60 protein-coding genes, 1 tRNA gene and 1 pseudogene (2 of these 62 running past the window's edge) are annotated in these 54,765 nt (G+C 62.4%); 30 read left to right on the top strand and 32 right to left on the bottom strand.

All coding sequences use genetic code 11. From position 1 onward, the window contains the following. The 3 genes from FJ527_RS16495 to FJ527_RS16485 form a co-directional block, all read left to right on the top strand. Positions 1-109 carry the 3' portion of a hypothetical protein gene (locus FJ527_RS16495; protein WP_140823598.1) on the top strand. It extends 413 nt beyond the left edge of the window, so 109 of the gene's 522 nt are visible here — the last part of the coding sequence; its start codon lies beyond the left edge, outside the window; its stop codon occupies positions 107-109. A 4-nt stretch (positions 110-113) separates the two neighbouring features. Then, positions 114-722: a hypothetical protein gene (locus tag FJ527_RS16490; protein ID WP_246677728.1), complete on the top strand. Its 609-nt coding sequence runs from the start codon at positions 114-116 to the stop codon at positions 720-722. 169 nt (positions 723-891) lie between these two features. Further along, positions 892-1,338 carry a hypothetical protein gene (locus FJ527_RS16485; RefSeq protein ID WP_140823596.1) on the top strand — a complete coding sequence of 149 codons (447 nt, stop codon included), beginning with the start codon at positions 892-894 and terminating at the stop codon, positions 1,336-1,338. Between the two features lie 131 nt (positions 1,339-1,469). Here FJ527_RS16485 and FJ527_RS16480 read toward each other — a convergent pair whose 3' ends face one another. The 6 genes from FJ527_RS16480 to FJ527_RS16455 all read right to left on the bottom strand — a co-directional run bounded on the left by FJ527_RS16480 (position 1,470) and on the right by FJ527_RS16455 (position 9,319). Continuing rightward, on the bottom strand, positions 1,470-5,258 hold the full coding sequence (locus FJ527_RS16480) for a vitamin B12-dependent ribonucleotide reductase (protein WP_140823595.1): 3,789 nt from the start codon (positions 5,256-5,258) through the stop codon (positions 1,470-1,472). Positions 5,259-5,931: 673 nt separating this feature from the next. Further along, complete coding sequence (locus tag FJ527_RS16475; RefSeq protein WP_140616952.1) at positions 5,932-6,243, bottom strand: PilZ domain-containing protein; 312 nt, start codon at positions 6,241-6,243, stop codon at positions 5,932-5,934. Between the two features lie 100 nt (positions 6,244-6,343). Next, positions 6,344-6,832, bottom strand: coding sequence for an NUDIX hydrolase (locus FJ527_RS16470; RefSeq protein WP_015318085.1), 489 nt, complete (start codon positions 6,830-6,832; stop codon positions 6,344-6,346). A gap of 211 nt (positions 6,833-7,043) precedes the next feature. Continuing rightward, complete coding sequence (gene gpt / locus FJ527_RS16465) at positions 7,044-7,544, bottom strand: xanthine phosphoribosyltransferase (protein WP_015318084.1); 501 nt, start codon at positions 7,542-7,544, stop codon at positions 7,044-7,046. A gap of 115 nt (positions 7,545-7,659) precedes the next feature. After that, positions 7,660-8,493 carry a universal stress protein gene (locus tag FJ527_RS16460; RefSeq protein ID WP_140823594.1) on the bottom strand — a complete coding sequence of 278 codons (834 nt, stop codon included), beginning with the start codon at positions 8,491-8,493 and terminating at the stop codon, positions 7,660-7,662. Positions 8,494-8,575: 82 nt separating this feature from the next. Next, positions 8,576-9,319 carry a competence/damage-inducible protein A gene (locus FJ527_RS16455; protein WP_140823593.1) on the bottom strand — a complete coding sequence of 248 codons (744 nt, stop codon included), beginning with the start codon at positions 9,317-9,319 and terminating at the stop codon, positions 8,576-8,578. Between the two features lie 369 nt (positions 9,320-9,688). Between FJ527_RS16455 and FJ527_RS16450 the strand changes: the two genes are divergently transcribed. Continuing rightward, positions 9,689-9,973 (top strand): hypothetical protein, encoded by a 285-nt coding sequence (locus FJ527_RS16450; RefSeq protein ID WP_015318081.1) that lies wholly within the window; start codon positions 9,689-9,691, stop codon positions 9,971-9,973. A gap of 70 nt (positions 9,974-10,043) precedes the next feature. On the opposite strand, the gene FJ527_RS16445 is transcribed toward FJ527_RS16450, so the two are convergent. The 3 genes from FJ527_RS16445 to FJ527_RS16435 form a co-directional block, all read right to left on the bottom strand. Continuing rightward, entirely contained in the window at positions 10,044-10,283 is a 240-nt protein-coding gene (locus FJ527_RS16445) for a DUF2188 domain-containing protein (RefSeq protein WP_015318080.1), read from the bottom strand. Between the two features lie 29 nt (positions 10,284-10,312). Then, positions 10,313-10,591, bottom strand: coding sequence for a DUF982 domain-containing protein (locus FJ527_RS16440; protein ID WP_032935880.1), 279 nt, complete (start codon positions 10,589-10,591; stop codon positions 10,313-10,315). A gap of 109 nt (positions 10,592-10,700) precedes the next feature. Continuing rightward, the gene (locus FJ527_RS16435) at positions 10,701-11,804 is read right to left on the bottom strand and encodes an NADH:flavin oxidoreductase/NADH oxidase (protein ID WP_140823592.1); all 1,104 of its coding nucleotides are present in this window, start codon (positions 11,802-11,804) and stop codon (positions 10,701-10,703) included. A 155-nt stretch (positions 11,805-11,959) separates the two neighbouring features. On the opposite strand from FJ527_RS16435, the gene FJ527_RS16430 reads away from it, so the two are divergent. Further along, a complete protein-coding gene (locus FJ527_RS16430) occupies positions 11,960-12,538 on the top strand; it encodes an NUDIX domain-containing protein (RefSeq protein ID WP_023773121.1) in 579 nt (192 codons plus the stop codon). Positions 12,539-12,560: 22 nt separating this feature from the next. Here the strand turns inward: FJ527_RS16430 and FJ527_RS16425 are convergent, their stop codons facing one another. Then, complete coding sequence (locus FJ527_RS16425) at positions 12,561-13,100, bottom strand: J domain-containing protein (protein ID WP_015318076.1); 540 nt, start codon at positions 13,098-13,100, stop codon at positions 12,561-12,563. A gap of 209 nt (positions 13,101-13,309) precedes the next feature. Here FJ527_RS16425 and FJ527_RS16420 point away from each other — a divergent pair, with 209 nt between their 5' ends. The 3 genes from FJ527_RS16420 to FJ527_RS16410 all read left to right on the top strand — a co-directional run bounded on the left by FJ527_RS16420 (position 13,310) and on the right by FJ527_RS16410 (position 15,440). Next, positions 13,310-13,597 carry a PilZ domain-containing protein gene (locus tag FJ527_RS16420; RefSeq protein WP_140720594.1) on the top strand — a complete coding sequence of 96 codons (288 nt, stop codon included), beginning with the start codon at positions 13,310-13,312 and terminating at the stop codon, positions 13,595-13,597. Between the two features lie 167 nt (positions 13,598-13,764). Next, a complete protein-coding gene (locus tag FJ527_RS16415) occupies positions 13,765-14,484 on the top strand; it encodes a carbonic anhydrase (RefSeq protein ID WP_140823591.1) in 720 nt (239 codons plus the stop codon). Between the two features lie 200 nt (positions 14,485-14,684). Then, complete coding sequence (locus tag FJ527_RS16410; protein ID WP_140823590.1) at positions 14,685-15,440, top strand: DUF4239 domain-containing protein; 756 nt, start codon at positions 14,685-14,687, stop codon at positions 15,438-15,440. 82 nt (positions 15,441-15,522) lie between these two features. Here FJ527_RS16410 and FJ527_RS16405 read toward each other — a convergent pair. After that, positions 15,523-15,608: transfer RNA gene (locus tag FJ527_RS16405), tRNA-Leu, on the bottom strand. A gap of 283 nt (positions 15,609-15,891) precedes the next feature. Then, complete coding sequence (locus tag FJ527_RS16400) at positions 15,892-16,554, bottom strand: outer membrane protein (RefSeq protein ID WP_140823589.1); 663 nt, start codon at positions 16,552-16,554, stop codon at positions 15,892-15,894. 187 nt (positions 16,555-16,741) lie between these two features. On the opposite strand from FJ527_RS16400, the gene FJ527_RS16395 reads away from it, so the two are divergent. Together FJ527_RS16395 and ade are read left to right on the top strand one after the other, a co-directional pair. Continuing rightward, a complete protein-coding gene (locus tag FJ527_RS16395; protein WP_041163464.1) occupies positions 16,742-17,119 on the top strand; it encodes a hypothetical protein in 378 nt (125 codons plus the stop codon). Positions 17,120-17,203: 84 nt separating this feature from the next. Next, a complete protein-coding gene (gene ade / locus FJ527_RS16390) occupies positions 17,204-19,021 on the top strand; it encodes an adenine deaminase (protein ID WP_140823588.1) in 1,818 nt (605 codons plus the stop codon). A 24-nt stretch (positions 19,022-19,045) separates the two neighbouring features. On the opposite strand, the gene FJ527_RS16385 is transcribed toward ade, so the two are convergent. Next, on the bottom strand, positions 19,046-20,206 hold the full coding sequence (locus tag FJ527_RS16385) for an alpha/beta hydrolase (RefSeq protein WP_015318070.1): 1,161 nt from the start codon (positions 20,204-20,206) through the stop codon (positions 19,046-19,048). 143 nt (positions 20,207-20,349) lie between these two features. Continuing rightward, a complete protein-coding gene (locus FJ527_RS16380) occupies positions 20,350-21,423 on the bottom strand; it encodes an alpha/beta hydrolase (RefSeq protein WP_083883249.1) in 1,074 nt (357 codons plus the stop codon). A 396-nt stretch (positions 21,424-21,819) separates the two neighbouring features. On the opposite strand from FJ527_RS16380, the gene ilvA reads away from it, so the two are divergent. After that, positions 21,820-23,076: a threonine ammonia-lyase IlvA gene (ilvA, locus tag FJ527_RS16375; protein WP_140665554.1), complete on the top strand. Its 1,257-nt coding sequence runs from the start codon at positions 21,820-21,822 to the stop codon at positions 23,074-23,076. Beyond that, positions 23,073-23,627 carry a DUF1697 domain-containing protein gene (locus FJ527_RS16370; protein ID WP_140616942.1) on the top strand — a complete coding sequence of 185 codons (555 nt, stop codon included), beginning with the start codon at positions 23,073-23,075 and terminating at the stop codon, positions 23,625-23,627. Before ilvA ends, FJ527_RS16370 begins: the two co-directional genes overlap by 4 nt. A 47-nt stretch (positions 23,628-23,674) precedes the next feature. Here FJ527_RS16370 and FJ527_RS16365 read toward each other — a convergent pair whose 3' ends face one another. Together FJ527_RS16365 and gloA are read right to left on the bottom strand one after the other, a co-directional pair. Further along, positions 23,675-23,968, bottom strand: a complete 294-nt coding sequence (locus FJ527_RS16365; protein WP_041163846.1) for a DUF2218 domain-containing protein — start codon at positions 23,966-23,968, stop codon at positions 23,675-23,677. A 127-nt stretch (positions 23,969-24,095) separates the two neighbouring features. Next, positions 24,096-24,536 carry a lactoylglutathione lyase gene (gene gloA / locus FJ527_RS16360; RefSeq protein WP_015318065.1) on the bottom strand — a complete coding sequence of 147 codons (441 nt, stop codon included), beginning with the start codon at positions 24,534-24,536 and terminating at the stop codon, positions 24,096-24,098. Between the two features lie 217 nt (positions 24,537-24,753). Here gloA and FJ527_RS16355 point away from each other — a divergent pair, with 217 nt between their 5' ends. Genes FJ527_RS16355 through FJ527_RS16345 form a run of 3 tightly spaced genes read left to right on the top strand, consistent with a single transcriptional unit; the run spans position 24,754 to position 26,720 of the window. Beyond that, the gene (locus FJ527_RS16355) at positions 24,754-25,347 is read left to right on the top strand and encodes a cold-shock protein (protein WP_015318064.1); all 594 of its coding nucleotides are present in this window, start codon (positions 24,754-24,756) and stop codon (positions 25,345-25,347) included. A 23-nt stretch (positions 25,348-25,370) separates the two neighbouring features. Further along, positions 25,371-25,931 (top strand): DUF192 domain-containing protein, encoded by a 561-nt coding sequence (locus FJ527_RS16350; RefSeq protein WP_140823587.1) that lies wholly within the window; start codon positions 25,371-25,373, stop codon positions 25,929-25,931. Positions 25,932-25,952: 21 nt separating this feature from the next. Further along, complete coding sequence (locus FJ527_RS16345; protein ID WP_015318062.1) at positions 25,953-26,720, top strand: alpha/beta hydrolase; 768 nt, start codon at positions 25,953-25,955, stop codon at positions 26,718-26,720. A gap of 48 nt (positions 26,721-26,768) precedes the next feature. Here FJ527_RS16345 and FJ527_RS16340 read toward each other — a convergent pair whose 3' ends face one another. Beyond that, complete coding sequence (locus tag FJ527_RS16340) at positions 26,769-27,365, bottom strand: hypothetical protein (RefSeq protein ID WP_140823586.1); 597 nt, start codon at positions 27,363-27,365, stop codon at positions 26,769-26,771. Between the two features lie 133 nt (positions 27,366-27,498). Between FJ527_RS16340 and cysE the strand changes: the two genes are divergently transcribed. Beyond that, positions 27,499-28,347 carry a serine O-acetyltransferase gene (gene cysE, locus FJ527_RS16335; RefSeq protein ID WP_015318060.1) on the top strand — a complete coding sequence of 283 codons (849 nt, stop codon included), beginning with the start codon at positions 27,499-27,501 and terminating at the stop codon, positions 28,345-28,347. A gap of 139 nt (positions 28,348-28,486) precedes the next feature. Further along, positions 28,487-28,690, top strand: a complete 204-nt coding sequence (locus FJ527_RS16330) for a DUF3126 family protein (RefSeq protein WP_006200852.1) — start codon at positions 28,487-28,489, stop codon at positions 28,688-28,690. Positions 28,691-28,742: 52 nt separating this feature from the next. Here FJ527_RS16330 and FJ527_RS16325 read toward each other — a convergent pair whose 3' ends face one another. Continuing rightward, positions 28,743-29,474 carry a hypothetical protein gene (locus FJ527_RS16325; protein ID WP_140823585.1) on the bottom strand — a complete coding sequence of 244 codons (732 nt, stop codon included), beginning with the start codon at positions 29,472-29,474 and terminating at the stop codon, positions 28,743-28,745. A 138-nt stretch (positions 29,475-29,612) separates the two neighbouring features. On the opposite strand from FJ527_RS16325, the gene FJ527_RS16320 reads away from it, so the two are divergent. Together FJ527_RS16320 and FJ527_RS16315 are read left to right on the top strand one after the other, a co-directional pair. Further along, positions 29,613-29,948 (top strand): hypothetical protein, encoded by a 336-nt coding sequence (locus FJ527_RS16320; RefSeq protein ID WP_140616938.1) that lies wholly within the window; start codon positions 29,613-29,615, stop codon positions 29,946-29,948. Positions 29,949-29,967: 19 nt separating this feature from the next. Then, positions 29,968-30,495, top strand: a complete 528-nt coding sequence (locus FJ527_RS16315) for a gamma carbonic anhydrase family protein (protein ID WP_140616937.1) — start codon at positions 29,968-29,970, stop codon at positions 30,493-30,495. 37 nt (positions 30,496-30,532) lie between these two features. Here FJ527_RS16315 and FJ527_RS16310 read toward each other — a convergent pair whose 3' ends face one another. The 4 genes from FJ527_RS16310 to FJ527_RS16295 all read right to left on the bottom strand — a co-directional run bounded on the left by FJ527_RS16310 (position 30,533) and on the right by FJ527_RS16295 (position 33,577). Continuing rightward, entirely contained in the window at positions 30,533-31,096 is a 564-nt protein-coding gene (locus FJ527_RS16310) for an ankyrin repeat domain-containing protein (RefSeq protein WP_140823584.1), read from the bottom strand. A 220-nt stretch (positions 31,097-31,316) separates the two neighbouring features. Beyond that, positions 31,317-31,925, bottom strand: coding sequence for a transglutaminase-like cysteine peptidase (locus FJ527_RS16305; protein WP_140717347.1), 609 nt, complete (start codon positions 31,923-31,925; stop codon positions 31,317-31,319). Between the two features lie 282 nt (positions 31,926-32,207). After that, positions 32,208-32,825: a PilZ domain-containing protein gene (locus tag FJ527_RS16300; protein WP_015318053.1), complete on the bottom strand. Its 618-nt coding sequence runs from the start codon at positions 32,823-32,825 to the stop codon at positions 32,208-32,210. Positions 32,826-32,944: 119 nt separating this feature from the next. Continuing rightward, on the bottom strand, positions 32,945-33,577 hold the full coding sequence (locus FJ527_RS16295; RefSeq protein ID WP_015318052.1) for a PAS domain-containing protein: 633 nt from the start codon (positions 33,575-33,577) through the stop codon (positions 32,945-32,947). A gap of 458 nt (positions 33,578-34,035) precedes the next feature. On the opposite strand from FJ527_RS16295, the gene FJ527_RS16290 reads away from it, so the two are divergent. Both FJ527_RS16290 and FJ527_RS16285 read left to right on the top strand, forming a co-directional pair. After that, positions 34,036-34,791, top strand: a complete 756-nt coding sequence (locus tag FJ527_RS16290; RefSeq protein ID WP_140823583.1) for a rhomboid family intramembrane serine protease — start codon at positions 34,036-34,038, stop codon at positions 34,789-34,791. Between the two features lie 87 nt (positions 34,792-34,878). Next, positions 34,879-35,310 (top strand): CBS domain-containing protein, encoded by a 432-nt coding sequence (locus FJ527_RS16285; RefSeq protein ID WP_015318050.1) that lies wholly within the window; start codon positions 34,879-34,881, stop codon positions 35,308-35,310. Positions 35,311-35,354: 44 nt separating this feature from the next. Here the strand turns inward: FJ527_RS16285 and FJ527_RS16280 are convergent. Continuing rightward, positions 35,355-35,612 (bottom strand): annotated as a pseudogene (locus tag FJ527_RS16280) (YjhX family toxin). Positions 35,613-35,867: 255 nt separating this feature from the next. On the opposite strand from FJ527_RS16280, the gene gatB reads away from it, so the two are divergent. The 3 genes from gatB to FJ527_RS16265 all read left to right on the top strand — a co-directional run bounded on the left by gatB (position 35,868) and on the right by FJ527_RS16265 (position 38,716). Next, on the top strand, positions 35,868-37,367 hold the full coding sequence (gatB, locus tag FJ527_RS16275) for an Asp-tRNA(Asn)/Glu-tRNA(Gln) amidotransferase subunit GatB (RefSeq protein WP_140823582.1): 1,500 nt from the start codon (positions 35,868-35,870) through the stop codon (positions 37,365-37,367). A 4-nt stretch (positions 37,368-37,371) separates the two neighbouring features. Continuing rightward, positions 37,372-37,866: a GNAT family N-acetyltransferase gene (locus FJ527_RS16270; RefSeq protein ID WP_140720574.1), complete on the top strand. Its 495-nt coding sequence runs from the start codon at positions 37,372-37,374 to the stop codon at positions 37,864-37,866. 151 nt (positions 37,867-38,017) lie between these two features. Further along, positions 38,018-38,716 (top strand): AIM24 family protein, encoded by a 699-nt coding sequence (locus FJ527_RS16265; protein WP_140823581.1) that lies wholly within the window; start codon positions 38,018-38,020, stop codon positions 38,714-38,716. A 135-nt stretch (positions 38,717-38,851) separates the two neighbouring features. Here FJ527_RS16265 and panC read toward each other — a convergent pair whose 3' ends face one another. Together panC and panB are read right to left on the bottom strand one after the other, a co-directional pair. Beyond that, entirely contained in the window at positions 38,852-39,703 is an 852-nt protein-coding gene (gene panC, locus FJ527_RS16260) for a pantoate--beta-alanine ligase (RefSeq protein ID WP_140823580.1), read from the bottom strand. Beyond that, complete coding sequence (gene panB, locus FJ527_RS16255; protein WP_140823579.1) at positions 39,700-40,542, bottom strand: 3-methyl-2-oxobutanoate hydroxymethyltransferase; 843 nt, start codon at positions 40,540-40,542, stop codon at positions 39,700-39,702. The genes panC and panB overlap by 4 nt, the downstream gene beginning before the upstream one ends. Positions 40,543-40,771: 229 nt before the next feature. Here panB and FJ527_RS16250 point away from each other — a divergent pair, with 229 nt between their 5' ends. From FJ527_RS16250 to FJ527_RS16240, 3 genes are all read left to right on the top strand, one after another. Further along, positions 40,772-41,170 (top strand): NADH:ubiquinone oxidoreductase subunit NDUFA12, encoded by a 399-nt coding sequence (locus FJ527_RS16250; protein WP_015318043.1) that lies wholly within the window; start codon positions 40,772-40,774, stop codon positions 41,168-41,170. 138 nt (positions 41,171-41,308) lie between these two features. Next, the gene (locus FJ527_RS16245) at positions 41,309-41,911 is read left to right on the top strand and encodes a DUF2155 domain-containing protein (protein WP_140823578.1); all 603 of its coding nucleotides are present in this window, start codon (positions 41,309-41,311) and stop codon (positions 41,909-41,911) included. A 63-nt stretch (positions 41,912-41,974) separates the two neighbouring features. Beyond that, positions 41,975-42,358 carry a hypothetical protein gene (locus tag FJ527_RS16240; RefSeq protein WP_140823577.1) on the top strand — a complete coding sequence of 128 codons (384 nt, stop codon included), beginning with the start codon at positions 41,975-41,977 and terminating at the stop codon, positions 42,356-42,358. Positions 42,359-42,367: 9 nt separating this feature from the next. Here FJ527_RS16240 and aat read toward each other — a convergent pair whose 3' ends face one another. The 6 genes from aat to FJ527_RS16210 form a co-directional block, all read right to left on the bottom strand. Then, positions 42,368-42,985: a leucyl/phenylalanyl-tRNA--protein transferase gene (gene aat, locus FJ527_RS16235; protein ID WP_140823576.1), complete on the bottom strand. Its 618-nt coding sequence runs from the start codon at positions 42,983-42,985 to the stop codon at positions 42,368-42,370. Between the two features lie 26 nt (positions 42,986-43,011). Then, positions 43,012-44,355, bottom strand: a complete 1,344-nt coding sequence (gene accC / locus FJ527_RS16230; protein ID WP_015318039.1) for an acetyl-CoA carboxylase biotin carboxylase subunit — start codon at positions 44,353-44,355, stop codon at positions 43,012-43,014. Between the two features lie 10 nt (positions 44,356-44,365). Next, entirely contained in the window at positions 44,366-44,818 is a 453-nt protein-coding gene (accB, locus tag FJ527_RS16225; protein WP_015318038.1) for an acetyl-CoA carboxylase biotin carboxyl carrier protein, read from the bottom strand. 26 nt (positions 44,819-44,844) lie between these two features. Further along, on the bottom strand, positions 44,845-45,279 hold the full coding sequence (gene aroQ, locus FJ527_RS16220) for a type II 3-dehydroquinate dehydratase (RefSeq protein ID WP_013895760.1): 435 nt from the start codon (positions 45,277-45,279) through the stop codon (positions 44,845-44,847). Between the two features lie 145 nt (positions 45,280-45,424). Next, a complete protein-coding gene (locus FJ527_RS16215) occupies positions 45,425-46,261 on the bottom strand; it encodes a DsbA family protein (protein WP_015318036.1) in 837 nt (278 codons plus the stop codon). A 69-nt stretch (positions 46,262-46,330) separates the two neighbouring features. Further along, positions 46,331-47,725, bottom strand: coding sequence for a M48 family metalloprotease (locus tag FJ527_RS16210; RefSeq protein WP_140823575.1), 1,395 nt, complete (start codon positions 47,723-47,725; stop codon positions 46,331-46,333). A 147-nt stretch (positions 47,726-47,872) separates the two neighbouring features. On the opposite strand from FJ527_RS16210, the gene FJ527_RS16205 reads away from it, so the two are divergent. Then, positions 47,873-49,021, top strand: a complete 1,149-nt coding sequence (locus FJ527_RS16205; RefSeq protein ID WP_140823574.1) for an aminotransferase class I/II-fold pyridoxal phosphate-dependent enzyme — start codon at positions 47,873-47,875, stop codon at positions 49,019-49,021. 4 nt (positions 49,022-49,025) lie between these two features. Further along, complete coding sequence (locus tag FJ527_RS16200; protein ID WP_140823573.1) at positions 49,026-49,973, top strand: glutaminase; 948 nt, start codon at positions 49,026-49,028, stop codon at positions 49,971-49,973. A 92-nt stretch (positions 49,974-50,065) separates the two neighbouring features. Here the strand turns inward: FJ527_RS16200 and FJ527_RS16195 are convergent, their stop codons facing one another. Next, a complete protein-coding gene (locus FJ527_RS16195; RefSeq protein ID WP_140823572.1) occupies positions 50,066-53,020 on the bottom strand; it encodes a ribonuclease E/G in 2,955 nt (984 codons plus the stop codon). A gap of 649 nt (positions 53,021-53,669) precedes the next feature. Here FJ527_RS16195 and FJ527_RS16190 point away from each other — a divergent pair. Further along, a protein-coding gene (locus FJ527_RS16190; RefSeq protein WP_140823571.1) for an N-acetylmuramoyl-L-alanine amidase crosses the window boundary here: on the top strand, positions 53,670-54,765 show its 5' portion. It continues 182 nt past the right edge of the window; only the first 1,096 of its 1,278 coding nucleotides appear in the window; its start codon is at positions 53,670-53,672; its stop codon lies off the right edge, out of view.

Here is a 54,765-nt window from a genome sequence, read left to right as displayed (position 1 = left end):
GTTGCCGGATTTCGGCGCGGCTTTCACCGAATGGGCCGATTTCGCCAATGCCAATCCGGATGGCTGGGCATGGGATGCCTTCACTTTGACGGGATGCAGCGATGAATAGCGCCATGAGATCGATCGTCTGGACCTGCGCCCTGTTCGCGTCCGTGACGGTATCTGCCGGGGCGCGTGCGGAGGAGCCGGTACCATCGCGGCAGCCGATCGACAAATGCGTTTGGGAAAAACTGACGGACAAGACGATCGGCCTGGTCGCATGGGCGCAGCGCTGCGATTCCGGCTTTCGCCAGATCCATTTCGAGTTTGTCGGCAATGCGCTTGCCATCAAATACAGCGATGGCGGTGCGCCAGATCCGCTTGTCGAGGTGCTCGACATCCAGCCTGGCGAAACCGCGGAGGCTGCCATGCGGCGTCTGTTCCTGGAAAAGACCGACAAGGCCGTCAGCGCCCGCTGCGTGCTCGCGCCTTACACGGAGGGCACCGTGCCCGCCGGCGTCAAACGCTACACATTCAGCCCCGACGCCGCTTATGCGAAAGAGCTGAAGGCGCAGGCCGACCCTGACGAGGTCCCCGAACCGCCCTGCGGCGACTGGGGCGAAATGCCTGATGGCATCCAGTATTTCGAGGTGCCGGCAGGTGAGGGACACAAGCTGATGTTCGTCCGCGTGGGCCAGGATGAGCCGTTGTTTGATGAGCAGACGCTGCGGGTGTTGCCCTAGGGTGAGGAGCCGCGGTCAAGCCAGATCCTAGCCACACAGATCGTGGCTGCAACTGGCAGGCTATATTCGCGGAAGTTAGTGATGATCTGCCTCTAGGCAGTGAGTTCATAAACGCCGAACGGCCCAAGATGAAATTGAAAGCAGACGATGAGCTTGCTATTCTCCAAACATGAAGCATGACCGCCTTTGCGCAATCGCTCACAACTTCGCTGACTCAATGGCAAGTGGGCTGGGTTTTGTTGTCGGCTTCTGCCAAACCGAGGTGTTCGAAGAGGCTGCGATCAGCCCAGGTGGAGTAATCGAGATCGACTTCCTGCGTGGACGTGTTGTTAGAGGTCGCGCTTCGCAACGGTTGGAAAGCGCCGCGATCACATTCGGGCAAGCCTTCCCCGACTTCTGCAAGAAAAACGGCGCCGAAGCGACTGATTTTCAGAGCTTCCTAGCCGCGTTTGATGCCAGAGAAGAATGGCGCCGTGCGATGCTGACCGTTGTAGACAGCAAGGGCCGCCGTTCACTTACAGAGTATGGCGGCGTCCCGTTGAAGCGGTTGAGAGTTCTGGACACTCTGGGCCGTATACGTCGAAAAACAAGGCAGATCGAAAAGGCGGGCCAATAGCAAACGTCGTAAACGGGGATCGATTTCCCGATTGGGGCTTTCAAGTTGTCCCGTATGCCGCTTTCAACGACGCCGAAATCCAGAGTTGTCGGCGTCGTTGCATTTACGACCTTTGGGCTCGAACAAACCCCTCAGCTGCACCCGCTCGTGGCACCGCAAGTATCGCACTTCTCGCAAGTCCCGTTCCGCACCATGGTAAAATTCTGGCACTCGGAGCAGGAATTGCCGGTGTAGCCCTGCAGCAGCGACTTGGCGCGGCGGTCGGCGGCGAGTTTCTTCGCTTCGGCCGCTTCATGGGCCGCCGTATCGGTGAACAGCGCCGCGGTGGTATCGGTCGAGGCATCGGAGGCCGCTTCCTCGAAGGCGATGTCTTCCGCCAATTCCCTAGCCCGCTCCTCGTAGTCTCGCTTGTAGGCGACCGCCTCGTCGGTTGCGGGCTTCAGCGCCAGCACGTTGGAGCCGGAGAAGGCTGTCGGCGCCGAGCGGGCAGGGGTGCCGGAGCCGGCAAAGCCCTTCGGCTCGCCTGCCCTCGACACCAGCTTCACCGGCGAACCGCGGGTCAGGCCCTTGGAGACTGCGTCGGTCTTGCCTTCGCTGATGCCACGGCCGAGTGCGGTGTTGGAGAAATCCGACTGGTCGACATGGGCGAGATCGTTGCGGCCGAGATACGAAATGGCCAGCTCACGGAACACATAGTCGAGGATCGACGTCGCGCTCTTGATGGCATCGTTGCCGATGACCATGCCGGCCGGCTCGAACTTGGTGAAGGTGAAGGCGTGCACATATTCGTCGAGCGGCACGCCATACTGCAGGCCAAGCGAGATCGCGATGGCGAAGTTGTTGAGAAGGCCACGCAGGGTGGCGCCCTCCTTGTTCATGTCGATGAAGATCTCGCCGAGACGCCCATCGTCATATTCGCCGGTGCGAAGGAAGATGGTGTTGCCGCCGATCTTGGCCTTCTGCGTATAACCCTTGCGGCGGCCGGGCAGCTTTTCCTGCTCGCGCGACACGCGTTCGATGATGCGTTCGACGATGCGCTCGGTGATCTGCGCCGCGCGCGCCGCAGCCGGTGCCTGGATCAGCTGTTCGATCGCCTCGTCCTCGTCCTCGTCGCCATCGGCGAGCAGCGACGCATTGAGCGGCTGCGACAGCTTCGAGCCGTCGCGGTAGAGCGCGTTGGCCTTCAGCGCCAGCTTCCACGACAGCATGTAGGCGCTCTTGGCATCCTCCACCGTCGCGTCGTTCGGCATGTTGATGGTCTTGGAGATGGCGCCGGAAATGAAGGGCTGTGCCGCCGCCATCATCTGGATGTGGCTGTTGATCGACAGCGAGCGCTTACCGATCTTGCCGCAGGGGCTGGCGCAGTCGAACACGGGGAGGTGTTCGGCCTTGAGGAAGGGCGCGCCCTCCAGCGTCATCGCACCGCAGACATGAATGTTGGCGGCCTCGATGTCCTTCCTGGAGAAACCCAGTGCCGGCAGCATTTCGAACGAGAAGTCGTTGAGCTGCTCGTCGGTGAAACCGAAGGTCTCCTTCACCCAGTCGGCGCCGAGCGTCCACTGGTTGAAGACGAACTTGATGTCGAAGGCCGACTTCAGCGCCGCGTTGAGCGCCGCGATCTTGTCGTCGGTGAAGCCCTTGGCCTTGAGCGAGCCGGGGTTGACGGCCGGCGCCTGGTTGAGATTGCCGTGGCCGACGGCATAGGCCTCGATCTCGGCGATCTGGCTCTCGGAATAGCCCAGCGTGCGAAGCGCTTCCGGCACGGCGCGGTTGATGATCTTGAAATAGCCGCCGCCGGCGAGCTTCTTGAACTTCACCAGGGCGAAGTCGGGCTCGATACCGGTGGTGTCGCAATCCATGACCAGGCCGATCGTGCCGGTCGGCGCGATCACGGTTGCCTGTGCGTTGCGGTAGCCATGCTCCTCGCCGAGTTCGATGGCGCGGTCCCAGGCGGCCTTGGCGTGGATGGCCAGGTCCTGCTGCTTCAGGTCCGATGCGACGAGAGGCACAGGATTGACGGCCAGCTTCTCGTAGCCGTCCTTGTCGCCATAGGCGGCGCGGCGATGATTGCGCATGACGCGCAGCATGTTCTGGGCGTTGCGGTCATAGTCGGGGAAGGCGCCGAGCTCGGAGGCCATCTCGGCCGAGGTGGAGTAGGCGACGCCGGTCATGATGGCGGTCAGCGCGGCACAGATGGCGCGGCCCTCGTCGGAATCGTAGGGAATGCCCGAGGTCATCAGCAGGCCGCCAATATTGGCGTAGCCGAGGCCCAGCGTGCGGTAGTCGTAGGAGAGCTTGGCGATCTCCTTCGACGGGAACTGCGCCATCATGACCGAGATTTCCAGCACCATGGTCCACAGCCGCACGGTGTGCTCGTAGGCTGCGATATCGATCGTGCCGTCGGCATTGCGGTAGGGCAGCAGGTTGATCGAGGCGAGATTGCAGGCCGTGTCGTCGAGGAACATGTATTCCGAGCACGGGTTGGAGGCCCGGATCGCACCGGCCGAAGCGCAGGTGTGCCAGTCGTTCATCGTGGTGTTGAAGTGCAGGCCGGGATCAGCCGACGCCCAGGCGGCGTAGCCGATCTTTTCCCAGAGGTCCCGCGCCTTCAGTGTCTTCAAGACCTTGCCGTCCTTGCGGGCGGTCAGGTGCCAGTCTGCGTCCTCTTCAACGGCGCGCAGGAAATTGTCCTTCAGCGACACCGAATTGTTGGAGTTCTGGCCCGAAACGGTGAGGTAGGCGTCAGAATCCCAGTCGGTGTCGTAGGTCTTGAACGACATCGAGGTGTAGCCCTGCTTGGCGAACTGGATGACGCGGTAGATGTAGTTTTCCGGCACAGCCGATTTCTTGGCCAACTTGATTTCGCGCTTCAGCGCCGTGTTGATGGCCGGATCGAAGCAGTCGTTGTCATGGCCTTCGCAGTTCACGCAGGCCTTCATGATCGCTTCGAGATGCTTCTTGACGATCTTGGAGCCGGTCACCAGCGAGGCGACCTTCTGCTCTTCATTGACCTTCCAGTCGATGAATTCCTCGATATCGGGGTGGTCGGCGTCGACGATGACCATTTTCGCCGCTCGGCGCGTCGTGCCGCCCGACTTGATGGCGCCAGCGGCGCGGTCGCCGATCTTGAGGAAGCTCATCAGGCCGGACGAGCGGCCGCCGCCGGACAGCTTTTCGCCTTCGCCGCGCAGCAGCGAGAAGTTCGAGCCGGTGCCGGAGCCATATTTGAACAGGCGCGCCTCGCGCACCCACAGATCCATGATGCCGCCCTCGTTGACGAGGTCGTCCTGCACGCCCTGGATGAAGCAGGCATGCGGCTGCGGATGCTCGTAGGAGGATTTCGACTTGGTCAGCTTGCCGGTGAACGGATCGACATAGAAGTGACCCTGGCTCGGACCGTCTATGCCATAGGCCCAGTGCAGGCCGGTGTTGAACCATTGCGGCGAGTTCGGCGCGACGCGCTGGGTCGCCAGCATATAGGCAAGCTCGTCACGGAAGGCGCGCGCGTCTTCCTCCGACGCCTTGAAGTAGCCGCCCTTCCAGCCCCAATAGGTCCAGGTGCCGGCCAGCCGGTCGAAGACCTGGCGGGCATCGATCTCGGAGCCGTAGCGCTCGGCCTCGGGAAGCTTGGCGAGTTCGGCTTCGTCGGCGACGGAACGCCACAGGAAAGAGGGGACGTCGTTCTCCTCGACCTTCTTCAGGCGCGCGGGAACGCCGGCCTTGCGGAAATATTTCTGAGCCAGGATGTCGGCGGCGACCTGGGAAAACTGCGCAGGCACATCGATGTTGTCCAGGCGGAACACCACCGAGCCATCCGGATTCTTGATCTCGGAAAGCGCCTTGCGGAATTCGATCTCCGCATAAGCGGCCCCTTCTTGGCCTGCATGTCCTGGCTTGGTGAAACGACGCTCGATGCGCATTGGTCCGGTCCCTTTTGTCTACATATAGCGCTTTCATCAGGGGATTTCTGCCCCAAAAGACGAAACGCGCAGTCCGCCGTTTGCCGGCATTGCGAACAATGCCGGCATCTCCTCTTCGCAGGCTCAGCCACGCACACGACAACACGCCTTGCCAAGCATCTGCCGAGGCTGCCAACCGGCCCGCGGGCCCCTCAAAACTGAATTTTTCGATTCCCTCACTCGAGGGAAATTCACACTATCTAGCGTCGAACTTAGCTGCAAACACTAAATATAGTATTAACAGACAATTTATTCCAGTCCGACAATTCTCCCTTTCGTCGCCCACCCAACCCACAATCCCAACGCTTCCGCCGGCCTCGTAAACAGGCGGAAATGCGGGCAAAACGCACATAATCCGGGAAAAAGACCGGGCTCAGAACTTTCCGGTCGCGCTCTCAACAGGAGCGCATGGCCTATAAAAGGCGACTCGTTTAGAGCCGTCAAGGATTCGTTTGCGTAGCTTTTGTGACCCCAACATCTTGTGTGTCACACATGTGGATAACGGGGATAGAATCGACCCGCCGTCGGCCATCTGCCCGGCGGCAAGCCGGTGCGATCGTTGGCCAGCGGCACGGGCGCTGCGAAACATTTGCTGGGATGCCGCAAAAAGCCAGCCAAGCCGGTGGGCCGGGCCTCAGCCGTAGTGTAGCTTCGGCTTGGGTTCGGTCCCGTTGAACTGTACGCCGATCCGGTCGCTGCGGCGCCAGCGGACCTCGCAGCGATAGGCGACGCCGTCGAGCGGTATGTAGAGAAGGAAATGATCGGGAACCCTGGCTTCGGCCGGTAATTTCAGTTCGGCGCCGCCCGCATGCTGGTTGCGCACCATACAGGCGACTTCGGAATTCTGGATCCCCGTGATGACTGTTCCACCTTTGAGCACGCGCGGGCGATGCTCGCGCTGCGGCTCGCCGGGGTCGTGCTGAAGTGGGTCTGCGGGATTCGCCATCGATCAAACGCCAGGACTGATCGATCCTAACCAAGAAAAATTAGCAAACCCTTGCCGCACAAGGTTGTGTGTCCGCCGCGATACACGCGAAAGGCGCCGATCAGGAGAACCTGCGTGGGTCGGCACAGAAATAGGCGATGATCTGGCAAAGGTCGGGTTCATTGACCATGCGCACGGCTTCGCTGGAGCTGACCCATTTGCGGGTGCGGGAGTGCTTTTCCTTCCAGCGATCCGCGATCTTGTCGACGTGCAGTGGGAACACCAGAACCTCGCAAGGCACTTCTTCGCCCGAAGCCAGCACCTTGGCATAGAAATAGCGGCCGGCTTCGAGATGAGAGATGTTTCCGCGCAAACCGGCTTCCTCGGCGGCCTCGCGGGCGGCCGCTTCGCAGAGCGGCTCCCTGGCTTCCGGCCAGCCTTTTGGAAGCACCCAGCGGCCAGTATCACGGCTGGTGATCAACATGACCTCGACGCCGTTCCCGACATCGCGCCAAGGCAGGGCGGCAACCTGCAGACGGCACGGCGCCGTGCCGAAGAGTCGCCTGACCCTTTCAGCAAGGTGGTTGTGCGTCGTTGGCCGTGTCAACATCGGAGAAGCTAGCCCCAGCCTCCAGAATCGTTTGCCGCCTCATGAATCTTACGGCTAATTGTGACCTATAAAAGTAAAAACTTCGGTCACGCTGGCTGATTTCCGCCAACAAGGGTCGATTTCACAGGATATCTTGGCGGCGGGTGCCTCCGCGCAAGCAAATATTGGCCGTCGGCGCTGGCTTGATTGGAAAAAAGCAGCTTGCCGCGAATCAGCCGGCGTGATCGTCGGCGATTGGCTTCTGATAGGTGAAACCCATGTCCCAAGGGAAATAGATCCAGGTGTCCTGGCTGACCTCGGTGACGAACGTATCGACCAGCGGCCGGCCTTTCGGCTTGGCGTAAACGGTCGCGAAATGGGCCTTCGGCATCATTGCCCGCACGATTCCGGCGGTCTTGCCGGTGTCGGTCAGGTCGTCGACGATCAGCACGCCGGCGCCATCGTCGGCCAGCAAGGCCGGTGTGATCTCCTTCAGCACCTGCAACTGCCCTTGGCTGGTGTAGTCGTGATAAGAGGCGACACAGACCGTCTCGATCACGCGGATGCCGAGTTCGCGCGAAATGATCGCCGCCGGGACCAGGCCACCACGTGTGATGCACACGATAGCCTTCCACTGACCTTTGCTAGTGCCGGCAAGCCGCCAGGCAAGTGCGCGCGCGTCGCGATGGAACTGGTCCCAGGAGACCGGGAAGGCTTTTTCGGGAAGGGACATGTCTCGCGCACTCCACGGCACGCGGCGGCCGCGTGCAAGAAACAGGGGAATGCGCGCGGAATTAACTGGAAACCCCCGGACTTGGCAAGGGTGGCCGGCAGCAATCGCTGTGGACTTATCGCGACAGGAAGGCCGCGACCTGTGCCGAGCGCAGCACCGTGCGTGTTACCCCGCCGAACAGCAGCTGGCGCAGCCAGGAGTGGCTGTAGGCGCCAAGCACCAGCAGATCGGCGCCGGTCTCGGTGATCCTGTTCTGGATTATGTCGTCGACCGAGGTACCGCCCGATTTCTGCACCGAGACGCTAACGGTGGCGCCGTGGCGCGACAGGGCCGACGCGATTTCGGCGCCCGCTGCCTCCGGGCGCTCGTCGAGCGTATCGGGCGGATCGATGACCAGTATGTCGGTTTTCTCGGCCTCGATGATGAAAGGCAAGGCATCGAACGCGGCGCGCGCGGCCTCCTTGCTGCCGTTCCAGGCAAGCAGCACGCGTTTGAAGGTGGTGACCAGCGGACCCGCACTCGGCACCACCAGCACCGGCCGGCCGGCGTCGTAGACAAGCGTATCGACGTCGGCACTCGGATCGCCGCCGGTCTCGCGTTGGGCGGCGATGATGAGATCGGAGGCGCGCACGCTTGAAATCCCGGTCAGTGCGCTGTCGCCGGAGAAGCTCTCCAGGCTGCGCCATTCGAAGGAAAGGCCGGAATCCTCGATCCGCTTCATGAAGACAGCCTGGAGTTTGTCGGCCCGCTCCCGGTTCATGTCGGCGGAAACCTGCAGGAACTCCGTATCGGGAAAGCCCGTCGCCGACGTGTAGGGCACCGGGAGCGCCTCGGCATGGATGCCGATCAGATGGCTCTCGAAGCGGCTGGCAAGCGGAATGGCGCAGTCGAGCACCCGCTCGGCGTCCTGCTCGTTCTGCAGAATGGCAACGATGGTCTTGAAACGCATGATGACCCCTCGATCGTGCGAGCGACGAGCCCCGCGCCATGGAAACGCTGTAGCGTCGTTCTTGGTTCCGGTTTGCAGCGGATCAGCTCGCCTCAGCCGCGAAGCCTGCCACCATGGCCTCGACGTCGGCGCGCGCGGCTTCAAGCGCCTCCGCGCTGCGGGCACGAACGACCAGTTCGGTCCAGAACTTGCCGTCGCCATACTTGGGGTAGGAGCCGATGATCGTATCCGGATGGGCTTTCTGGATCTCGCCCAATGGCCCGCCGACAAGGCCCTCGCCGAACGGACAGTGCACCGTGGCCGACAGCATTTTGGTGCCGGCTCTCAAGGTCGGCACGACATTGTCGAGCATGGCCTGGAAGATCGAGGGCACGCCGGCCATGACATGGACGTTGCCAATGCGGAATCCGGGCGCCACGGAGACGGGGTTGTCGATATGGTCGGCGCCGCGCGGCATCCGCGCCATGCGCTTGCGTGCCTCCGTGTATTCGATGCCGCGCGCGGCATAGCTCGCCTCCAGCAGGGCATAAGCCTTGGCATCGTATTCGCAAGGCACGCCGAACGCCTTGGCGATCGAATCGGCTGTGATGTCGTCATGCGTCGGGCCGATGCCGCCGGTGGTGAAGACATAGGTATAACGTGCGCGCACGGCATTCACCGCCGCGACGATCTCGTCTTCCTCGTCGGGAACAATGCGCACCTCCTTCAGGTCGATGCCGATCGCCGTCATGATATCGGCGAGATGGCCGATGTTCTTGTCCTTGGTGCGGCCGGACAGAATCTCATCGCCGATGACGAGCATGGCGGCAGTGACGATTTCAGGCATGGAAGGCTCCGGCAGGACGGGTCGCCTGAAATAGCGCGGCGGATGGGCGGCGGCAATGCCGTCCAAAGGCGAACGATCCGACACGTCCACCAGATATCACTTGCATTGCAGTACCAAGCGCGGCTTGACCAGGATGGGAACAAGCCCTTCCGGATTGTCCTCGGTCGCGGAGGGCGACCAGGGCCGAGGTGGTGCCGCAATCCGTCGCGCCCGAACAGGCCACAGCCTTCGAGCGCATGGCGGCACGCGCTTTTGTCACCCGACATCACCGCCACTTCACGAGAATTTCAGGGAACCATTCGGCTGACGGTCAGGTTTACCCCGTGTCGCATCCCAAGGCGGCCAAGATCAAGATACGGAGTAAAATCAATGTACAGGAAACTTTTCGCAGCATCCGTCCTGACGATCGGTCTCGCCACATCGGCGATGGCCCAATCGTCGGACGCTACCTATTCCAACCATCACAATTGGTGGCTGTTCGGCAATGAGGATTCGTCGGCCATCGACCAGAGCACCACTGGCAGCATCAACGCCGACGGCTCTGGATTGAGCACCCTTGGCAACCCCGGCCCGGCCGGGCCTTGTGCCTCAAGCACGCCAGGCCCCGATGCGAACGCTCAGGGCAACGTCAACGATCAGTATTGCGGCAAGTAAATAGGCAGCCGCGTATTGCCTGCCGCGGGACGCCGTCTCTCCTGGCGTCCGCGGCTGGCGCAGGGCTGGATCAATCCGAGATTTCAGTCTGGGGCCGATCGCGGCCGTCGGCCAGTTCCTCGTGCCATTTGCCCTCGGCGTCCTCATACTGGATACCATCGGTGGAGCCCGCCACCTGCTGTTCGGCCGAAGCGATCTCGGCGGCACGCAATGCATCCTGATGGGTGGGAAATGTCTCCGAGAAGGTCGCACCGACCTTGTAGGCCCAGCCACCGTCATGCTCGACGATCTTGTAAGTCAGCTTCGCCATCAAAACCTCCAGTTAAAAGGTCCGCCTGCTCAATGCAGCCGGTCGTCGGGCAGCTTGTCGTCGGGCACCAGCACTTCCGATTCCCTGGCCGCCTCGATCAGTGCCCGGCGCGCTTCCGCTGTCGAACGATAACCTTCCAGCACTTTGAGGCAAGTGTCGAGGGCATCACGATGACGAGGCCCGCGATTGAGCGGCCACACCGTCATCAAGCACTCGGCCGCCTCCTGGGTCGAGCGGATATGGCGATATTTGCCGACATGGCCAAGCTCGACCACGACCGGCGTTTCAAAGGGTTTGTTGTCCATCATCATGGCCGCAACGCAAACCAGCCAATTTGGTTGCAAAAGTGGCCTTCGGCCTGCGCCCAAAGGTCGCGACGCCGTTGCGCAAGCGCGCCGGCGTCGGGAGAAAGGGCGATCAGCCGGCGGCCTTCATCCAATGTTCCATCGTCATCACCGAGCGGGCGAGCTGCGGCGCCGGATGAATCTTTTCGCTGAACGTGGCGGCCGCACGCCATCCCCAGCGCGGATCGGCGAGGAAGGCTCGCGCCAGCGCCACCATGTCGGCGCGACCCTCGGCGATAACAGCCTCGGCCTGTTTCGGGTCGTCGATCAGGCCGACCGCCCGGGTCGGGATGCCCGCGCCCTTGCGCACGGCTTCGGCCAGATGCACCTGATAGCCGGGGCCGGTGGGTAATTTCTGCAATGGCGAATTGCCGCCGCTCGAGCAGCAGAGATAGGCGACGCCTTCGGCCTTCAGCGCTTTCGCCACCTCGACCGCGTCCGCGACGTCAAAGCCGCCATCGACCCAGTCCTTCACCGACAGCCGTGCGCCGAGCATCAGTTTCGGCGCGGCTTTCTTCACCGCCCTGGCGATCTCGACGACGAGACGCATCCGGTTTTGCAGCGAGCCACCCCAGCGATCCGTGCGCTGGTTGGAGAGCGGCGACAGGAACTGGAAGATGAGGTAGCCATGCGCCGCATGCAGTTCGATGAAGTCGAAGCCGGCACGGTCGGCCCGCCTTGCGGCGTCCGCGAACCGCTCGACGAGCTGCAGGATTTCCTCGTCGTCCAGGGCGCGCGGCACGTTCCAGCCGGTGTCGTAGGCGATGGCCGAAGCCGAGACGGTCTGCCAGGGATCCTCGTTTGGCTGCAATGGGCCGCCGCCTTCCCAGGGCTTGCGGTTCGAGGCCTTGCGGCCGGCATGCGCCAGCTGCGTGCCGAACTTAGTGCCGGGTGCGGCCACGCGCTTGGCCGCATCCAGCGCGCGCCTCGCGGCGGCTTCATTGTCTTCGGAATAGAGGCCGAGACAGCCATGGCTGATGCGCCCGCGCCGCTCGACGTCGGTCATCTCCACCGTGACCATGCCGGCACCGGACATGGCAAGGTTCATCCAGTGGTAAAGATGCCAGTCGCTGGCCGAGCCGTCCTCGGCGGAATACTGGCACATCGGCGCCACGGCGATGCGGTTGGGGAAGGTGAGCCCATCGAGGGTGATCGGCTGGAAAAGCGATGTCGTCATGGAAAAACTCCGGGAAGGGGAATGCGCTATCTAGGCGACGGCACCCGTCCATACCACACACGAGACGGTGAAGCGCGCGCTGGACCAATCGCCGGATTGCGCCTGTTCCGCTTCGCGGCTACGCCTGCGTCCGCCAGCCAGCATCGAGGTGTCATATGGAAGACCGCGTTCGTATCCGCTCGGAAGAGGTTCTCTCCGACGACTGGGCGGTCCTGAAAAAGACCGTGCTCGACTATCGCCGGCGTGACGGTCAATGGGAGACGCAGGTCCGCCAGACCTATGATCGCGGCGACGGCGCGGTGATCCTGCCCTATGACCCCCAGCGTTCGACTGTGCTTCTGGTGCGCCAGTTCCGTTATCCCGCCTATGTCACCGGCCACCGCGAGCCGCTGATCGAGGCCTGCGCCGGCTTGCTGGACGAAAACGATCCGGAAACCGCCATCCGCAAGGAAGCCGAGGAAGAACTGGGTTACCGGTTGAAGGACATCGAGCGGCTGTTTTCGCCTTATATGAGCCCGGGCAGCGTCACCGAGCGGCTCTGGTTCTTCGTCGCGCGCTACTCGCCCGCCGACCGCATCTCGGCCGGCGGCGGCGCTCCGGAGGAGGGCGAGGACATCGAGGTCCTGGAAATGCCGCTCGACGAAGCGCTGGCCGGCATCGCCGATGGCCGCATTGTCGATGCCAAGACCATCATCCTGATCCAGCACCTGAAGCTGAATCCGGTGACGGCTTGATCAGAGACCGAGCGATCTCAATTCAGCCCGCGTGACCCAACAGTCGGGTGGTGGCCGCGTCACGATGATGTTCGGAATTAACGCGATCGACGCCTTCGACGGTTATGGCGAACGTGCCGTTTTCCGTCCTGGCTATCCAGCCCTTTGCTTTCAGATACCAGAGGTGAAACTCGAGGTGCTCTTGCGGACAGCCTGACATTCGTTCGAGTTCTTCGTCGCCTATCCCGGGATGATTGACGTCCTGTCGGCGTTTTACATACAGCAGTGACAGCACTTTGGCTTGAATGACGGAATCTCGATCGAAGCCCTTTGTGTTGCTCGCCTCATCGGTCAGCTCGGCCCGGTGGTTCAAATGCGCCTTGTACTGAATGTCGTATTGCGCACGCTTGACCGGATCCTTGAGCGTGTTGTGAGCCTCAAGAATATCGCTGAAGCGTGACTCGTTGCCGGTGACTTGGTTGTCGGGGTGGTAGCGCATGGCAAAATGCCGAAAAATGCGTTCTATCGTTTCCGAATTGGCATTCGGACTGATTTCCAGCATTTCGTAGAAGTCGATGAACATACCTGGCTTCCCCATGCCATTCTCGCCGTCTGTGTCTCAGCGTCAGGTGACAATTTTGGCGACGACCATAGAGTATATATTTCACGATTTACTAATGTGCCGAGCGTACAAAGGGTCAGATACACGAATTAAGCGAAAACGTCAGACCTTTGCGTCCTGAGCTGCAGACCTTGGTCTGGTAGCATTTCGCTCGTCGGAGGCGGCTTGCCATGACCGATAAACCTTCTGAACCTCCAGTAGAGCGTCGAACGCACTTACGCGAGGTGGTTTTGAAGGAGGCGTTCATAATCACGCAGGATGGCGAAATAGGCTGCGCCGTCAGAAACCAGCATGAGCATGGCGCCGAGTTGCGTGTCGCTGTGGGGGTTGAAGTGCCAAATACCTTCCGGCTGCGCGTGCCGTTGGACGGTGCGACTTATCGAGCGGAAGTGCGCTGGAGAAAGGGCGAGCGACTGGGCATCCAGATCCACGGCAATTTCTCGCTGAAGGTCACCTAAAGGCGGTAAGTCGGTTGATACGAGGGCACCCAGCACTGCGTTGCCGGTGGCTTTCGTCGTCTCGCATCCCGCCGCCATCTCATCAATCCTGACGTTGTCGCCGATCGCTTGCTATATATTAGAGCAAGCGCATATTATGCCTTGGGGACCAGGGCGGGGAATTGAGAATGTGCAGCACCTGTGATGGCAAAGCGGTCGACCGGAGGGATTTCCTCAAAGTCGGCGCGGGGCTCGTTGTGTTCGGCGTTGGTGGGGCCACATGGTCGGCGCGTGCGGCCCAGGGTGCGGTGACCGCGCTGAGCCTCGATGACGCGCTCGCCGCACTGAAATCCGGCAACGAACGCTACGTCGGTCACCCGGAACTCTGCTCGATAGACCTTGCCGCGCAGCGGAATGCTGTTGCCGCACACCAGGCGCCCTGGGCCACGATCATCAGTTGCGCCGACAGTCGCGTTCCGCCTGAACTGATTTTCGGCGGTCACGGCGTTGGAGAACTGTTCGTCGCCCGGAATGCTGGCAACCTCGTCGACACCGCCACGCTCGGTACGGTCGAATACGGGGCAGCGGTGCTCGGCTCACCCTTGATCGTCGTTCTCGCGCACACAAACTGCGGCGCCGTCAAGGCGGCGTGCGACGTAGTGACCAAGAACGCGACCTATCCTGGCGCGATCGGTCCGATGATCGAACCGATCCTGCCCGCGGCGATAGCCGCGCGGAGCGAAGCGGGTGATTTCGTCGACAACACCGCCAAGGAAAGCGCGCGGAGGACCGCGAGGCGACTGGCCGCCTCGAGCAAGCTCCTAGCCGCCCTTATCAAGGCGGGGAAGCTGAAGATAGTCGCGGCAATCTATGATTTGCAAACGGGTGCGGTGACTTACATCGAATGACACACCCGCCATCGAGATCGAAGGCTCTGGGGGCCTCGATGCGTCGGCGTCTGGTCTGGCTTGCCTTCCGTGGGGCGGTGACGGCCACCTATCTCGGCTACAAGGGGCGCGGCAGGCGTTCGGCAGGGCGCAAGGACGCGCCGGAATAGTGATGGCGGTCATCAACTGACGCCTTGCCATTGCCAATCGGAATGAGCGGCATGCGCGAAGCTTTCATCGCAATGGTAATCTTCCTATGCCTGACGGTGGCCGCGCTCGCCAGCACGGCGATATGGCCAAAATTGCCAGCCAAACATCGTGACGACGAAACGAACACCGTGGTTCGGCACGCCGCGAACCTGTTCGGGGTTATGACCTCGCTGATGCTCGGCCTGATGATCAACTCGGCCAGGAACACCTTCGAATCGATCGACCGCAACGTGCACGCCTATGCGACCGAATTGATCCTTCTCGACAGGACCTTGCGCCAGTATGGCCCGCAAACCGACACGGTACGCCAGCCGCTGGTCGTCTATGTGCAGCGCGTGGCGGGTGATTCTTCGCCCACCAGCGAGACGCTGGTCGCCGCCAACCGGCTCTCTGAGCAGTTGCTGGCGGAAATCGGCACCCGGCTGAGTGCGCTGGCGCCGACCGACGATGCGCATGGCTTCATTGTGCAGGACGCCCGCCAGCATTTGCAGAAAGTGCTGGAGTTGCGCTGGGTGCTGATCGAGCAGTCGGAGGGCACGATTCCGGTGCCTCTGATCACGCTCCTGGTCACCTGGCTGGTGCTGATCTTCGCCAGCTTCGGCTTCAGGGCGCCACGCAATACGATCACCGTTTCGACCTACGCGGCATCGGCGGCTTTGGTTGCCGGGGCGATCTACCTGATCTTCGACATGGACGTGGCTTTTTCCGGCCCGATCCAGATTTCAATGGCCCCGATGGAGAGGGCGCTGTCCGAGTTACAGCAGTGATCCGCAGCCGTGGCACGCCGGCTAAATGATGCTGCGGCGGTTCAACAGAGAAAAAATCCAAACAAATCTGAAGACTTTTTTCTGGTGCGGACGACGGGAATCGAACCCGTACGATCAGAGATCGAGGGATTTTAAGTCCCTTGCGTCTACCAATTCCGCCACGTCCGCAGGCACGTCCTTTTCAGATGCCAGACACAGCCCGTCAAGTCGTGTTCTGCGGTGGCCGAACGCGCACCCAGAGGAGGTGGCATAACGATACTGGCGCGATCGCGGAATTATGCGCGCCGCGGGCATCGGTAAATATCTGCGTGGCGGATTTGATCCGCCTAGGCCGGCGCCTCTCAGGCCAACCCATCCCCCCGCCCACTTGGGGGCGCCGGCCGCCCCCTTTCCAGCAAGTAGCCGGCGCCGTTGTAAACCTGGGCCGTAAACGTCACCCGTGGAACTGCGTTCAGAATTTGTAGCTGAGATTGATGCCGACCGTGTTCAGTTTCACGCTCTGATCGCGGTCGTTGAAGGGGGCTGGCGCCTCGTGGTTCTCTGAGCCGAAGTCGTAGTAGCGATATTGCGCGCCGACGACGAACTTGTCTGTCAGCGCGTAGTCGACGCCTGCGCCCACGGTCCAGCCGACATTTGTGCCCGTGTTGTCGAACCCTGGCCCCGAGGTCTGCGACGTCTCGACGCCGGCAAAGGCAATGCCGCCGATGCCATAGACCAGCAGGCGGTCCATGGCGAAGCCGGCCTTGGCGTTGACCGACCCGAACCATTTGATGTCGGCGCCGAATGTATCTCCCAGGCCCGATTGCGCCGTGCCGTCGACCGAGGAATAGTTGAGGTCCGCCTCGGCGCCCAGCACTGCCTGATCAAACTGCCAGAGGCCGGCGACATGGCCGCCGACGAACCCACCGCCGACGTCCGGCGTGATGGAAAACGGCGCGCCTTCCGTCGTGGTGATCTCGGAGCGGCCCCAGCCATATCCTGCCTGCAGGCCCGCATAGTAGCCGGTCCAGTCGAAGCCAGGCGCGGTCATCGGCACATCGACTGTCGCGTCGGCAGCAAATGCCGGCAAGGACAGGGCAAGAAGACCGGCACTTGCGACCATCAGGCGATGCATCGAACTCCCCGAGAAGAGTCATAGACCCCAGGTCGGAGCCTAACCTGATTTGCGGCAAAACGGAATCGGATTTCTGCAAACGCGGTTAGCGTCCTCGCGGGTCTCGAGGAGTTGGCGGGTAGCGTGCTGCCGCGATTGCGGTGGCGCGCGCCTCGTGCGAAACACCGCCATCGTGAGAGGATCTTTTATGCGCATCTTGTTCCGCTTGGTCGCGGCCGTCGCGGCGGTGGTGCTGGTCGGTCAGGCCGCCGTGGCCGAACCGCTGACGCTCATCATTGCCAAGGCCGTGGCCGTTCCCGATTCTGTTTCGGGGCAGGCCATGCTCAGCCTGAAGCTCACTCCCGACAGCGGCAAAGCCTTTGCCAGGTTTACGGGGGCAAATGTCGGCAAGATTGTCGATCTCAGCATCGACGGCGCCGTGGTGATGTCGCCGCGCGTCGTGGAGCCGATACGCGGCGGCGAAATCATGGTCAGCGGCACGTTCAAGGGCGGCGAGGTCGAGCGTATCGCCGAGCGGATTTCAGCCGGCGACGCCAAGGTCGAAGTTGACGTGAAACCGGAGTAATCCGGCAATCTCCAGGCAAATCCATTCTTCCTCGCTGGCCAAAACGCCGTCGGCTTGGCACAGTCGGACAAACAGGAGTCTTTGATGATCAGGAAGCCGCCCGTCCGCGCGACAAAACCCAAACCGTGGACCGAAATGGCGACCGATCTGGTCGATGTCGCGATGGGCCGCAAACCCGCCGATCTGGTCATCCGCAACGGGCGCTGGGTGAACGTCCATTCGGGCGAGATCATCGCCGGCACCGACATCGCCATATCGGGCGGCCGCTTCGCCTATTGCGGGCCGAATGCCAGCCACACGATCGGGCAGGGCACCAAGGTGGCCGACGCCGGCGGCCGCTACCTCGTGCCCGGCCTTTGTGATGCCCACATGCATGTCGAGAGCAGCATGGTCACAGTCACCGAATTCTGCCGCGCCGTCATCCCGCACGGCACCACCTCGATGTTCATCGATCCGCATGAGATCGCCAATGTGCTGGGCCTGCCAGGCGTGCGGCTGATGCATGACGAGGCGGTGGCGATGCCCATCAACGTGCATGTGCAGATGCCGTCCTGCGTGCCGTCGGCACCGGGGCTGGAGCATGCCGGCGCCGAGCTGACGGTCGCCGATGTCGCGGAAGCAATGACCTGGGAAAACATCATCGGGCTCGGCGAAGTGATGAATTTCCCCGGCGTCGCCGCCAACGATCCCGTCATGTCGGGCGAGATCGCCGCCACGGTTCAGGCTGGCAAGACGGTTGGCGGCCACTATGCCTCGCGTGACCTTGGCTTGCCGTTCCATGGCTACGTCGCCGGCGGCCCAGAGGACGACCACGAAGGCACGCGGGCCGAGGATGCCATCTCGCGCGTGCGCCAGGGCATGAAGGCGATGCTGCGGCTGGGCTCGGCATGGTACGACGTTGCCTCTCAGATCAAGGCGGTGACGGAGAGCGGCATTGATCCGCGCAATTTCATCCTCTGCACCGACGACAGCCACTCCGGCACTCTTGTCCAGGACGGCCACATGGACCGGGTGGTGCGCCACGCCATCCAGCAGGGGCTGAAGCCGGTGACCGCGATCCAGATGGCAACGCTCAACACCGCTCAGCATTTCAAACTGGAACGCGAGATCGGTTCGATCGCGCCGGGGCGGTTGGCCGACCTGCTGGTCGTCTCCGATCTCGCCGCAATGAGCATCGACGAGGTCTATGCGCGCGGCGTCAGGCTGGCCAAGGGCGGCAAGCTGGACATCGATATCCCGGCCTATGATTATCCGAAGACGGCGAAGAACACCGTCAAGTTAGGCAAGAAACTGAAGGCCGGCGATTTCGATATCGCGGCACCCAAGGGCGCCAACGAGGTGCGGGTGCGGGTGATCGGCGTCATCGAGAACCAGGCACCGACGCGGGCCCTGGAGGCCGATCTGCCGGTCGAGGACGGGCTGGTCGCGATGGACCGCCGCAACGACGTCTGTCAGATCGCGTTGGTCGAACGGCACAGGGGCACGGGTGGCGTCACCAATGCCTTCGTCTCCGGTTTCGGTTACATGGCCGACTGCGCCATGGCCTCCAGCGTCGCCCATGACGCCCATCACATCATCTGCGTTGGCACCAACAAGCAGGACATGGCGCTGGCTGTGAACCGACTGGGCGAAGTCGGCGGCGGGGTCGTGCTGTTCTCCAGGGGCAAGGAACTGGCGCTGGTCGAAATGCCGATCGCCGGACTGATGTCGGACGAGCGGGCCGAGATCGTCGCCGCCAAGGCCGAGAAACTGACCGAGGCGATGCGCAAGATGGGTTGTTCCCTGAACAATGCCTACATGCAGCACTCGCTGCTGGCGCTGGTGGTCATTCCCGAGCTCAGGATTTCCGACGTCGGCCTGATCGACGTGACGACGTTCCAGAAGGTCGATCTGTTCGTCTGAGACCAGCCGTCCGCTCGTGGCTGCTCACCCGCCGGTGGCGATGGTCAGCACCTTGAACGGCGTCGTGATGATGACTTCTGCGGCGGAGCCGACGACCTTTCCCAGGCCCTGACCGATATTGGCGAGCTGTGCCGGGTTCTCGTCCGCGGCGAGCCCGGCCGGCGTGCGCAGCCGGTCGCCCAGCAATTGCACCAGGAACGGGTTGTCCGCGAATTTCGCGTGGTTGAGGCCGCCGTCACCGCCTTTCGTTTTGGTCAGATCGACCACCGACACGCCATATGAGGCGAGATCGGCGGCATCGCCATAGTCGCCGACGCGCGGTTTGTCGCCGGAGATGAACGAGGACAATTTGAGCGCCCGGTCGTCGCCCGAAAGCAGCACGGCGAACGGCTTGTTGGGTTTGCCATAACGGATCATCTGCTTCTTGAACACGTCGACATCGATGTCCGGTGAGGCAAGGATGACATAACCCAGTTTGCCGCCGAGATCGCGGTCGCCGGTGATGGCAAGTTGGCGCAGCGCCTCCATCGTCAGCCAGGTTCCCATCGAATGGGCGATGATGTCGATGCTCTTGACGCGCGTCTTGGCGAGCATCCTGAGCGTTGCCTCGAGATCGTCACGGGCGGCGGTGGAACTGTCCTTGTCGTAGATGTAGCCCGTCGTCTTGGCGCTCGATGCCCATGAGAACAGCACCGGAGTGCCCGGATATTTGGTGTCGTGGGCGATCTGCGTCAGCCGGTAGATGCCATCGTCGAAACCATTGTTGAAGCCATGCACGAAAACCAGCGCCCGGTCGCCGCGCATGGCGATGTCGGAGCCGACCGCCTTGGCGAATTGCGGCGCGCCTTCGTAGAAGGTGACGTCCGTGGCCGCAAAATCCTTGGCCGGATTGCTGTTGGCGGAACCCTTGGCGCGCTCGATGTTGCCGACCTGATGGCTCTTCGGAACCGTGACGTCGACCCGCGCGAAACTGGTGGTCAGGGAACGGTCGCCGTCGAAGACCTGTCGCGGGTCCTTCACCGCTTTCTGGCGGGTGGTGGCGACAAATATCTCATGGGTGGCCGCAATATCGGATGCCGGTACGGTGACCGTCGTCTTGTTGAGCAGATCATGCGTATTTCCGGCGCAGCCAGCGACCAGCAGCGCGAACGCGACGACACCGAAACTCTTCAAGCCCAAGGCCACGCGTCGGCTCCCGCATAGGGGGACGTCAAACGCATGACGTCGCTCGATACTCCGATAAGGCCAGAGGCGGGCGCGGTCCAGTTCAAAGTGAGCCGATCGTTCGGCGATGCCGGACAGGCACGGCGAAATCCGCTGCGCCGCATCTACTGCCCAAGCAGGCTGATGCGGTCGGTCACGTCCCGGTCGCTGGCGAAACCATCGTCCTCGCGCAGCCGCTGGCCGATCATCTTCACCAGTGCCGGATTGTCGGCGAATTTCGTGTGGTTGAAGCTGTCGCTGCCCTTGACCTTGGAGAGATCGACGACCGTCACGCCATAGGAGGCAAGGTCCGCGGCATCCTTGTAGTCGCCGACGCGTGGGCGCGAGCCGGCGATCAGGCCGGACAATCTCAGCGCGCGATCGTCATCAGACAACAGCAGGATGAACGGCTTGTCCGGCTTGCCATAGCGGCGCATCTGGCTCTTGAACACATCGACGTCGATGTCGGGAGAGGCGAGCACCACGTCGCCGAGCTTGCCGCCGAGGTCGCGGTCACCGGTGATGGCGAGCTGGCGCAGTGTCTCCATCGTCACCCAGGTTCCCATCGAATGGGCGACGATGTCGATGCGCCGCGCGCCGCTCTGCGCCAGCATGCGCAACGTCACTTCGAGCTGGTCGCGGGCGGCACTGGCACTTTCCTTGTCATAGACATAGTCGGTGGTCTTGGCTCCCGAGGCCCACGAGAACAGCACCGGCGTTCCCGGATAACCGGAATCGTGGACGATCTGGGTCAAGCGATAGACGGCGTCGTCGAAGCCGGTGTTGTAGCCGTGGACGAAGACCATGACGCGGCCGCCGCGTGCCGCTATGTCGGCGCTGAGCGCGCTGGCGAATTTCGGCTGCGTGTCGTAGCCGACGACTTCGGAAGCCATGAAATACTTGGCCGGATCGTTCGATTTGCCGCGTGAGCGCCGCTCGATCTGCCCGGTCTGGTGGAGACCGGGAACGGTGACGTTGACGCGGGCGTAGTTCAGCGTCGCCGAGCGTTCGCCGTCGAAAACCTTGTTTGGATCGTCGGAGGCCTTACGGGTCGTGGCAATGAAGATCGAGTGGTTGCCTGCGATTTCCGTTACCGGCGCGGACATGACCGCGCTGCCGAGCAGTTCCTCGGTTTTGCGGCCGCCGCAGCCCGCCACCAGCAGCGCAAGCGCAAGAATGCAAATCGTCTTCAAATGCACGTCAAAAATCCACTCGAGCCCAAAAAGGGCCAATCCACCCTCCGCGATATCTCCCCAGCAGGCGAAGTGCGGCGGAAGTAAGTCGTGTCCAGCCAAAATGCGGTCGGCGCCTCGCGACCGCGGGCGCAGTGTTGCGCGAAAGCCAAAGCGGGTGGCAAGGCCGGAACGTCGCACAAGTCAGGCACCTGCAACTGGCCGGATGTCGAACTTCCGCGTCCACCAATGCGCGGCTCAGCGCGACGAAGAGGCATGAACAAACGTCCCCAAGTGCTTGCTAGCATTTCGGGAAGGCGCCGTTGCGGGCACGGGCTCGACCGGGCAATGGTCTTGCGGGGCCGGATGTGTAATAGGGTTCTCCTCTAACTCGCCCGCGGGCGATCCCGGGATGATCTTGCCATGACCAGCTTTTCCTCGCGCGTCGCCACCGCCGCCTCCGCGATCCGCCAGATCTTCCCGGAAACGCCGCTGCAGGAAAATGACTATCTGTCGAAGAAGACCGGCGCGCGGGTGCTGCTGAAGCGCGAGGATTTGAGCCCCGTGCGCTCCTACAAGATCCGTGGCGCCTTCAACTTCTTCCGCAAGGCGCTTGGCGAAGGCAACCAGGCCGAGCTGTTTGTCTGTGCGTCCGCCGGCAACCACGCGCAGGGCTTCGCCTTCGTCTGCCGCCATTTCGGCAAGAAGGGCGTGGTATTCATGCCGGTGACGACGCCGCAGCAGAAGATCGACAAGACCAGGCTGTTTGGCGGCGATTTCGTCGAGATCAGGCTGGTCGGCGATTTCTTTGACGACTGCTACCGCGCCGCCTTCGAATTCACCGAAAGATCCGGTGCCCACATGGTGCCGCCCTTCGATCACAAGGATATCATCGAGGGTCAGGCGACGGTCGCCTACGAGATCGCGGACCAGATGCCGGGCGGGCGCATGCCCGACATCGTCATGCTGCCGGTGGGTGGCGGCGGGCTCGCCGCCGGGGTGACGCACTATTTCGCCGATCAGGGCCGCGAGGCGCGTTTCGTCTTCTGCGAGCCGGCCGGCGCGCCGAGCCTGCGCGAGAGCCTCGCCGCGGGAAAACGGCTGAAGCTCGCCAAGGTCGACAACTTCGTCGACGGCGCGGCGGTCGCCGAGATCGGCCGCGAACCTTTGCGCTATCTCAAGGAGTTTGCCGCCGACAGCGTGCGGCTCATCCCGGAAAACCGGCTCTGCGCGACCATGATCGAGATGCTCAACATCGAAGGCGTGGTCCTGGAGCCCGCCGGCGCGCTGGCGATCGACGCGCTGAAGGATTTTTCCAGGAAGGAGATCAGGGGCAAGACCATCGTCGCCGTGGTGTCTGGGGGCAATTTCGATTTCGAGCGGCTGCCGGACGTCAAGGAAAGGGCGCTGCGCTTCGAGGGCCTGAAGAAATACTTCATCATCCGTTTTCCGCAGCGGCCGGGCGCGCTGCGCGACTTCCTCGACATGCTGGGTCCCGACGACGACATCGCCCGCTTCGAATATCTGAAGAAGTCGGCGCGCAATTTCGGCTCGGTGCTGATCGGCATCGAAACCAAGGATCGGCGCAATTTCGATCTCCTTGAGGCAAATTTCGAGGCCGAGGGCGTCCAGTATCAGGACATCACCGAAAACGAGACATTGGCCGGGTTCATCATATGAGCGGAAAGATCTTCATCGCCCTGTTTTCCGGCATCAATGTCGGCGGCAACCGCATCGTCAAGATGGCGGAGTTGCGGGCCTTCTTCGAGGATCTCGGCTTTTCCGATGTCGCCACCTATGTGCAGAGCGGCAATGTCGTGTTCCGGGCCGACAAGGGTGATGCGGCCGCGCTGACCAAACGGATCGAGGCGGCCTTCGAGACAAAATGGGGTTTCCATTCGCGCATCATGGTGCGCGATTTCAAATGGTTCGAAAGGCTGGTGCGCGAAAATCCATATCCGGAAGCGGCCGCCGACCACACAAAGCTCCACGCCTATGCGCTGGAGCGTGAGCCGACCGCCGATGAGGTGGCGCGGTTGGCGGAAAAGTGCACTGGTCCTGAGCGTTTCGAGGTCAAGGGCGACGTGCTCTACCTCAGCGCGCCGGACGGGCTCGGCAAATCGGTGTTCGCCAACCTCATTCCGCGCACGTTGAAAGTGCCGGGCACGGCACGCAATTGGCGTTCGGTGCTGGCGCTGCTGGAGATGGCGGGCAAGTCCGGCAGCGATTGATCCATGCGTCTCGCCGGAAATGCGCGGCGGCGACACGCATGAACGAACTATGCCGCCTCGGCGCGTTTCCAGTCGAAGGCCAGTTCTTCGCGGAACGCAAAGCGCTTGATGTGGTCGGCAACGACGCTTTCGAGGCGCTCGATCGAAGCGGGCTCGTCGGTCGATACCGTGATGTGCAGCGCTGCCCCGTCGGCGTCCATGACCGTACGGCCGAGTGAAAGGTCGATGATGCCGTGGTTGGGGTCGAACTCGACGGGAAACTTGTGCGCCCAATGCTTGCACAGCTGTTGCAGATAGCGGCTTGCATGGGCCGTGGCGACATTGGCATGGCTTGTCGGCATGAAGGTTCTCCGAAGCTCAATCTCATACGAGGCGCCGCTCTTCCGGGCAGGCGCCATGGCTGCATAGATAGGCACAACCTCGCCAAACACCATCGAGTGGCCGCCGGCCACTCGAAAAGGTGATCGATTACCAGCTTCCGGTATTCGCCATCGATGCCCACGGCTCGGCCTTGGCCTTCGCTGGGCCTTTTTGCAGAAGCTCGATGGAGATGCCGTCAGGCGACTTGATGAAAGCCATGTTGCCGTCGCGCGGCGGCCGGTTGATGGTGACGCCATTGTCCATCAGATGCTGGCAAGTGGCGTAGATATCGTCGACCTCATAGGCGAGGTGACCGAAATTGCGCCCGCCCTTGTAGTCTTCCGGATCCCAATTGTAGGTGAGTTCGACCAGCGGCGCCTTCTCGTTGATGCCGCTCTGCTCGTCTTCCGAAGCGGCCAGGAAGATCAGCGTGAAGCGGCCCTGCTCGTTTTCATAGCGGCGAACTTCCTTCAGGCCGAGCTTGTTGCAGTAGAAATCGAGTGAGGCATCGACATCGGCGACGCGGACCATGGTGTGCAGATAGCGCATGTGTTTTCCTCGATCTGTTGGGTTGCGGCGCAACATAGGGTCGGCCCGGTCAAAGGGCAATCGTGAGGCGGCAAGCGGTGCCGGCAAAGAACAAATCCGGTATTCCCGCAATGAACCGTGAAAAAAGGCACGTCAGGTCTTGCACACACCGGAAGCCGCGGTGTTAATCTGGTGTCAAGAATCAGTTGCGGTGTTCTTGAATAAAGGGGGCATTCTTATGGGGGAAAAGGCCTCTTTGACGGGGCGGGCCAATACCCTTGGCGACGCTTTGTCTCACGATGAAGGCGGCGATGCCGACCTGGCCGAGATTGCCGGCGCCATCAAATGGTTCGATGTGGCCAAGGGCTATGGCTTTATCCTTCCCGATGACGGTGTTTCGGGCGATATCCTCCTCCATGTGACTTGCCTTCGACGGGACGGCTTCCAGACTGCCCTGGAAGGCGCGCGCGTGGTCTGCCTTGTCAAGCAGGGTGAGCGCGGGCTGCAGGCGTTCCGTGTGCTTTCCATGGATGTCACCACCGCCGTCCATCCCGCGGAAATGCAGGAGCAGCGCACCCACGTCTCGGTGACTCCGGAGAGCGGGCTCGAACGCGCTTTGGTCAAATGGTTCAACCGCACCAAGGGGTTTGGTTTTCTGACGCGCGGCGAGGGCACCGAGGACATTTTCGTCCATATGGAGACCTTGCGGCGCTACGGCATCACCGAGCTTCGGCCAGGGCAGGTCGTGCTTGTCCGTTTCGGCCGCGGTGACAAAGGCCTTATGGCCGCCGAAATTCACCCCGATATGGGCACCTTGCCGGTCTCGCACTAGGGCGATCCGGCCGAGGATTTCATATGACACACAGGAACGGGCTGACGGCGGGCGTGATGTGCGCTGTGGCTGCCGTCATGGTCGCCGCCGCCGCATTCTTCTATTTCCAGATACCCAGCGCGGCCGATGACCGGGCCATGGTCCTTCCCGTCGATCCCGCGCCGCTGGTTGTGGCGACGAAAAACGGAGATCGCTCGTTTTCCATTGAAGTCGCCGACACCGACGCGGAGCGGGAGGCCGGGCTGATGTATCGCCAGGAGATGGCGGACGACCATGGCATGCTGTTCGTTTTTCCGATCCAGCAACAGGTCGGCTTCTGGATGAAGAACACGCCGATGCCGCTTGACCTGATTTTTATTGGTCAGGACGGCAAGATCCGGGCTGTCAAACAGGGCGTACCGCAGTCCGAGGCCGTCATTTCACCTGGCGTACCCGTGCGTTTCGTACTTGAACTCAAGGCCGGCACGGCCGCCAGGAACGGCATCGAATATGGCAATCTGTTGAGCCATCCGGCCATCGGCACGGTCTCCGGTCCGAGCGCGCCGCCGGCGGACGACGGCGATGCGCCAAATGGCGGCGGCTGAGTGCCGATGGTGGTGTAGCCGATGCAGTTTTTCTCTCATGACGGGTTCGATCTGGCTTTCCTCGACCGTCAGCCGGCATCGGGCGAGGGCGATCCGGTGCTCATGATCCACGGCTTTGCATCGAGCCATTATGTCAACTGGGTGTCGCCCGGCTGGTTCAAGACGCTCAACGATGCCGGCTACCGCGCCATTGCCTTCGACAATCGCGGCCACGGCTCGTCATCCAAGAGCTATGAGGAGGCCGACTATACACCGGCGAAAATGGCTTCGGACGCGGCAGCCCTGCTCGGTCATCTCGGCATCGAGCGCGCCCATGTCATGGGTTATTCGATGGGCGCGCGCATCGCGGCCTTCCTGGCACTGTCCGACCCGGACAAAGTGGCGACGCTGGTTTTTGGTGGCCTCGGCATCGGCATGATCGATGGAGTAGGCGATTGGGATCCGATCGCGGCCGCCCTTCTGGCCGAGGATCCGGCCGCGACCACCCATCCGCGCGGTCGCTCTTTTCGCGCCTTCGCCGACCAGACCCGCAGCGACCGCCGGGCGCTTGCCGCCTGCATCGTGACCTCACGGGAACTGCTTGATGAGCAGGATATTGCCCGCATCGCCCAGCCGACGCTGATCGCGGTCGGTACCACCGACGACATTGGCGGATCGCCGGACGAGCTTGCGGCGCTGATGCCGAACGCCAGGGCCTTCCACATCGAGGGCAGGGACCATATGCTGGCCGTCGGGGACAAGACCTTCAAGCAGCGCGTGCTGGAGTTTTACGCCGAAAATCCGCTCTGAGGCTCCGGAGTTTGGGGACGAGCATCTCGGGTCGCGAAATGATCTAAATCAGGTCAAGGCCTGCAGCGACCGCGCTATGTTCCGCCTTGCCTGCGGCTCGAAGCGCTGCCGGAACTCCTGCGTGTGAAAAATATGCGGGCGGGCAAGGAAGCTTTTCAGCACCGCGCCGCGGCCGGCACGCCACATCGGCTCTTCCACCCAGCCATATTCGTGGCGAACCGCGCGTTCATAGGCGTCGAATGCATCCGGCGCGGCACCCAGGATCGAAAGATCCATGTCGAGGAACAAGCTGGCGTCGCGCGTCGCCGCAACGTCGTCGAACAGCGGCAACTGGTGCGTGGCGGTGGCGAGTATCATTACGCTGACGCGGCTCAGGCGCCCGGCATCGATGCGGCCGGCGAGCTTTTGCTCGGCAAGGGCGGCACTTTGCGCTTCGTTGTCCTTGGCCCTGCTGTCATACACGGCGTCATGGAACCAGATCGCCGCCTCGACGGCCTCGGGGTCGTCCAGAAGCGTTCGATAGTCATCGGCCAGCTCCAGCATCGCTTCGATATGGGTGAGGTTGTGATAGTGGCGATCGCCGGCCTTGTAGAGGACCGAAAGCTCGGTTTTCAGGGCATCGTCGATCAAGGGTTCGTTTTCCATGGCTGCTTGAATTCCCGCGAACCAAATCCATTTGACACAGCACTAAGGAAAATTGAGTTCAATCATGCTATGAACTGGCTTATATGTGCGGCCAGATGGCAGGCAGACTAGCAGGACGCAGGACGAGACGTCGATGAACAGCATCAGCATTTCCCGCCAAAGCGCGTTGCAGCCGGTCGATCCGATCTGGCGTTCGATCCGCGACGAAGCGATGGAAGCGGTCAACCGCGACCCCTTGCTGGCCGCGTTCCTCTATTCCACGATCCTTAACCAGGAGAGTCTGGAAGAGGCTGTCATCCATAGGATCGCGGAGCGGCTTGCTCATCAGGATATCGGCTCCGATCTCATCCGCCAAACCTTCAAGTCGATGCTCGCCGACGACAAGGACTGGCCGACCACGGTACGCGTCGACATCCAGGCTTATTATGACCGCGACCCGGCTTGCGACCGGTTCATCATGCCAGTGCTCTATTTCAAGGGCTTTCATGCCATCCAGACCCACCGGCTGGCGCACTGGCTGTGGAACCACGGCCGCAAGGATTTCGCGCTCTACCTGCAGAGCCGCTCGTCCGCGGTCTTCCAGACCGACATCAATCCGGCCGCGCGCATCGGCAAGGGCATCTTCATCGATCACGCCACCGGCCTCGTCGTCGGCGAGACCGCGGTTATCGAGGACGACGTGTCGATCCTGCATGGCGTGACGCTGGGCGGCACCGGCAAGGCCGGCGGCGACCGCCATCCCAAGATCCGCCACGGCGTGCTGATTGGCGCCGGCGCCAAGATTCTCGGTAACATCGAGATCGGCCATTGCTCCAAGATTGCCGCCGGATCGGTGGTGCTGTCGCCTGTGCCGCACAACAAGACGGTAGCCGGCGTACCGGCCCGCGTGGTTGGCGAGACCGGCTGCGACCAGCCTTCGCGCCAGATGGACCAGCTTCTGCCGTCGCAGAAGATGGACCATGTCATCAGTTTCGATATCTGATTTGCCGGCAGTTGCCCCGGATGAATGCCCGGCAGCGCTGCCGCTTCCGGTGCAATAAGGCCGGCTTGCCTTTACATCGCCATTGTCGACGTGCCAGAAGCGCCGTTCAAACGAGCAAGCCGATGATCGGAGAAGACTGTTGAAGCCGGACGAAATCAGAAAGCTGGACGCCTATTTCAAGCGCGTCTTCCAGAACCCCAAGCTTGAGGTCAAGGCACGGCCGCGCAAGGAAGATTCGGCCGAGGTCTATGTCGGTGACGAATTCCTCGGCATCGTCTTCAAGGACGAGGACGACGGCGACTACAATTTCTCGATGGCGATCCTGGACATCGACCTGGCCTGAGCCCGCAATGCCACGGCAGGCCGCATCGAGCGCGGCCGGCCTCTTCTGCCTGTCAATGTCCGGTCTTTAGGATTCGCCCCGCCTTGGCCGTGATTGCCGCGTCTAGCGTCTGCCAGTCGTCAAGGAATTCCCTTGGGAAGCGATAGGTAAGGCTGAGATCGTCCCCGACATGGATATCCCGCTCGCAGGGCGCCAGCGATTCGCCGGCGCTCGGCCCGCTGAGGCAGCGGGCCACGAAAGGGTCGGTGCCCGCGCGCTTGCCGACGACCAGCACCTCGTTCAGGTAGCCTGATTTCTCATTGAACCCGTAGACCGTCGTGCCGCCGGGGCCTGGTATGCCGGGCTGGATGATGAGCGCGCTGTAGATCGGCCCGAACCGGCCGCTCATGTCGCGCGACATCATCTGCTGCTCGAAGGACAGGAAAATGATGTTCCTGTTGGCTCCGGCGTGATTGAAATCATCGCGCGACGCCTCGCTGTAGCCGTCCATCTGGGGATAGCGCATATAAAGGTCGAGGCGCGTGGCGACGCCGTCGCGCCGGGCCTGCTCGAACCGGATGAAATTGGCCGGCACGGTGATGACGTTCTTGCCGATCACCACTTCGCGCACGGTCGCGTCGTCGGTGTAGCCGGCCATGGCAATGGAACGGCCGAACCATTTGCCGCCGAGGCTGATGGCTATCGACAGCAAGGCCAGAGCCGCGAACGCGTAGAACACCCGCTTCATCAGCATGGAATCGACCACGGTCAGTTTCGGGCCGTCGGCGATCGCTGCCTGCTTCATCTCGGTCCTCGTTCCACCGCCAAACGGCCATCCGTGTGCCCGCGGTCCAATTGTCCCTTGACGGCACACTTCGCACGGCACGGCCCTTGCAGACTTCCTGAAACGACTGTGCGATTGCATGGTAAATGGAGGGTTAATGTGGCCCAGATGGAACTCTTGCTGTTCGCTTTTGTCGTCGGCTTGACGGTTTGCGGTCTGGCGGGCTCGACAATGGAGCTGGTATCGGGTCGCAAGGTCGCCTTCACCGAACCCTATGTGTCGCCCGCCCATGTGCTGCGCTCGCTGGCTGTGACCGCGGGCGCCGGGCCGTTCATGCTGGTCAACGATGCGCTTGACGCCAGGCGCGCGAACCGCATCTCGACAGTGGCGCTCCTGTCATGCGGCTGCACCGCTATTGCCTGGTCGTTGGCGCTGGGCATCGTCGTGCTTGCCATTGCTTCCTGGGCCGTCGGTCTCCTAGGGTTTCCAGCCTGAGGCGAATCGGAGACCGACAATGCCGCTTTATGCGATCGATGGAACGGAGCCGAGCTTCGCCGACGCGGACTCGAACTGGATCGCGCCCGATGCGACGCTGATCGGCGACATCAGGATCGGCCGCAATGCCGGCTTCTGGTTCGGCGCCGTCATCAGGGGTGACAACGAGCCCATCGTCATCGGCGCCGATACCAATGTGCAGGAACATACCGTCATGCACACCGATCCCGGCTTTCCGCTGACCGTCGGAGAGGGTTGTACGATCGGCCATCGCGCCATGCTGCATGGCTGCACGATTGGTGACAACAGCCTGATCGGCATGGGCGCCATCGTGCTCAACGGCGCCAGGATCGGCAAGAATTCACTCGTCGGCGCCGGTGCTCTGGTCACCGAAGGCAAGGAATTTCCGGACAATTCGCTGATCGTCGGATCGCCAGCCAAGGCGATCCGGGTGCTGGACGACGCGGCGGTCGAGCGGCTGCGGGCCTCGGCCGCGCACTATGTCGCCAACGCCAGGCGCTTCAAGGCGGGGCTGAAGAAGGTCTGAGGTCTCGGCAGGGCATGCCGTCGGCCATCGGCGCCTATCAATCCCGGTTGCCGGTTGCGCGCTCCGCAAGGGTTGTCCGCAGCAGCGACGCGCCCACCTCGAACCCTGCAATGTCTGCTTCTTCCAGCGCTGTCGTGTAGTCGTCGATGCGAGTCCTCAAAGAGGGATCCGCGCCGGCGGCAAGAAGCAGGCGGATCGCCTCGGCGTCTCGCATGGCCACGGCGTAATGGAGCGGCGTCCAGTCGTTGACACCTCGCATGTCCGCACTGGCGCCGTGATCGATGAGGATGCGGATGATGTCGAGCTTGTCCGCGCGTTCGGTGGACAGCGCCGCGATAATCGATGGAAATCCGGCATGATCGTCGTAGTTCGGGCTCGACCCGGCGTCTAGCAGCGCCGCGACGAAGGCAAGCGGGCTCCAGTAGATCGCGTATTCGAGCGGATGGCCAAGGCCGAGCTCAAACGGCATGCGCTCGTCAAACCAGCGGGGCGAACGGCCCAGGGCGGTGCCGAGGGCCTCGAAGTCGCCAGCCTTGAAGGCATCGTCGATCGCCTTGAACAGACGATCGCGTTCGCATCGATCTTCCGGAATTTCCTGCATGGCTGCGGTCCAGAAGGCGGAGTTGCCGACTGATAATATCTCGATCTTCCGCCTGTGGAAATTTATATCACAATGTACTGATGTCTTCCCTGAAATGGCGGAGCCGGCCCGGGGACGGGGCCGGCTCCTTTGACCCGGTCGTTGGGGACGGGGAGGGTGGGGACTCGACCGGGTTTCCCGTTAAGCGCGTCATGCAACGCGCCTGATCTCATTGGCGTCCTCAGCGGACGCTGGCGACCGCATCGGAACGGCCGTCGTTGATCGTCACCCAAACGCCGGAATTCTCCGTCGATTGACGCTTGAGATAGGTGTAGTCGGTATCCGTCCAGGACAGCACCTTGGTCTCAAGATTGTCGAGGATGAACTCGCCGAGGCTGGTGCGCACGGTCAGCACCGCGTGGCCGTCGCCATTCGGCTGGCGCGCAACCGTCATCAAGAGGTCACCGGCCGGCACGCCCGCATCCATCAACTCGCGGCGCTTTTCCAGCGCGTAGTCCTCGCAATCGCCATAGCCATTGTCCGGGTAGGCCCAGTATTCCTCGGCACCGTAGTTTTCCATGTCGGTGCGCGGCTTGATGCGGGTGTTGACCGAATTGTTGATGCTGACGATCGTCGCCCAGAGCTTGCGGCTCAGGTCGACAGGCGCCCCCTTGGCGGTCTTCTCGTTGCATTCGCTGGGGATGCGTTGGCAGAATTCATAGTGGCCAACAGGCTGCGTCGTGCGTCCGCCGGTATGCATATAGGCCGGTCCCGCGGCATATGCTGATCCCCAGGCGGAAAGCTGCATCGCCATTGCCATCAGCAACAGCTTGCCCCTCGTTTTTTTCATTGTTCAGTCTCCCCGTTCGAAGGAGACAGTGCCACATCTGGATTTATTCGACGCAAAGGCTCGGAGTAGATTTTAAGTAAAACGCCTATAGAATAAACATAAAATTTGAATCATTTTAGTATTGAATTGGTCGGATTGCTGCGCTGGTTTTTCGGCAAATTCGGCCTCGCGCGGACCATTTCCGACTATGGCGATCTGCCATCCAGGACCTATCGATCGCCGCACCCGAAATCGAAAAAGCCGGCCGCGAGGCCGGCTTGACGGGCATGCTTTGCGACCCGATTAGGCGCGCGGCGTGTTGAATTCGGAATCGAGCGTTTCGGGGCGCTGGATGACGGCAAATTCGATGGCGACGCCATCTTCGAAATGCCGGACGATCTGACCCCGCATCGTGCCGAGCATGACCTGGACGCCGATCGCCGGTTTCACGTCGATCTCGATCGCGGCGCCCGACAGCGACAGATCGATGATCCGGCATTGATACTGACGGCCGTCGGTGAGCTGCAGCACGCTCGTCGGGTTGCGGGGCGAGACGCGCTCGTGGCGGCGGTCTTCCGGCAGGTCGAGTTCGTGCTTGTTGGCAAGCCATGTCAACTGCGCGGCGAGTTTGTCCTTCTTGCGGTCGGACGCGATCACCGTCATTGCGAAGCCATCCGGCAGCGTGCGTGTCAGCACACCCTCGATGCGGCCGATATGGTCGATATAGGCGATGACTTTCTCGCCGGGCATGCCGATGCGGTCGGTGCGAAGCGCCACGTTGCCGGGCGACATGTCCACCACCTGGCATGGGTGCTCGGTGCGGTCCTCCAGCATGAAACGTCCGTAGATTTTGACCCGGACGCGCTGAAAGTTACGCCTTTCAGCTTGGGACGGCGCGTAGTCGACCGCCGCTGACCTCATGACTGCCTACACCCCGTTTGGCATTCCCGCGCGTGGATGCGAGGAACTTCAGCAGAGAACTACAACAAATCGGGTTAACAAAGGGGAAAAACGAGCCTGCAAGACCATGCGATCGTCAACTATTCGTCCCGCCCGCCATCGAAAACGACGAGATGGCGGATGCGGCGGGCACGGCCGAGCGCGGAGATCGTTTCGGGCGCCTCGATCTCGTCGGGAACGAGCGAGGGAACGTTGATCGCCGGACGGCTGTTCAGCAGTTCCTTCTCCGGGTCAATGACGCGGATGGAATCGATCAAGGCGTCGGTGATCGGATCCGCGCCCAGCCAGAACGGCTTCTCCACGGCGCTGATCACGCCGAGGCAGCGTGGATTTTCGATGCCGCCGTCGAGCGGCAAGGCGAGCAATTCGAACTTGTTGGAGCGGCCGTTGCGGCTGAAGCCCTCGAAAATGATCAGCACGACCGATTTCTGCTCGAAAACCCCGTGAATGAGCCGCGAAACCAGCCTCTGATCCTTCTCCCGCCACAGCGACGGGAAGGAGAATCCCTTGAGTTCGCGGCCGTAGGAGGCGCAGAGCCTGGTGCCGGCCAGGCGAAATACAGGCTGCCCACGCGTGTCCTTTTCGAGGATGAACGTATCGGCCAGCAGCGACTTGATATCGGCCGGCTCGACTTCCGATCGCTTCGGAGCGGGGCGTCCGTCACGCAGGCGGTTCCAATAGTGGAACAGCGTGATCGATCCGTTTTGGTTCATACTACAAAGCTCCGCGCATTCTGTCGTCTGATGTCCCATCGGTGAACAGAAGGGCGCCCTCCCATGACCTACATGCGTTGGGGAGCAGGAAGCGTGCCAGCGTCGTTAACACTTGTTCACGGGTCGGGGCCGTTAAGGTTAACAACTGGTTTACGTTGCGCCCTGGGCCGCCGCGTGGCACACCAAAACCACTCCAGAAGCGGTCGTTTCGCGACGATCGGCAGCACTTCAGTCAAGAGTTTTAGGGGAGCAGGGGCTCGACCGGCCGTTCAGGGGAAACCTTGGACGGCTTCTTTTTTGATTCGCCCCTTTGATTCGGAGCGGGACGATTCGCCGTTTGCGGTTCCATCGGCGGTGATCTAGATGCTCGCCAGACCGAACCAGCCCAGTCGAACCAGCCCAGTCGAACCAGCCCAGTCGAACCAGCCCAGTCGAACCAGCATCGAGTGCGATTGCAGATGAGCGAACAGCAAAATCCGTCCGAGCCCGAACCGGCCGAGACCATGCCGCCACCGGTGCGTGAGCCGGTGTTCAATCTGCCGCCGATCGTGCTGGCGGTGATCGGCATCTGCGCGGTCGTCTACCTGCTGCAGCAATATGTGCTGAACGACGCCCAGCAGATGACGCTGCTCTATGACGGAGCTTTCATTCCGGTCCTCTATACCGGCCGGTACGGGTTCGACTGGTTTCTCTTCACGCGGCCTTTCACCTATGCCTTCATGCATGGCGGCTTTGCCCATATCGCCATCAACATGGTCTGGCTTGCCGCCTTCGGCTCGCCGCTGGCCAATCGGCTCGGCGCGCTTCGGTTCGCGTTGTTCTTTGCCGCCACCGGGTTGGCTTCGGTGGCGCTCTTCTGGGCGATGCATCCGTACGGAGAAGCGCCGCTGGTCGGCGCATCGGGCGCCATATCGGGCATGATGGGGGCTGCGGCGCGCTTTGGCTTCCGCACCGACCGCTCGGCCGGCAAGGCTGCTTTCGCCGGCCCGGTGCTGCCGGTCGGGGTCGTGCTGCGCTCGCGCGGCGTCGTCATCTTCCTGGCCATGTGGATGATCATCAATCTGGCCACCGGCCTTCTGGGCTTCGCGCCCGGCGTGGATGGCCAGGTCGCCTGGGAGGCCCATATCGGCGGCTTTGTCGCGGGCTTCTTCGGCCTGCGCTGGTTCGACGGGATATGGCAAGCGCCCGAATGGGAGACCTCCGACCGGGCTTGAAATGCAACCGATCACGGCGCACGATGTTCACTCTTATGTGAAAGCCGGTCAGGGCAGGAACCGGTTGGCAAAGTAGAGGAGGACGCCATGACGGTTAAGGCCATTCTCGAGCAAAAAGGCCATGACGTGTTGACGCTCGGGCCGAACGAAAAACTGAGCGAAGCCATCCGCATCCTTGCCGAGCACAGGATCGGCGCGCTGGTCATCACCAATGGCGATCGCAAGATCGTCGGCATCCTTTCGGAGCGCGACATCGTGCGCGTGGTAGCCAGGGAAGGCGGTGCCGCGCTCGATATAGCTGTGCGCTCGGCGATGACGCCGAAGGTGAAGATCTGCAACGAAAACCACACCGTCAACGAGGTGATGGAGATCATGACCAGGGGCCGCTTCCGCCATCTCCCGGTGGAAAAGGACGGCCTGCTCGATGGCATCGTATCCATCGGCGACGTGGTCAAGCGCCGCATCGAGGACGTCGAGCGCGAGGCCGAGGAAATCCGGGCCTACATCGCCACCGCCTAAGCGGTCGGCAACCGCCGGCCGGGTGCCGGCCGGCGGCACCAAGGCTACCTGTTGTCGAGTTCGGAGCGAACGAGTTCGAGCCCGCGCCTCGTGATGCGGTAGGGCCCGCCGCCGGACGACGAAACCGCCTTCTTGCGTTTCAATTTTCGAAACAGGTCGGGATCGACGCCGGGGTAATGCCAGCCGTCGCGGGTCAGGCATTTGACCTAGGCGATCCGTTTCTTGTCGTTCCTTTCGATTTCAATGCGTCCGCCCTGCGCGAGCAGGTGCAGGATGCGCTGTTCAATGCGCGAAATATCCATGTGAAGAGTTCCCGGAAAACGAAAAATACCGCCGCCGCGAAGCTTCGCGGCACGGGGTTTCAGGTTTTCTGCCCTGCCTCGCTACGAGGTCAGGGCCTCACCGGGACTGCGCGTAAGTGGACATCCACTCTCCATTGAGACGAACGGCATATAGGCGAAAGCGGTCGAAGAGGCCAGCCCACGGCTTTGCGCTTGTCTCTTTTGGCGGTTTGCACTAGCGAAGTTGCATTAATGCACTTCAGTCCGTAGGCCACAATGAGCATCATCGACACTCGCACCCCCGACGCAAAACGCCTGATATCCGGCGCCACCGGCGACTGGGAGATCATCATCGGCCTCGAGGTGCACGCACAGGTCATCTCGGAAGCAAAGCTGTTCTCCGGCGCTTCGACCGCTTTCGGTGCCGCGCCCAATGCCAATGTCAGCCTTGTCGATGCGGCGATGCCAGGCATGCTGCCCGTCATCAACGAGGAATGCGTCAAGCAGGCGATCCGCACCGGCCTGGGGTTGAAGGCGCAGATCAACCACAAGTCGGTCTTCGACCGGAAGAATTATTTCTATCCGGACCTGCCGCAGGGCTACCAGATCTCGCAGTTCAAGCAGCCGATCGTCGGCGAGGGCACGGTCATCGTCTCGGTCGGCCCCGACCGCCAGGGCGAGTTCGAGGACATCGAGGTTGGCATCGAGCGCCTGCACCTGGAGCAGGATGCCGGCAAGTCGATCCACGACCAGCACCCGACCATGTCTTATGTCGACCTCAACCGCTCCGGCGTGGCGCTGATGGAGATCGTGTCGAAACCCGACATGCGCTCCGGCGATGAGGCCAAGGCCTATGTGACCAAGCTGCGGACCATCATGCGCTATCTCGGCACCTGCGACGGCAACATGGACGAAGGCTCGTTGCGCGCCGACGTCAATGTCTCGGTACGCCGGCCAGGTGGCGAATTCGGCACGCGCTGCGAAATCAAGAACATGAACTCGATCCGCTTCATCGGCCAGGCCATCGACTACGAGGCGCGCCGGCAGATCGCCATCATCGAGGACGGCGGCAGGATCGACCAGGAAACGCGGCTGTTCGACGCCGTCAAGGGCGAGACGCGCTCGATGCGCTCCAAGGAAGAGGCGCACGACTATCGCTACTTCCCCGATCCCGACCTTCTGCCGCTGGAATTCGACCAGGCCTATGTCGATAGGCTGGCCAAGGAATTGCCGGAACTGCCCGATGACAAGAAGCTGCGGCTGATCTCTTCGCTCGGCCTCTCGACCTACGACGCCGCGATCCTGGTGTCGGAAAAGCCGATCGCCGATTATTTCGAGAAGGTGGCGGCCGGTCGCGACGGCAAGCTCGCCGCCAACTGGGTCATCAACGATCTGCTGGGTGCTCTCAACAAGGCCGGCAAGGACATTGAATCCGCTCCGGTCTCGCCCGACCAGCTCGGCGCCGTCATCGATCTGATCAAGGAAGGCACCATCTCCGGCAAGATCGCCAAGGACCTGTTCGAGATCGTCTGGAACGGGGGCGGCGATCCGCGCCAGTTGGTCGAAAGCCGTGGCATGAAGCAGGTCACCGACACCGGGGCCATCGAGAAGGCGGTCGACGAGGTGATCGCGGCCAATCCCGACAAGGTCGAGCAGGCCCGCGCCAAGCCCAGCATGGCCGGCTGGTTCGTCGGCCAGGTGATGAAGGCGACTGGCGGCAAGGCCAATCCGCAGGCCGTCAACGACCTCGTCAGGGCCAAGCTGGGCATCGAGTAAAAGCATGTTCGTTCGCACCGCCGGGGATCGCGACCTCGCAGCCGTCCGGGCGTTGCTGGTCGAGACCTGGCATGCGACGTATGACGCCATCTATGGCGCGGAACGGGTCACCGAAATCACCAATGAATGGCACTCCATCGCCTCGTTGAAAGCCAGGCTGGTAAAGCCGAGCAGCGAGTTCCTCGTTGCCGATGACGGCAAGCGCATTGGCGGCATGGCGTTTGCCGAAGCCGTCGATGGCGGCGGCGTGGTCATGCTCAGGCAGCTCTATGTGCTTCCCTCGCTGCAGGGCCGCGGTATCGGCGGCATGCTCCTCGACGAGATCATCGAGAGTTTTCCGGAAGCTCACCGCATTCGGCTCGAAGTGGAAGAGAAGAACACCCGCGCCGTTGCCTTTTATCAGGCCAACGGCTTCGTCCAGATCGGCCGCACCGAGAATTGCGGCTCCGCCAGCTCTGCCATCCCGGCGCTGATCTATGAACGGGTACTTGCCGCCTGAGCACCGTGGCGGCGTGATCACCTTCGCGCGAGCGCGCGTCGCGGGATCTGTTTTCGTTTGACGGCCCTGGTGTCCGGCACCAAAGCTGCCTAGGCCGACCCGTGTGAAGCCGGAATAAACCGACACACGCGGGATGGCTTTGGGGGGAACCATGCCAAGTCTGCCGGAACTGATGCCGACCGAGGTGTCGGACGGAACCTTTGGTGGCGTCACCTATCACATAGGGGGTGAACTGGTGCCCGTGCTTTCCGTCGACGTGACGCGGATGCCTGTCTATTTCGAGCACCACATCCTGCTGTGGAAGAATTCCACAATCACCATCGGCCTGAAATCGCTGAAGGGCGCGCTGAAGCGCATGATGGCCGGCATGCAAATCTTCGTCACCGAGGCGTCGGGGGCGGGCATCATCGCCTTCAGCCGTGATGGGCCGGGTCACATCGTACCGATTCACCTGCGGCGAGGCGAGGAGATACAGGTCCGCGAGCACCAGTTTCTGGCCGCCACCGGCAATGTCGACTACACATTCGAGCGTGTACGCGGCCTGGCGACGATGCTGTTCGGCCAGAGCGGCTTCTTCATCGACCGGTTTCGCGGCGATACCGGTGACGGCATCGTCTGGCTGCACGGCTATGGCAACGTTTTTGAAAAGACGCTCGCTCCGGGCGAGATCATAGACATCGAGCCCGGCGGCTGGCTGTTCAAGGATGCCTCTGTCAGGATGGAGACCAAGATCGACCGGCTGTCGAGCGGCTTCTTCGGTGCCAACTTGAATTTCATCGTCAATCGGTTCACCGGGCCGGGCAGGGTCGGCATACAGTCGATGTACCTGCATATGCCGACCGAGGAGTAGGCTGGGAGCCAGAAGCCAGACGGATGAAAGCCTGGCCAGCGCGAACGCGGCGGTGACTTGTCAGCGGATCGCCTCCCCGTGCCCTGGCATCGGCAGCGGCGGGCCTTCGACCTTGATTGAGAATGCTAACGCCGATCAGGCGGCGGGAACTTCCACATTGTCGATCAGCCTGGTTTTTCCCAGCCAGCCGGCGGCGAGAACGCGGCCCGCGCGGTCGCGCCGCCATGGCGTGAGTGTCAGGCTTTCGCGGGCTTCGACATAATCCACCTTCTGGAAGCCGGTCGCGACCAAGACGCGGCCTGCTTCGGCGATCGTTTCCTCCTGTCCTGCGCCCGCCGCCAGCGCAGCAGCTGCCTTGCGCAGAATGACGTTGAATTGACGAGCGATCTGGAGTTCGGCTTCATCGAGATAGGCGTTGCGTGACGACATGGCGAGGCCATGCGCGTCGCGTATGGTCGGCGCGCCGATGATCTCGACGGGCAGGTCGAGGTCGCGGCAAAGCTGCCTGACGACGCAAAGCTGCTGGTAATCCTTTTCGCCAAAGATGGCGAAGTCGGGTGCGGCCTGCAGGAGAAGCTTGGCCACCACCGTGGCGACGCCGTCGAAAAAGGTAGGGCGAAAGTCCGTTTCGAGCCCGGCTGACGGGCCGCCTACCGAGATCTTCGTGGCAAAGCCTGCGCGATACATCTCGCTGATACCGGGCGTGAAGGCAAGGTCGGCTTTGACTGCGGCCAGCATGTCGAGGTCGCGGACCAACTGGCGCGGGTACTTGTCGAGATCCTCGGTCGGTGCGAACTGCGTCGGGTTGACGAAGATCGACACCACGCAACGATCAGCCCTTTCGAGGGCGATCTTGACCAGCGAAAGATGCCCGTCATGCAAGGCGCCCATGGTCGGCACCATGGCGATGCGTTGTCCGTCGCGCCGCCAGTCGCGGATTCGCGCGCGAAGCGCGGCAACGCTGTCGACGACGTGGGGCCGGCTCACGCGTCATCCCCGCCGTTGGTTTTTGAAAAGACGTGGGCGGGTCCGGGGAAAACGCGATCCCGCACCTCCGATGCGTAGCGCTCCGCGGCATGCGTGATCACGCTGCGCAGGTCGGCGTATTGCTTGACGAATTTCGGCACGCGGTCGACCGTCAGCCCGACCATGTCGTCGACGACCAGGATCTGGCCGTCGCAATAGTCGCTGGCGCCGATGCCGATGGTTGGAATGGCTATGCGGCGGGTGATGTCGGCGGCGACCGTCTCGATCGTGCCTTCGATGACCACCGAGAACGCGCCGGCCTTCTCGACCGCCAGCGCGTCGGCGATCAGGGCGGCTACAGTCTCGTCCGTGCGGCCCTTGATCTTGTAGCCGCCATCCTTTTTCACCGATTGAGGCTGCAGGCCGATATGGCCCATGACCGGGATATCGGCGGCCACGATCGCGGCAATCTGACGAGCCATGTCGACGCCGCCTTCGAGCTTCACCGCCTGGCAGCCGGTCTCGCCGACGATGCGCCGTGCCGAGGCCAGGGCTTGCACGGCGGACCCCTCATAGCTGCGGGCCGGCATGTCGACGACCACGCAGGCCCGGGCCGAGCCCCTCATCACGGCTTGGCCGTGCGCGATCATCATCTCAAGCGAGGCGCCCAGCGTCGTCTCGTGGCCATGCACGACCATGGCGACGCTGTCGCCGACCAGGAGCAGGTCGACATGGGGATCGAGCAGGCGAGCGATCGGATAGGTGTAGGCGGTGAGGCAGACGATCGGCGTGCCGCCCTTGCGGCGGCGAATCAGGTCGGCGCCGACGCGAATATCGGTGGTCGGCAATTGCGTGGCCAATCGTCGCCTCCTTCAGCCCCAGCGGGACAGGATTTTCGCATGGGCGCGCAGAGCTTTAGAAAGAGCGGCAAGGCTTGGCAAGCGCGCATCCGGTCACCTCCCGGGGATCACAGGCTGTTGTCGGGTCCCTGGCGCGCCATTTGCGCGCTCCCCGTGGCAAAACCCTTGCCTTCCCGAAGGCCTGCCGCCATAAGCAGGAAACAGGCGCCGCCAGCGCGAGGGTTCTGAGATGAAGACTTTCCTGACGCAGTTTTTCACCTGGTGGAACAGCCAGACGCTGGGAACGCGCCTGCACACATGGCGCTACGGCAAGAGGGTCGGCCAGGACGAGGCCGGCAATGTCTATTACGAAGGCGGTATCGATTCGGAAGGCCGCACGCGTCGCTGGGTCATCTACCGCAACTATTCGGAAGCTTCGGCCATTCCGCCGGGCTGGCACGGCTGGATTCACCATCGTGTCGATATCGCTCCCCCCAGCGATGACTACCGGCCGCGCGACTGGCAAAAGCCGCATTTACCCAATCTGACCGGCACCCCATCGGCCTATCGTCCGAAGGGCTCGGTGCTGACCAATCAACACCGCCCGCAGGTCACCGGCGACTACGACGCCTGGACGCCGGGCTCGTAACGGCGCGAGTTGCAAAGGTAAGGTGCAGGCCGGTCCTTTATCGCCACAATTGGTGTTTAGCTGCTTGCTGATCAGAAAACGGCGACTAGCCTTGGCGATCGACGGAATCACCTGGGCGCGAACCACCGGTACCCCTGCATGAGCTTTTTCAACCCGATATTGACGGGCGGCCTGACGTTAGCAGCCAGCCTCGCCGTCAGCACCATCGCCTTTGCGGCTTCACCCGCACCCGCTCCCGCCGCCCCGGCGCCGGCGGCGCCCGCGGGATCGGATCGCATCACCAACCCGGTCGCCGAGTTCGCCGGCATCGACAAGATCACCGGCCGCATCATCACCTTCGATGTTTATATCGACGAGACGGTGCAGTTCGGCGCCCTGCAGGTCACGCCGCGCGTCTGCTATTCCCGGCCGCAGAACGAACAGCCGAAAACAGATTCTTTCGTCGAGGTCGACGAGATCACGCTCGACCGCAAGATCCGCCGTATCTTTACCGGTTGGATGTTTGCGGAAAGTCCGGGGCTCAACGCCGTCGAACATGCCGTCTATGACGTCTGGCTGAAGGAATGCAAGCAGAAGTCGGATGTGCCGGCGCCCGATGCTGGCAAGAGTGGCGCGACCAAGGCCGATGGGGCGAAAGCCGACGCGTCGAAGCCAGCCGCGACCAAGCCAACGCCCTCGGTCGCTCCGGACGCGGCACAGCCCGACGACGCCGTGGAACCGGATACGACGGACACCAACTGATCTCTTGGAACCGCCATGGCTGGCGCGCGTTGGACCACCACCACGCGCGTTGAGGATACGCCAATGTCGGACAGCAAGCGGATCATGGCCAACAAGGCCGAGTTGCTGGAGCTCGAAAAGGGATTCTGGACGGGCGACACTGCCTACTATGCTGCCAATGTCGACACCGAATGCCTTGTGGCATTTCCACAGATGGCACAGGCCATGGACAATGCCGATCTGGCCAAGACCGCAGCCAAACCCAACCGCTGGCGCGACCTCGACATCGAACTCAAGGGAATAATCGAACCCGGCAGCGATATCGTCATGCTGACCTATGAAGCGCATGCGACGCGCGAAAATGGCGAGCCCTATGCGGCGCTGGTCAGCACCGGCTACGTCCATCGCGTCAACGGCTGGAAGATGATGTTTCATGCACAGACGCCGATCGAGGCGCCGCCCAAGTAGGGCCTGATCCTACGGAAAAAAGACTGCTTCGCCTTTCAGCGCATCTGCCAGCATCTTTTCGTATTTGCCGCGCGGCACGTCGACCGCGCCGAAACGCTTGAGGTGCTCTGTCGTGAACTGCGTATCGAGCAGCGCGAAGCCGCGTGCCTTCAGGCGCTCGACGAGATGCACCAGGCAGGTCTTCGACGCGTCCGTCTCTTTGGAAAACATGCTTTCGCCAAAGAACACGCGCCCGAGCGAGACGCCATAGAGGCCGCCGACCATACGCCCCTCGCGCCAGGCCTCGACCGAGTGGCAATGACCCATGCGGTGCAGTTGCACATAGGCTTCGCGGATCGGCGCATTGATCCAGGTAGAGCGGCGCTCCTCGCGCTTTTCGGCGCAGCCATCGATCGTCGCCTCGAAATCGAAATCGAAACGGATTTCGAACGGGTGCCTGCGGATCGTCTTCTTCAGGCTTTTGGGTGTGTGAAAATCGTCGAGCGGGATGATGCCGCGCGTCTCCGGCCGCACCCAGAAGACTTCTGGGTCACCAGCACTTTCGGCCATGGGGAAGACGCCCGAGGCGTATGCCTTGAGCAGAAGGTCGGTTGGGATGCGATAGCCTGGCGCGTAGGGACGGGTCATCGCGTCATTATAGCGGCAAGTTGAGGCTATTCGCCCTTGGCCAGATATTTTTCCAGCCAGTGGATGTCGTAGTCGCCATTGGCGATGTCGGCATTGCCGACGAGATCGCGAAACAGCGGCAACGTCGTCTTGATCCCGTCGACGACGAATTCGTCGAGTGCCCGCCGCAGCCGCATCATGCATTCGACGCGGTTGCGGCCATGCACGATCAGCTTGCCGATCAGGCTGTCATAGTAGGGTGGGATCTTGTAGCCTGAATAGACGCCGGAATCGACGCGGATGCCGAGGCCGCCTGGCGTGTGAAAATGCGTGATCGTGCCGGGCGAGGGGGTGAAAGTGCGGGGATCCTCGGCGTTGATACGGCATTCGATGGCGTGGCCGTTGAACTTGATGTCTTCCTGTTTGACCGAAAGGCCGCCGCCGGACGCGACGCGGATCTGCTCGTGGACCAGATCGATGCCGGTGATCGCCTCCGTCACCGGATGCTCGACCTGCAGGCGCGTGTTCATCTCGATGAAATAGAACTCGCCGTTCTCGTACAGGAACTCGATGGTGCCGGCGCCCGAATAGCCGAGATCGGCGATCGCCTTGGCGCAGATACCGCCGATGCGGGACCGCTCCTCGGCGTTGAGCGCCGGCGAATTGGCCTCTTCCCAGACTTTCTGGTGGCGCCGCTGCAGCGAGCAGTCGCGCTCGCCGAAATGCACGCCGCCGCCGAAGCCGTCGCCAAACACCTGCACCTCGATGTGGCGCGGTTTCTCCAGGTATTTCTCGATGTAGACCGCGTCGTCGCCGAAGGCCGCGCCCGCTTCCGAGCGTGCCGTCTGCAGTGCGATTTCGAGGTCTGCCTCCGTATGCGCTACTTTCATGCCGCGTCCGCCGCCGCCGGCCGACGCCTTGATGATGACGGGATAGCCAATCTCGGCGGCGATGCGCCTGGCTTCTTTTTCCTCGGTCACCGCACCGTCGGAACCGGGCACAACCGGAATGCCGAGGCGTTTTGCCGTGCGCTTGGCCTCGATCTTGTCGCCCATGATGCGGATGTGGTCGCCGGACGGGCCGATGAAGGTGATGTTGTGCGCCGCCAAAATGTCGGCGAACTTGGCGTTCTCCGACAGGAAGCCATAGCCCGGATGCACGGCGTCGGCGCCGGTGATCTCACAGGCCGCGACGATCTGGTGGATGTTGAGATAGCTGTCGCGCGACGGCGGCGGACCGATGCACACGCTTTCGTCGGCGAGCCTGACATGCATGGCGTCAGCGTCGGCGGTCGAATGCACCACCACCGTCTGGATGCCAAGTTCCTTGCAGGCGCGCAGCACCCGGAGCGCGATTTCGCCGCGATTGGCGATGAGGATCTTCTGGAACATCAGGTCCGCTCTACTCGATCACGACGAGCGGCATGCCGTATTCCACCGGCGTCGCGTCCTCGAACAGGATCGCCGTCACCGTGCCCGCGCGCGGCGAGGGGATCTGGTTCATCGTCTTCATCGCCTCGATGATCAGCAGCGTCTGGCCTTCCTTGATCTTCTGGCCGACCTCGATGAACGGCTTTGCGTCCGGCGACGGCGCCAGATAGGCGGTGCCGACCATTGGCGAGGTCACCGCGTTTTTCGACACGTCGACCGCCGCCGGGGCGGCCGCGGGCTGGGTTGCCGTTGGTGCATAGGTGGGCTGCGGGGCCGCAATCGCGTGAACGGCGGGCGCCTGTCGCGATACCCGTACCTTCAGGTCGCCGAGTTCAACCTCGATCTCTGTCAGGTTGGTGTCGTTCAGTATGCCCGCCAGATCGCGGATCAGTTGCTGGTCAACACCGGTCTTCTTTATCGACATTTTCGAGCCTTCTGTTTGTTGGCCGGTCATAGGCGTGCGGCGAGCGCTTGCAGCGCCAGCGTGTAGCCGAGCGGCCCAAAGCCACAGATCATGCCGACAGCGACCGGCGCGACCATGGAGACGTGGCGGAACGGTTCCCGCGCGTGGATGTTGGAAAGGTGAACTTCGGCGACCGGCAATGGCGCGACCGAACGGATTGCGTCGTGGATCGCGATCGAGGTATGGCTATAGGCGCCTGGGTTGATGACGATGCCGGCGGCTTTGTCGCCGGCCTCCTGGATCCAGTCGACGAGATCGCCCTCATGGTTCGACTGACGGAAATCGATCTCGATCCCAAGCGACGCACCTGCCTGCTTGCAGTCGTCGGCGATCGCGGCAAGCGTCTTGCCGCCATAGATGCCCGGCTCGCGCTTGCCGAGCGCGTTGAGATTGGGACCGTTCAGGACAAAAACCGTTTTCAAAAAAACCGACCTTTTCCGGCGCCGGCGTCAAGCCGGCGCGCTGGGCCTCTATACCGGGCATAGTCGCCCGCGGAAAGAGCGCAAGTGCGTTCTTTCACTGTCCACAACAGGCCGAAATGCGCCCGTGAAGAAAACCACTTGCCGCTCAAAGCGCGGCTTTCGCCGCCTCGATCTTTTCAGCAAGCACTTCCTGCCCGAGCGCCCCGAACACGACCTCGTTGCCGACGACGTAGGACGGGGTTCCGGTGATCTGCAGTTTGTTGGCAAGATCGTAAGTTTTGGTGAAGGCCTCGGTGATCGATGGGTCCTTCATCTTCTCGTGCAATGTCGCCTCGTCGGCGCCGAGCGAAAGCGCGATCTTGATCGCGGTTGCCTCGGTGGCGCGCCCCTGGCCGCCGAGCAGCGCATTGTGGAACTCGCCGTATTTCTCCGGCATCATCAGGTGAAACGCCATTGAGACGACGCTCGCCTTCTGCGAATCCGGGCCGAGGATCGGGAATTCCTTGAGCACGAACCGCAGGTCCGGATCGGACTTGGTAAGCGCCCGCATGTCCTCGATGGCGCGTTTGCAGAAGCCGCAATTGTAGTCGTAGAACTCGACGATCGTGACCTTGCCGTTCGGGTTGCCGACAACGCCGTCGAAGGTGGAATTGAAGATCTGGTCCTTGGCGTTCTTGATGACGCCCAGTGCCGCGAGCCGCTGTTCCTCCTTCTGCTTGGCCTCGAGCGCGTCCTGCACTTCCAGCAGCACTTCCGGATTCTTCAGGAGATAGTCGCGGATGATTCCCTCGACCTCGGTGCGGTCGATTTTGGTATCGGCCGCCGTCTGGACAGGCTGCGCCGTCTGGACAGGCTGAGCCGTCTGGACAGCCTGTGCCGTTCCGGCCTTCGCAACCTGCGGACTGCCGGCCACGAAACCGAAAGCCAGCATGGCAAGGGCGACCGCAACCCCCGTGGTGCCCAGCAGCAGTGCCTTTTTCATCGTTGTCGTTCCTTCTGCCTGTTTTCCGGTCTGGCTGTGTCGCAGCACGCGGCCGGAAGGTTCATGAGATTACTGGCTCTTGCCTGACGATTTGTAGTTTATGATGTCCTGGGCGCGTATCCAGCGCGGCTCGCCGCGCTTCATCTGCTGTTGCGCCCGCATGGCGAAGATCTTCGCATCCTTGTAGTTGCCGGAATAGAAATGGCCTTCGGCGGTGGCAAGCTCCGCGCCCGGTATGTCTCCCAGCTCCCCATAAGCCTGCGCCAGATAGCGATATCCGGTGGAGTTTTCCTTGTCGCGGCCCAGGCCATTGTTGATCTGCACGACAGCTTTCTTCAGCGAGTCGGGCGTGCCGACCGCCATCAGCGCCTGGCCAAGCGAGACAGGCAGCAGGCCGGACCGTGCCGGGTCGAGGCTGACCGCTTTGGAATAAGCGTCGGCAGCATCCGCGGGCTTGTTGGCTTTCATCAGAATATCGCCGAGCAGCTCCTGGAAGTAGGCATTCTTGGGCTGCGCCTTGATCAGGGCGTTGGTCTTGGTGAGCGCCGCAGCGATGTTGCCGTAGAGATAGGCCGACTGGGCATCGCCATACAGCGCCGCCATGCTGCCCCGCATCTTTTGCATCAGCCGCGTCGCGGCGGCGTGGCCTTCCATGTAGACGGCAATCTTCACCCGCATCATGTCGTGGCGCTGCTGCAGTGCCGGCGCGTCGATCTTGTCGACATTGGGGCTCTGTTTGACCAGCACCTCGAGGTTGGCGATGCGGTCCTGCGGCATCGGGTGGCTGATCCGGTAGGGATCGACCTGCGCGCCCGACAGCGACAGCGCGGTCTGGAAGCGGTGGAAGGTCTTCAGCATGCCCATGCCGGACTGGCCGGTGGCATTGAGATAGGTGATGGCCGAGCGGTCGGCCGTGATTTCCTCGGTGCGCTGGTAAGCGAGGATGCTGCGCTGCGCCATCTCGCCGCCGCCGGCCGCCACGCCCATGCCGGCGCCGGCAAGGCCGCGGCTGTTCGTGGTCGCACCGGCAACGATCGCGCCGGCACCGAGCAAGGTGGCGATGATGGCCATGGTCTTGGCGCGTTCGAGCTGGTCGCGCAGCTTCTGCTGGTGGCCGCCGGCGATATGCCCGGCTTCGTGTGCGATGACGCCGATGATTTCGTTCGGCGTCTCAGCCGTCATCAACGCGCCGGTGTTGATGAACAGCCGGCGCCCGGTGACGAAGGCGTTGAAGCTGGAATCATTGACCAGCACGATGTCGATGCCATCATTCGCCAGCCCGGCGGCCCTGAAGATCGGCCGTGCATAATCGCGCACCAGGGCTTCGATCTCGGCGTCGCGGACCACTGGCACGCCTTGGGCGAAGGCGGTCTGCGAACCCGCAACCGCAACCGCGGCTGCAAGCGAAACCGTTGCGAAGACACGCGCTGCCCGGGCAATCGTCGATCTGGGTCGGCTCAACATAATGTGTCCACTGGTAGACGAGCGGGCGAAAGATGAAAAGTCGGCGCCTGAAAAACTTCCTCAACTTGTGATCCTCACATCAATCGGGCATTTGTGCGGCGCATGCGTCAGGACCTGGCGCGCTCAATCCTCGGGACAGGGGTAAAAATGGTCGTTTCGCTCTCCCATCGCGGCAATGTCGAGCCGTTCCACGCCATGGATGTGCTGGCCGAAGCGAACCGGCTGAGGGCTCAGGGCGTGCCGGTGATCTCCATGGCGGTCGGCCAGCCATCCGATCCAGCGCCGGCTCGGGTCCGTGCCGCCGCCGCCAAGGCGCTGGAGGTTGGACGCATAGGCTATACCGACACCTTGGGTCTGGCCTCGCTGCGCAAGGCGATCGCCGGGCATTACGCGGATCATTATGGCCTCGATGTCGACCCCGGCCGGATCGCGGTAACCACCGGATCGTCGGCGGCCTTCAATCTCGCCTTCCTGGCGATGTTCGATCCGGGCGACCGGGTCGCCATCGCCGCGCCCGGCTACCCCGCCTATCGCAACATTATGGCAGCCCTTGGCATCGACGTGGTCGAAATCGAGCTCGGCGACGCGGCTTATCTGCACGCTGGCCATCTGGAAGCCGCGCATCGCGAGGCGCCGCTGAAGGGTGTGCTGTTTGCAAGTCCGGCCAATCCGACGGGCGCCGTCATCCCAGCCGACGAGCTGGCGACGCTGATCACCACGGCGGAATCGCTCGGCATCGCCGTCATTTCCGATGAGATCTACCATCGGTTGGCCTATGGCGCCTCCGACACCACGGCACTCGCCTTCAGCGACAGCGTGACGGTGATCAACTCCTTCTCGAAATACTACTGCATGACCGGCTGGCGCATCGGCTGGATGGTTTTGCCGGAAGAACTCGTGCGGCCGGTCGAGCGCATCGCCCAAAGCCTCTACATCTCGCCGCCGGAGCTGTCGCAGATCGCCGCGATCGAGGCTTTTGCCGCAACCGAGGAACTGGAGGCGGTGAAGGGACGCTATGCCTGGAATCGCGAGCTCTTGATGAAGCGTTTGCCGGAGCTGGGTTTTCCCCTGGCGGCGCCCATGGATGGCGCCTTCTATGCCTTTTGCGATGTCACCCGGCACAGCAACGACAGCATGGTCTTCGCCCGCAGGATGCTTGCCGAGGCGCATGTTGCAGCGACACCCGGCCGCGACTTCGACACCCGGGCGGGGCACCGCACGATGCGGTTTTCCTACGCCGGCAGCCACGACGACATGGTCGAGGCGATGGCGCGCATCGAACGCTGGTTGAGGTAGCGTCATGCCGGAACTCGAACAGGCCCCCAAACTTGATCAAGCATTGGCGGAAGTCGCGGCGGAAATGGCGGAACGCATCGATCGCGGCGATGTCGCGACCTATATTCCCCAACTGGGCAAGGTCGACCCGAAGAAATTCGGCATCGCGGCCGTCACCAATGATGGCCGCACGCTCGTGGCCGGCGATGCCGAGCAGGCTTTTTCGATCCAGAGCATCTCGAAAGTGTTCACCCTGACGCTGGCGCTCGGCAATGTCGGCGATGCGCTGTGGAAGCGAGTGGGGCGCGAGCCCTCCGGTAACCCGTTCAACTCGATTGTCCAGCTGGAGCATGAGAATGGCATTCCGCGCAATCCGTTCATCAATGCCGGCGCCATCGTCATTTCCGACATCCTGCTTGCCGGTCACCAGCCGCGCGAGGCGATCGGCGAGATACTGCGCTTCATCCAGTTCCTCGCCGACGACGAGACGATCATCATCGACCGCGAGGTCGCGGCTTCCGAACGTGCCACTGGCTACCGCAACTTCGCGCTCGCCAATTACATGAAATCCTTCGGCAATCTCCATCATGCACCGGAACTGGCGCTGGGCGTCTATTTCCACCATTGCGCCATCGCCATGAGCTGCCGGCAATTGGCGATGGCCGGCCGCTTCCTCGCCAATGGCGGCAAGAACCCGGCAACCGGGCATTCCGTGGTGTCGGCGGAGCGGGCGCGGCGCATCGGCGCCATGATGCTGACCTGCGGCCACTATGACGGCTCTGGCGATTTCGCTTTCCGCGTCGGCATCCCCGGCAAGAGCGGCGTCGGCGGCGGCATATTGGGCATCGTGCCGGGTGTCGCCTCGCTCGCCGTCTGGTCGCCTGGCCTCAACGCCAACGGCAATTCCAAGCTGGGTTCGATCGCACTGGAAAAGCTCGCCAGGATGATGAACTGGTCGATCTTCGCGCCTTAGAAACGTGACCTGCCGATAAGAAAAATCCCGCGCCGTTCATTCGATCGGCGCGGGATTCTTTCTCAGAGAATCAATTCAACGATTTGAAAAGCTTAGAAAAAGCCTTTCCGCTGCCACCAGCCGGCACGCTTCGGCTTTTCTTCGGTCTTGACTTCGGGCTCGTCGGCGACGGTCGAGGAAACCACCGGTACGACAGGCGTATCAGCGGCTGCCGCCTTGCGGCGCGATGGCCGGGCCTTCGGCGTCTCCTCGGCGGCCGCTGCCTCGTCCGATGCCGTGGCTGGCGTTTCGGCCGGTGCCTGCACGGCCAGTTCCGCGGTCGGCTCCTCGGCGACGGTTTCGGCGGCCGCCTTCTTCGGCTTGGCTGCGCGACGCGGTTTCTTGGGCTTCTCGGTGCTTGGCACCTCGTCACTCACGGTAGCCGCGGGTTGTTCGACGGCGGTGGCAGCCACCGGCTCGATCGACGCAGGCTCGCTTAGCGAAGCATCAGCTTCGGCGGGCTCGGTCGTTTCGCCGGCTTCCGCCTCGGTCTCGCCTTCACCGTCTTCGCGACGGTTGCGCTTGCCGCCGCGCTTGCCGCGCCGACGCTTCTTGCCCTGGCCATCGTCGGGCGCTTCCGCCGTTTCGACGGTCCCGGTTGCGGCGACCGCAGCCTCGTCGTCCACCTCGGCATCGCCATGGTCCGCAGCGCCTTCCGGCGCGGAGAAACCGTCATCGGACGTGGCGAGGGAAGCGCCGTCGGCCGGGGCGCCATGCTCGCGGTCGCGGTCCTTGCCGCCACGCCGCCTGCGGCGCTTGCGGCGTTTGCGATCGCGGCCTTCGCCGTCCTTGCCGGATTTGGGCTGCTGATGCTGCGGCTGTTGGGCGTGGCGCGGCTGTTCGGCCTGGGCCGGCGCCTCGTCCTCCTCCTCGGCGACGACGATCTCGTCCTCGGGCTCTTCCGGCTCGACATAGGCCGGCAGGCTGCGCACCTCGACGAAACCTTCCGGCTTTTCGGCCAGCGCGCCGCGGAAGATCGCGTAGTGCTGGGCACCCACCGCATCGTCTGCCTCGATGGTGATCGTCAGGCCGAAGCGGCTTTCCAGTTCCACCAGCGTGCCGCGCTTGTGGTTGAGCACGTAGAGCGCGGTCGCGGCCGGCGTGCGCACCGTGATGTGGCTTCGCGAATCCTTGAGCAGGAACTCCTCGATCGCCCGTACCACCATCAGCGCCACCGACGAATCGGACCTGACATGGCCGGTGCCGCCGCAATGCGGGCACGGCTTCATGGTCGATTCCAGCACGCTGGCGCGGATGCGCTGACGCGACATCTCCATCAGGCCGAAATGCGAGATGCGGCCGACCTGGATGCGAGCACGATCGTTCTTGAGGTGATCCTTCAGCCGCTTCTCGACGGAGCGGTTGTTGCGGTTCTCCTCCATGTCGATGAAGTCGATGACGATCAGGCCGGCAAGGTCGCGCAGCCTGAGCTGGCGGGCGACTTCCTCGGCCGCTTCCAGATTGGTGTGGAGCGCGGTGTCCTCGATCGAGTGCTCCTTGGTGGAACGGCCCGAATTGACGTCGATGGCGACCAGCGCTTCGGTCTGGTTGATGATGATGTAGCCGCCGCTCTTCAGCGTCACTTGCGGCTGCAGCATGCGGTCGAGCTGCGCCTCGATGCCGTTGCGCACGAAGATCGGCGTCGTGTCGCGGAACGGCTGAACCACCTTGGCGTGGCTCGGCATCAGCATGCGCATGAAATCCTTGGCCTCGCGATAGCCCTCTTCGCCGGAGACGAGAATCTCGTCGATGTCCTTGTTGTAGAGGTCGCGCACCGAGCGCTTGATCAGGCTGCCTTCCTCATAGACAAGGGCAGGGGCCGTGGACTGGAGCGTGAGATTGCGCACGTTCTCCCACAGCCGCATCAGATATTCGTAGTCGCGCTTGATCTCGGCCTTGGTGCGGCTCTCGCCTGCGGTGCGCAGGATGACTCCCATGCCTTGCGGCACTTCGAGATCGGCGACGACCTCCTTGAGGCGCTTGCGGTCGACCGCGCTGGTGATCTTGCGCGAAATACCGCCGCCGCGCGCAGTGTTCGGCATCAGAACGGAATAGCGGCCGGCGAGCGACAGATAGGTGGTGAGCGCCGCGCCCTTGTTGCCGCGCTCTTCCTTGACGACCTGCACCAGCAGGATCTGCCGGCGCTTGATCACTTCCTGGATCTTGTACTGGCGGCGCACCGGCTTGCGGCGATTGCGCACTTCCTCGAGCGCGTCCTCGGCGCCGACCGATTCGATCTCATGATCGTCCGGATGGGAAGAGGATACTTCCTCCAGCATGCCGCGATCATTGTCGGTGGAGGTGGCTTCGCTGCCCTGTTCGGCATGCGGGATGGGCTCGGAAATCACGTCGCCTTCGACGGACGCGGCGATCGACTTGGGGGGGCCGTCGTTGGTCTCGCCTTTATCCTGTTCGGAAGAAACCTCGTCCTGTTCGGATGCGTCGGCGTATTCCGAGGCGTCGGATGCGTGTTCCGTGGTCCCGGAAACGTCGGCCATGTTCTCGGCGACAACGTCCGGGCCATTGTCATCTGGCCCATTGTCGTTGTTTTCGTCTGCCTCGCCGGCGGCTTCGCTTGCCTCGCCGGATTCGGCCGCGCCGGCATCGCGCCTGTTTTCACCACGGTCGCGGGGCTTGCCGCCGCGCCGGCGACCGCGCCGTCCACGATCCCGGCTCTGGCGATCATCGCCTTCGCCGTCCTCGTTCTCTTCGTCCTCGGCCTCCTGCGCTTCCGCGCGCAGCAGTGCCTGACGGTCGGCGACCGGAATCTGGTAGTAATCGGGGTGTATTTCACTGAAGGCGAGAAAACCGTGACGGTTGCCGCCATATTCGACAAAGGCTGCCTGAAGGGAAGGTTCGACGCGCGTTACACGGGCGAGATAGATATTTCCTTTGAGCTGCTTCTTGTCCTGGGATTCAAAGTCGAATTCTTCGATACGGTTACCGCGTACGACGACAACGCGTGTTTCCTCCGGGTGGGAGGCGTCTATCAGCATTTTGTTGGGCATTATTTCGTTTCCTCCCGGCAGCCGTCAGCCGCAGCTTGCAAGGCAAAGCCCGCTGCTGCGTTTCTGGTGTGTGGGTGCCGGATGTCTGAATGTCCGCCGGACGCTGCCTGCGTGTCATGGCGGTGCCGCCCGCAGCCATATTGGCGCGGTTTGATGCGGACCTTTCCATGATTGCGCTTGAAGCCATCGTCACCAGCAGAACCTTTTGAACCAAAGCCCGGAAACCGGACCAGCTTGTTTGCTCATACAGAGCCGGCGCGGGAACAAACCCGGCCGTTTTCCTCACGCAGGCGATTCCCCCGCCACGGGAGCACACCTGCGAAATTCGTCGCAATCACCTGAAGCCTTTTCGCGTGAAGCGAAAGGAGCCGCCTTTCATCTGACCCTGTAGCAGGAAGCTGCGGAGGAGGGCGGTTCCAGGATTGCAGTGATCCACCATCGCTTTTATGATTTGGCGGGTTGGAAGGCAACCCCGATTTCCGATGCCGGCAAAAAGCAGTTCCGTAGCGTAAGCCTGGCCCCGTCCTTGCGTGAAAAGGCTTGGTTAACCTTCTCTGGATACCAATCGTTAATCGAGCTCGCGGCCTAACCGGCATGTTGACGAAACGAACCGGCGCCTGGCGCCAAACCGGGAGCGACTGGAAGAAAGATGGGACTGGCGGACTTCACAGACAAGGGATGTCGTGTTGGCGGCCAGGTTCTCCGTGCCTTCTGTCTCCTGCTGCTGGTGGCGATTTCCCAAGTCTTTTCCCCTGTAGCCTTTTCCATGGTTGCCAATGCGGCCGACGCTCCGCTCATGGCCAAGGGCTACAAAATGGCCGGCGATGCCACCAAGATGCGCATCGTCATGGATTTCGATCGCGAGCCTGACATCAAATGGTTCCTGCTGCGCGGACCCAATCGCCTTGTCATCGATCTTGCGAACACCCGATTTGCCATCGATGCCAAGAATCTGAAGCCGCGTGGCCTGGTCAAGGGCGTGCGGCTCGGCGAGCTCGGCGAGGGCGTCTCGCGACTGATCCTCACCGGCAAGGGGCCGTTCGCCGTCGACAAGCTCGATGTGCTCAAGAACGAGGACGGAACCGGCTACCGCCTTGCCGTCGACATGTCGGCGGCCTCCGAACGTGAGTTCGACGCCGCTCTTGCCAATCAGGCGCTGACCACCGGTTCCACGGTTTCGACCGACAAGGGCGGCCGGGTCGGAACCGGACCTGTCTCCAATCCGGGCCACCGATTCACCATCGTCATCGACCCCGGCCACGGCGGCATAGACGGCGGTGCCGAAGGTTTGAACGGCACCATCGAGAAGAACGTCACGCTGGCCTTTGCCACGGAGCTGCGCGACAAACTCGCGGCCGCCGGCAGATACGATGTCTTCATGACCCGAGATACCGACGAATATCTGCGCCTCGACGACCGCGTCCGCATCGCCCGCCAGCATGAAGCCGATCTGCTGATTTCGATTCATGCCGACACGATCAGCGTCAAGGGAATCCGCGGCGCCACCGTCTATACCGTTTCCGACAAGGCCTCCGATCCGGAAGCGCAGGCGCTGGCCGACCGTGAAAACCTGTCCGACCAGTTCGCCGGCATGGTCATCAAGAACGACAGCAAGGAAGTGACCGACATCCTGATCGACCTGATCCGGCGCGAGACGCACACCTTCTCGATGAGTTTTGCCCACACATTGGTCGGTCAGCTGTCGACCAGCGTCGGTCTTATCAACAATCCGCAGCGTTCGGCCG

The organism is Mesorhizobium sp. B2-4-18 (genome assembly GCF_006441385.1).
Classification (GTDB): Bacteria; Pseudomonadota; Alphaproteobacteria; order Rhizobiales; family Rhizobiaceae; genus Mesorhizobium; species Mesorhizobium australicum.
Note: the sequence above shows the minus strand (reverse complement) of the source record. Positions and strands in the feature narration are given on the sequence as shown.

Coding starts and splice junctions, on each gene's coding strand:
- FJ527_RS16490 (WP_246677728.1), top strand. CDS start 114: ATGAGATCGATCGTCTGGACCTGCGCCCTGTTCGCGTCCGTGACGGTA.
- FJ527_RS16485 (WP_140823596.1), top strand. CDS start 892: ATGAAGCATGACCGCCTTTGCGCAATCGCTCACAACTTCGCTGACTCA.
- FJ527_RS16480 (WP_140823595.1), bottom strand. CDS start 5,258: ATGCGCATCGAGCGTCGTTTCACCAAGCCAGGACATGCAGGCCAAGAA.
- FJ527_RS16475 (WP_140616952.1), bottom strand. CDS start 6,243: ATGGCGAATCCCGCAGACCCACTTCAGCACGACCCCGGCGAGCCGCAG.
- FJ527_RS16470 (WP_015318085.1), bottom strand. CDS start 6,832: ATGTTGACACGGCCAACGACGCACAACCACCTTGCTGAAAGGGTCAGG.
- gpt (WP_015318084.1), bottom strand. CDS start 7,544: ATGTCCCTTCCCGAAAAAGCCTTCCCGGTCTCCTGGGACCAGTTCCAT.
- FJ527_RS16460 (WP_140823594.1), bottom strand. CDS start 8,493: ATGCGTTTCAAGACCATCGTTGCCATTCTGCAGAACGAGCAGGACGCC.
- FJ527_RS16455 (WP_140823593.1), bottom strand. CDS start 9,319: ATGCCTGAAATCGTCACTGCCGCCATGCTCGTCATCGGCGATGAGATT.
- FJ527_RS16450 (WP_015318081.1), top strand. CDS start 9,689: ATGTACAGGAAACTTTTCGCAGCATCCGTCCTGACGATCGGTCTCGCC.
- FJ527_RS16445 (WP_015318080.1), bottom strand. CDS start 10,283: ATGGCGAAGCTGACTTACAAGATCGTCGAGCATGACGGTGGCTGGGCC.
- FJ527_RS16440 (WP_032935880.1), bottom strand. CDS start 10,591: ATGATGGACAACAAACCCTTTGAAACGCCGGTCGTGGTCGAGCTTGGC.
- FJ527_RS16435 (WP_140823592.1), bottom strand. CDS start 11,804: ATGACGACATCGCTTTTCCAGCCGATCACCCTCGATGGGCTCACCTTC.
- FJ527_RS16430 (WP_023773121.1), top strand. CDS start 11,960: ATGGAAGACCGCGTTCGTATCCGCTCGGAAGAGGTTCTCTCCGACGAC.
- FJ527_RS16425 (WP_015318076.1), bottom strand. CDS start 13,100: ATGTTCATCGACTTCTACGAAATGCTGGAAATCAGTCCGAATGCCAAT.
- FJ527_RS16420 (WP_140720594.1), top strand. CDS start 13,310: ATGACCGATAAACCTTCTGAACCTCCAGTAGAGCGTCGAACGCACTTA.
- FJ527_RS16415 (WP_140823591.1), top strand. CDS start 13,765: ATGTGCAGCACCTGTGATGGCAAAGCGGTCGACCGGAGGGATTTCCTC.
- FJ527_RS16410 (WP_140823590.1), top strand. CDS start 14,685: ATGCGCGAAGCTTTCATCGCAATGGTAATCTTCCTATGCCTGACGGTG.
- FJ527_RS16400 (WP_140823589.1), bottom strand. CDS start 16,554: ATGCATCGCCTGATGGTCGCAAGTGCCGGTCTTCTTGCCCTGTCCTTG.
- FJ527_RS16395 (WP_041163464.1), top strand. CDS start 16,742: ATGCGCATCTTGTTCCGCTTGGTCGCGGCCGTCGCGGCGGTGGTGCTG.
- ade (WP_140823588.1), top strand. CDS start 17,204: ATGATCAGGAAGCCGCCCGTCCGCGCGACAAAACCCAAACCGTGGACC.
- ilvA (WP_140665554.1), top strand. CDS start 21,820: ATGACCAGCTTTTCCTCGCGCGTCGCCACCGCCGCCTCCGCGATCCGC.
- FJ527_RS16370 (WP_140616942.1), top strand. CDS start 23,073: ATGAGCGGAAAGATCTTCATCGCCCTGTTTTCCGGCATCAATGTCGGC.
- FJ527_RS16365 (WP_041163846.1), bottom strand. CDS start 23,968: ATGCCGACAAGCCATGCCAATGTCGCCACGGCCCATGCAAGCCGCTAT.
- gloA (WP_015318065.1), bottom strand. CDS start 24,536: ATGCGCTATCTGCACACCATGGTCCGCGTCGCCGATGTCGATGCCTCA.
- FJ527_RS16355 (WP_015318064.1), top strand. CDS start 24,754: ATGGGGGAAAAGGCCTCTTTGACGGGGCGGGCCAATACCCTTGGCGAC.
- FJ527_RS16350 (WP_140823587.1), top strand. CDS start 25,371: ATGACACACAGGAACGGGCTGACGGCGGGCGTGATGTGCGCTGTGGCT.
- FJ527_RS16345 (WP_015318062.1), top strand. CDS start 25,953: ATGCAGTTTTTCTCTCATGACGGGTTCGATCTGGCTTTCCTCGACCGT.
- FJ527_RS16340 (WP_140823586.1), bottom strand. CDS start 27,365: ATGGAAAACGAACCCTTGATCGACGATGCCCTGAAAACCGAGCTTTCG.
- cysE (WP_015318060.1), top strand. CDS start 27,499: ATGAACAGCATCAGCATTTCCCGCCAAAGCGCGTTGCAGCCGGTCGAT.
- FJ527_RS16325 (WP_140823585.1), bottom strand. CDS start 29,474: ATGAAGCAGGCAGCGATCGCCGACGGCCCGAAACTGACCGTGGTCGAT.
- FJ527_RS16315 (WP_140616937.1), top strand. CDS start 29,968: ATGCCGCTTTATGCGATCGATGGAACGGAGCCGAGCTTCGCCGACGCG.
- FJ527_RS16310 (WP_140823584.1), bottom strand. CDS start 31,096: ATGCAGGAAATTCCGGAAGATCGATGCGAACGCGATCGTCTGTTCAAG.
- FJ527_RS16305 (WP_140717347.1), bottom strand. CDS start 31,925: ATGAAAAAAACGAGGGGCAAGCTGTTGCTGATGGCAATGGCGATGCAG.
- FJ527_RS16300 (WP_015318053.1), bottom strand. CDS start 32,825: ATGAGGTCAGCGGCGGTCGACTACGCGCCGTCCCAAGCTGAAAGGCGT.
- FJ527_RS16295 (WP_015318052.1), bottom strand. CDS start 33,577: ATGAACCAAAACGGATCGATCACGCTGTTCCACTATTGGAACCGCCTG.
- FJ527_RS16290 (WP_140823583.1), top strand. CDS start 34,036: ATGAGCGAACAGCAAAATCCGTCCGAGCCCGAACCGGCCGAGACCATG.
- FJ527_RS16285 (WP_015318050.1), top strand. CDS start 34,879: ATGACGGTTAAGGCCATTCTCGAGCAAAAAGGCCATGACGTGTTGACG.
- gatB (WP_140823582.1), top strand. CDS start 35,868: ATGAGCATCATCGACACTCGCACCCCCGACGCAAAACGCCTGATATCC.
- FJ527_RS16270 (WP_140720574.1), top strand. CDS start 37,372: ATGTTCGTTCGCACCGCCGGGGATCGCGACCTCGCAGCCGTCCGGGCG.
- FJ527_RS16265 (WP_140823581.1), top strand. CDS start 38,018: ATGCCAAGTCTGCCGGAACTGATGCCGACCGAGGTGTCGGACGGAACC.
- FJ527_RS16250 (WP_015318043.1), top strand. CDS start 40,772: ATGAAGACTTTCCTGACGCAGTTTTTCACCTGGTGGAACAGCCAGACG.
- FJ527_RS16245 (WP_140823578.1), top strand. CDS start 41,309: ATGAGCTTTTTCAACCCGATATTGACGGGCGGCCTGACGTTAGCAGCC.
- FJ527_RS16240 (WP_140823577.1), top strand. CDS start 41,975: ATGTCGGACAGCAAGCGGATCATGGCCAACAAGGCCGAGTTGCTGGAG.
- aat (WP_140823576.1), bottom strand. CDS start 42,985: ATGACCCGTCCCTACGCGCCAGGCTATCGCATCCCAACCGACCTTCTG.
- accC (WP_015318039.1), bottom strand. CDS start 44,355: ATGTTCCAGAAGATCCTCATCGCCAATCGCGGCGAAATCGCGCTCCGG.
- accB (WP_015318038.1), bottom strand. CDS start 44,818: ATGTCGATAAAGAAGACCGGTGTTGACCAGCAACTGATCCGCGATCTG.
- FJ527_RS16215 (WP_015318036.1), bottom strand. CDS start 46,261: ATGAAAAAGGCACTGCTGCTGGGCACCACGGGGGTTGCGGTCGCCCTT.
- FJ527_RS16210 (WP_140823575.1), bottom strand. CDS start 47,725: ATGTTGAGCCGACCCAGATCGACGATTGCCCGGGCAGCGCGTGTCTTC.
- FJ527_RS16205 (WP_140823574.1), top strand. CDS start 47,873: ATGGTCGTTTCGCTCTCCCATCGCGGCAATGTCGAGCCGTTCCACGCC.
- FJ527_RS16200 (WP_140823573.1), top strand. CDS start 49,026: ATGCCGGAACTCGAACAGGCCCCCAAACTTGATCAAGCATTGGCGGAA.
- FJ527_RS16195 (WP_140823572.1), bottom strand. CDS start 53,020: ATGCCCAACAAAATGCTGATAGACGCCTCCCACCCGGAGGAAACACGC.